The following is a 57671-nucleotide window of genomic DNA, read 5'->3' as shown; positions in this document are numbered from 1 at the left end:
CAAGCCGGTTGTACTGAAATTTCTTCACCCCGAAGTAGAAGATCCTTACTGGAAAGCAGCTTTTGAGCGTGAGGAGCAACTACTCAGTGAATTAAAAGGGCAGTCCTATGTGGTAGACCTTTTAGAGGTGGATTGTACTTTAGAGTTAGATTTATCAACTTCCGATCGCACGGTACCCCCTATAATTCTTCGCTTTTTGCCGTTGGAAAGGGGAAGTAAGGACCTTTGTGAATATATGGAGTCACTGGATAGAGATCCTTTGCAGTCTTTACGAATTTTCAGTGAACTCTGTAGGGCGGTAGAGGGACTTCACAAGCAAGGTATTAGCCACAGGGACCTGAAGCCAAACAACTGTGTCTTGTTTCATGATGGGAGCCTGAAGCTGATCGATTTCGCTCTTTCTTATCGAGAGGGGAGTAAGGTTTTGTCACAGGGTGAACGATATACTCGCTGGTACTCCATCTTCGTTCCTAACCATCTTTATGGAGCTCCTGAACTATATTGTGGCTTTGCTTTTACGCCTACCCAGTTTCCAGTGGCAGATTTTTATCAACTGGGGGCGATCCTTTTTGAACTATGGACCGGGAAGCGGCTCATGAACTTTTTGTATCAGAGGGAATTCATGCTGGATTTTGGACACCTTTTTTGTTACGTCCAAGATGGTAAACGACAGGAAAATTTTCGACGTGCTATCCAGGTCATTAAGGAGAAATATCCCTTACCCCATGTGGACGACTTAACTACCGGACATTGGAAGCAAGCTGCAGAGACTGTTAATGAAGTATATCAAGCCATGGCAGAGTTGGACTACGAGAAACGTTGCACTGATTTTGACTGGGTACAACGCCAACTGGGCAAAGCGATCGACCAACTCATGGCCATTCGGTAGGTGAGACAGGAGCATTAGGTGTTGCTATTCTCAATTTATGTGGAGCGAAGCAAGTCAACTTCTTTAAAACCATAAGATACTCTTAGGGTATCAGGAATGAGAGGAGGCCAATGATGGCACCTTGGTTTTGGAAAGATCTCACTGTAATGAGTCCGGTAATTGATGAAAAAAAAGCAAGAGTTATTTTATCGAATCCCTTTCCAGGTCAACGGGTAGAAGTGGAAATAAACGCCCTCTTGGAGCTGTTGGAAATGCAAGCATTAGGAGTGGAGAACACGCTACAACTACAGGAGCACCTGGTAGAGCAGGGATTCCTCGTTGAAGAGAACCAGATAGAATCGCTCCGTGACTTGGAGCACTGGACACAACGCGGGTGGGATCGAGTTCTCGATTATTATTTGTGGTCTCACGTGCAGCCAGCTAGACATGTAAATAAACCATGTAGCAATCCAGAACCCCTGACAGATGTCAATATTAAGCATCTAACTGCACCAGTTGATTTTCCAGAAGAACTGGTTCTTGGAGAAGTTATTTTGCGCCGGCGAACCCTTCGACGATACGCAGATAAGCCACTAACTGAATCGCAATTCAGTGGGTTACTATGGTATGGGCTAAAACGTCTTCGCAAACCAAACGAAATAGAGCGACCTCATCCTTTCGTTATATTCGTAACTACTTACGCAGTTGAAGGAGTTGAACCCGGGCTATATCGATACTACCCAGACTCTCATGGGCTTGAGCAACTGGTGCAAGGCAAATTGAGGGAGCAAGTCTCCCACTTACTCTTCGGTCAAATCGCTCCGCTTACCGCCGCCTGTTCCATTTTCCTTGCGGTTGACCTGTATGATTATGCATATCTCCATCCTGGTGAGGAATCTCTACGAGGTTTATTAGTTGAAGCAGGGCGGCTAGGGCATGAGCTTCTAATCGGGGCTAGTGCTTTAGGGCTTGGAGGGCTGACTGCACCAGCATTGCGTGAGGTAGAGGCAGAGCAGCTACTACCAGTACAGAAATTTCAGAGACAAATTCTGTACACTCTTACCTTCGGAGAAACGCGAACACCTGAGAGGAGGAATGACTTTGGCAATTCAGATGCACGCGAGTGTTCGCATACGACCAACTCGTGATCATACAGATCAAATGCGATGGATTGTCGATCATCTTGAGGCTAGAAGACGGTTCTCCTTGCCGATTGTAGCCGTGATGCTTCTGCTAGTATGTATTGAGCCAGTGGAGGAGACTGCGGCGATTGAGAAGATAGGTGCCCGTTTGTCGTCGATTCCTAAAGAGGTACTCGTGCAACTTCTGGACAATCTTAAACATAAAGACCTGATTATACTAACTACGGACTTAGAGAATCAGAAAGAAAGAGAATATATGGCAAGCTTCATACAACATGGATGGCAGGCAGCATGGGATTATTTGCTATTAACCTATAACTACCCTTTTGTCGATTATGCTGAAAATGGTCGAGCCATTGATTCTAAGCTTATGGAGGAGTACGGACGGAGTGAACCAGACAACTCTCGTTTCAAGAAATACACTAGTCCTCTGAATAGGGACCCCTTACCAGAAATTGAGGTTGGCCTAGTGCCAGTAAACGTTGGAACTGCATATAAGACTCTTCGCCACAATGACTGGGGGATCAATGAGTTATATAGATTGTGCGCCGTAGCCTTTGGTAGGACGGGCATCATTAACCAGAATAACCAGTCCGACCCAACTTCTGTGCCTCTTTACTTGAAAACCAGCCCATCCATGGGGGCACGGCATCCGGTGGAAGCATATGTTTTTGTAAAGGCTGTACGTGGATTAGAGGAAGGCTGTTACCATGTATGTGTGGGTGATCATCAACTGGACTATATAAAATCTTGCCAATTTAGTTCTGAAGCATTATCTGCGTGGATTCCAGCGTTGATTGAGCGGAGAGATCGGCCACCGCGTGCCATTTTGCTCCTCACAGCTGTGTTTGAGCGAAGTATGTACCGATACCGAGAACCACACATATTCCGTACCATTCATATTGATGTTGGTCATCTATGCGCTTCCGTGGAGTTAATAGCCAGTAGCTACGGTATGATTGTGGAAATCTTTCCGATTACTCGAGTATTGGCAGCAGAACTACTAGATATAGAATTACTGACTGAAGGGGGAATGGCAGCCATTGCGCTTTGGTAATAGTCTCGCTTTACATGTTATCTAGACCTATGTTCATAGTTGGTTTAGAGAATCCCCGTGTTTTTTCGTCCTCATTTTCTAGTTTATAAGTTTAGTGCATTTTTGACCACCTTAAGTCATTGCCTCATTCACACATCAACGGACCTTAACAACTCTCATTAAAGACGAAAAAACTGACCGGCGTTCGACGAGGCCACTGAAAAAGTCTCTTTTAAAAAGCGTTAAAAAAACGAGCCTTTAGAATCGCTTCTAAGGCTCGTTTCGCGTTCCGGGAATCATAGTTGACCCCCTAAAGTTAGTTTATTGTTTTTGCAAAACTGGTAGTACTTCAGTAGCCTCGCGTTCGACAGACCAATTTTTTAAACTTTTATTACAGCATAAATTTCTGCAATCGTTCAAAAACTCTACTTTCACCCATGACTCTCATAATTTCAAACAAATCAGGTGTGTTGAATCTGTTAGTTAAAGCAACCCTGATGACCATTGTCATATCACCGACATGCCCCTTGTAACAGTTAGGGTTGACTTTATATTGCTTCATTTCCTTTGCAAATCCAAGTTCTTCAGCAAGTTCTTTAATTCCATTGAACCAAGTTTCCTTATCATGATAAAATTTATACTTTTTGCTGAATCCTAATACAACTTCTTTCGCAACATCTGAATTTACGTTTTTAGGTAAATCAAACCCGTTCATTATATCCATTTCAAACAATTCATCATAAAAGAAAGAGATCATATTCTTCACATCTGACCATTTGGAGATATCTTTTCTTGGTTTTTCAATTGTGCGACCTATATTTAGAATATTAACAGTATAATCATTATATTTGTCGATTAACGTATAAAACTCCGAATCATATTCCCTGGACCAACTGCATACATAGTCAAACACTTGTTTAACTGTGAGTCTTGAGAGAACATCTTTGCTGATGTCATTGAGTTTTCTCATGTCTAATAAGGCACCACTTGCATTCATTTTATCAGTATGGATAAAAAAGTCCGTATATGATCTAAGAGGGTTTGTCAACCTCCATTCTTCGAAGTCAGAATTGATGAGATGCATGAAGTATTCGCCTAAAGCTATTCCTGGGTATCCTTGTTCCTTGTAATACTCTGCTGTACCATCGAGATCCTTACGTTTACTGAATTTCCGTTTAGAAGATCCGACTTGTTTCATAATTGGAGCAATATGTCCGTACTCTGGTATTCTAAAACCTAAAGTTTCAAACAATTGTAAATGGGTTGGTACTGAAGAGAGCCATTCGTCGCCTCTGATAACATGAGTTGTACCCATCAGATAATCATCTATAGCATGAGCAAAATGGTATGTTGGTAGTCCATCCGCTTTCATAATAACAATATCTTGATCATTTTCTGGAAATTCGATCGGACCTTTCACCAGATCATGGTACATTATTCTCCTGTCTGATGATCCTGAAGATCTAAGTCTAATAACAAATGGTTTGCCATTGAGAAGCTCTTCTTCGGTTTGTTGAAAAGAAATATCTCGGTGCTTAGCCCATTGGCCATAATAACCTGTTGTTACTTTTAAGTTCTGTTGACTTATTCTTATCTGTTGTAAATCGTCCGTATCACAAAAGCAAGGATATGCTAATCCATTTCGCACTAAGTGCTTAATAAACACTTTATAGATCTGTATTCTTGAGCTTTGTTTATAAGGCCCATAAGCACCTTTAACGTCTCCCGACAAGGTAGGTCCCTCATCAATTTGAATTTCGAAGTCTAACAATGATGTAATAATATTTTCCAGACTTCCTTTGATTTCTCGTTTTTTATCTGTGTCTTCGATCCGAAGGAAAAAGACTCCATTACTTTGGTGGGCTAATCTTTCCGAAATTAAAGCTGCATAAAGCCCACCAATATTTAATGAACCCGTTGGACTCGGTGCAAAGCGTGTCACCATAGTAGATGATGACAAATTTCTTGGCGGATATTGTGAATAAATATCAGTCGGTAATTGTAGGACTTCCGGAAATAACAGTTCTGCCATTTTCTCATTTGACATATAAAATCCTCCTATAGGTTCGAAATAAAAAAAGCCCCTCATCCTGTTAAAGGACGAAAGACTCTGCTTCCGCGTTACCACCTAAATTGGTTGAAAACCCGCTTATTATGCAGCAATTCATTTCTTGCTGCACATTTCTTTAACGGGAAATACCCGGTAGACCTACTGCAATTTTTTTCGGTCTACTACTCGAAGGCTTCATTCATTAAGCTCGAATACCCAATTTCACCAGCATGGGCTCTCTAAGATTCGAGTGATTAATTACTCTTCCTCTTCATCGCATTTTACAATATGTGGATACTCACTTGTTACACTAACTCATTATTATCAAATTGTCAAGGTTCTATTCACTTCTAGAAATTTTCTAACAGTGCATGCTCTCGTGTCTCACAGCTAAGTAGACAATACATGATTGGTAAACCTGTAATTAGCAGAAAAGTAAGCGTAGCATTCGAGTTCCGGTGTCGTAATGGGCCCAGAGCGATTTAAGCTAGAGGATAGCCCATTTCAATTCTAAAAAGTTCTATATTGAATCTATACATTAAAAGAGGAGAAGTATCATGTTCGTATTAGTTTCATTTAAGTTGTGTAGTGATAGTATTCGATTTGCTATTAAAGCAAAGTATGCATGGGCGTTTTGGATCACATTATGTTTGTGTGATTTTATTGTTCTTTTGCGATTTTATGTTACTGGTGCTGCGAATCTAATGGTAATTGCATTGGCATTTTTACTAGTAACCATAGCCGATCAAATTGTTAATAAGAAAATCACCAGTTACGTGATAATGAACCGATTTATGAAAACACTGCACATGAATCTTCCAGAAGGATTACCAGATCGTCACCAACTAGAACCAATTGTTTTAGAACTTATAGAAGCTCTCGAAAAGCGATCTCCCAAAACAAAACCGCACCGCATGAAAACCCATTAACGGATCTTAGTTCAGCTATTACATGATAAGTTTCAAGAAAACTTATTTTTTGGGAGCTATGTAGTGGGATAATTGGTGGAATTATTACACTGTATGTCTTTAAAAGGACAATCGAAAACAGGCAGAAATGCAATCGACATTGAGAAAAGAGCAGGGAAGAGATAAGAATTTTATCTATGAAGCCATATCTGGCTACCAGGTTGGCTCAAAATAGTGACAACAATGAATACCTTTATAAAATTGATTTTCTACAGGATGTTGAAGACAGTTCGTTATGTGATAGCTTAACTGCTTCGTTTAGACTTAATGATGTGGGTATGGGTAATGCTATTGGTATAATGTTCTATCTAGAATTACGTTTTTTATAACAATCTTGATCTTGATCCTTTGGCCTTAAAAGTCGGTACCGCAATGGTTATAATATTAACTATTCAGTCTTTACCTGATATAGACGAGTATACACTAAAAGTGCGTCTTACAGATTTTTTGGAAAATGTTTATAACCAAAAAATCAAGCTTGCTAAGATCCAAAATCAGGTTTCGGTAATATCTATTAGTAAACCTGTTCCCATAAAAGAGTTTAGAATGAATTTGGGCTAAATCATAAAACGTTAGAAGAGATGATTAACAAATCTAAAACGACATCTATAAATATGTGATTCAATGCAATGTTTAAAGAAGACTTCCATATTTAACAAATTTGCCAGGTGAAGTGCCGACCTGTTTGGTGAAGCTGCGAATAAAATTGGCATAATCTCCAAAACCGGATTGATAACAGGCCTCTGTAATACTTAAACCTTCAATTAAATAAGATTTCGACAGCTCTATACGGCGACTAAGAATGTATGCTCGAATCGTGAGTCCGGTATGCTTTTTAAATTGCCGACTAATATAGCTGCTATTCGTGAACATAGCCTCTGACAATTGTTCGAGCGTCAGTTGCCTCGTCAGATTACATTCAATGTAATCCATCGTGTTTCGAACTAGTTCAGGCATAATATCCGTTGCAACAAAATCCGTATTTTGAAAAGTTAGATTCGTTAGAAGGAGTAACTGAGTAATCAAAATATTCCTCAGAATATCCGCTCCATAGTCACTTGATGAGAGACACTGTTCAAGTTCACCAGCTAATTGCAGCACTCGATGAAGCTCGTCCTCTTCAAGATGTACGATATTACCCTTACCCTTGGGACGGTAGTCGAAACATGCGGATAAGTTGGTGCTTGAAGTAGACAAGCGGTTCAGATATGACTTTTTCAGATTTATGGTAATTCTCTCATATTCATTTTTGTCCAAGGCAAAGGAACGGTGCATCTCCTCCGGGCTAAGAACGAGCAGATCGCCACGTTGCAAATGGTAACAACGGTTCTCAATATAGAAGTTTACATTGCCACGAAGAAATAAGTAGAGTTCATATGCATTATGTCGATGATAAAACGTTCCCATATTATACGTGGTGGTGCGATGAAGGTACAACAGCTCATTCTGGATTGGATCAAACAGGTATTCTGAAGTCTCATTCATATCAGATATATGACCTCCTTGTCGTTTCGCGCAATAAATATAGCCGTTTGTGCAATGAAATTGCAGACGTGAACCTATAAAATGTAACCATCCTAGCATGATGGATACATAATTGCAAGCGTTTCCACTCAGGTGTGTACAACGCGATTGGAGGAAAAGATGGATCTGATTTTCACGGCACGAAGTAGAGCGCAGGACAACGTAGAGTACACGGCATTGAACAAGCATGCTCTCAAGGCTGACGTAAAAGTAATAAACGGGAACGGCAGTGCAGAAGACCCATGGCAAGCCGACATTCAGATTTATAACGAGGGCCAGAATGCCTGGACAGGGGTTATTCATGTGGAAATGCCGTTGGACAAACAGAATCCGAGGTTTTTTTTGCCTGCATTTATGTATGGCCGCAACCGGGGCGAAGCACCTCAGAATGTTCCAAATGAGTTCCCCAGGCTAAGGGAGGGCAGTCCTTCTCGTCCTTCATCACCCTGGTGGATGGTAAGAAGTGATCGTCTGTCTCATCCAGCTGCACTTATCTATGATGAAGGTCGGATTGTTGGTTTAAGCGCAAGTCCCTACTGGATCAATACAGGAAGCCAGAAGCAGCAATGGTATCCAGGAATGGAAGGAAACTTTGTGCAATATGGGGGATTCACATGTTCTATTGAAAAGGGTACGGTCGGATATACGTTGGGATATGAGAATGCTCCGTTGTTATTTATCAAATCCAGACTTGTCCACGAGCGAGCTGCCCTTGGAGAAAACTGTTTTGAACTTGCTGCAGGTGAATCGGTTGGGCTCACACTTGAACTATATAACTACGAGTCTGAATCAGAACTGGGCATCAATCCAGCACTGGAAACAATCTATAAGAGGTATCACGAAAAACCAAGAGAAGGAAGTGACATTCAGACAACGGTAACGGATTTGTCCAATGCCATCTATGAGTATGCCTGGCTTCCGGAGGATTGTCATTATTCTACATTTGTATATGAAGATGCTGCTAAAACCAGTGGCTACCGATACAACAAAATTATCTCAATCAGTTGGACAAATGGTATGACCATCGCTGCACCAATGCTTATGGCCGCACTGCGACTGAATAATGAGCCCATGCGACAGCAGGCGTTATCCTGCATTACCAATATTATCGAGAATGCCATGAATCCCGAATCCGGACTTCCGTATGACGCCTATCAGGATGGGATATGGAGTGTTAAAGGCTGGTGGTTCGACGGCATGCGTACCCCAGGACATTCCTCTTACCTTGTAGCTCAAGCGATGTTCTACATTCTGAAAAGCTACGATTATGAGAAGCGCATTCGAAATGTGAGACACGATGATTGGCTTGCTTACGTCAAACAAATACTTGATCGTCTGGAGTGCACGAAAAATACGGATGGAGAATATCCCACCATTTTGTCAGAGCGGACCGGAGCAGGTCTTGAATATGATGCTTTTAGTGGAGTCTGGTGTCTTGCTGCCAAGGCATATCACTGTTGGTTAACCCATGATGAATCTTCTTTGGATGAGCTCAGACGCAGTGAAGCCCACTATTACAACACCTATGTGCAACACATGGAATGTTACGGCGCTCCGCTGGATGCGGACAAGGCAGTTGATTCGGAAGGTATTCTGGCTTACATCAAAGCTGTTCGGTTTCTGCACGCGTTGACCGGTGACGAGCTGTATCTAGATCACATGAGAGATGCGATCAGTTATGAATTCAGCTTCAAATTTTGTTACAACTCACCTATTACGATTCCGCCACTCAGTATATTAGGCTGGTCCAGTTCCGGGGGAAGTGTTACTTCAGTAGCTAATCCGCATATTCACCCCATGTCCAGCAATCTAGTGGATGAGCTGTTGTATTATGTTGGACAGCGGGAAGAGAATTATGTTCGCCAACGTATGATGGATACCATCGGATGGGGTTGTCAGACCTATAATCGTTATGATCAAGAATTCGGCTATGGCAAAAAAGGATGGATGTCTGAACGCTTCTGTCATTCGGAAGGACTGGTCACTGAAAAATATGCGGATGGTACGCCAGCCAGCACCTGGTTTTGCCTGATGCCATGGGCCAGTGGATCGATCATTGAAGGCCTCGTTGGCGACTATTGGGATTATGCGCGACATGAATGAATTTATTTTGCAATAATTACAACAGTCACCATATTAGATTCCGCCGATAGGGAGACATGCTACCGGCGGTTTATTTTGTTTGAGGAGAGGGGACACACGGATGTTAAAAGTATTACTGGTAGATGACGAGATGTATGTACGAAAGGGGCTGTATGAACTCATAAATTGGATTGATCTTAATATGGAGATTATCGGAGAGGCAGAGAACGGTGTAGAGGCATTGAATCTGATTGAATGCCTGCAACCAGACGTGATTATAACAGATATCCGTATGCCAATCCTGGATGGACTGGAACTTATACGTGCCGTAGAGAAAATGCCACATCTCGAACCTGTGTTCATTATCATCAGTGGTTATCATGACTTCAAATATGCACAGCAGGCAATCAGGTACGGCGTTCATGACTATATCCTGAAGCCTATTGATGATGAAGAACTGACAGCGACGTTGCAGAAGTCAGCTAATCTGATTTGCAATAAAAGAAAACATATTCTTTTGGCTGAGGGACAGGCCAGTAACATCATGCTGGAGGATGTGATCAAAGGCCATGTACAGAAGGAGGATGAATATCGATATGCCGAGATGCTCGGGATTAGTCGTAGCTCAAGTCTGCTCATCAGCTTGATTGAAATTCAGACAGGTTTAGATGAAATTAAAATTACCATTGAACAGCTACGTGAAGCAGTACATTCTTTGGAGAGTAATTTGTGCAAAATGTTCATCAGTGAGCAACAACGCGGCACGTTTGCTTTATTACTGTTGTGGCCTGATCATCATCAAGGGGGCTCGGCGTTACAGGATAAACTGCATAATATTCATATAACACTGAGCAAAAAGTTTAACCTGGATATCGGTCTTTACGCAGGAACACTCGTCAAAGAAATTGGTGATGTCCCACAATCCCTTATGGCGGCTGAAGAAGCAGCCAAGCATAAATATGCTGAAACTGGTGGTGTCGTACGTTATACGGAGATCAAGGACAAACCGCTGTTTGTTTTCAATGTATACCAAGACGAGGTGGATCAATTAATTTTGAGCCTGGAAGAGGGAAATAGGTCAGCTTATCACAAGGTTGTAGAAGAGAAATTCAAATTGTTTCATATAAATCGATTTTCTCCTCAAGCTGTATCGGGTTCTCTATTGCGTTATATAACGGGTATTCTCGCTGTGGTCCACGAAATGGGTGGTAATGATGAAGGGTTGCAGCAACTGAAGGAGCTGGCACAACAAAGTCATGAAGGTTGGAATTTACGACTATTGAAGAATACTTTTCTCATCGCGCTGGAGGAAGCAGAGGACTATGTCTCTCATCTGCGGATGGAGCGATCCAAAGGAGATATCACCAAGATCAAACGATATATTGATGCAAATTATACCGAGAACATCAATCTCAAAAGCATTGCTGCGCTCTTCTATATGAATCCCGTTTATCTTGGGCGATTATTCCGCAAAAGCTACAATCAATATTTCAATGACTATCTGCTGAACCTGCGTATTCATGAGGCGAAAAAGTTATTGCGCCAGACGGATCTGAGAATGTACGAGGTTGCTGCACGTGTAGGATTTCAGAATGCGGACTATTTTGTAACCCAGTTTGAGAAACTTGTTAAGTTATCGCCTACAGAGTATCGCAATCTCCTTATGGGAAATGAGCAGCGAGGTGCACAATGCCAAGATGGAACCTGAATTACATGAAGCTTCGAGATAAGCTACTGCTCATGTATGTCTTATCTGTGTTTATTCCCATCGTTGTCACCAATGTGGTGTTCTACAATGTCACATCCGCCAATATTCGCAGTCAGAAAACTCGTGATGCCGGCATGGCACTGAACAATCTGAAGAACGACCTGCGGGTAACCATTGATCAGGGCGTCGGCCTCTCTTATTCGTTATATACTGACCCTGTATTCAATGACACCATCTCCCGTTCATTTCAAAGTCATTTTGAGTATATTGACGCTTATAATTCCTATCTAAAAGGGCAATTCTCCGGTCAAATGAATCAGGGAATTCGCTGGTATCAAGTGTATACCGATAATTCTACCATTTTATCTTCCGGTTATATTGATCGTTTAACTGACGAGGTCCGAAGCTCTAACTGGTACGTTCAATTTCAGGCATACTCCGCCCCTTATCCGGCATTGATCTCATCGGATCAGATGTTAAGTCTGGTTCAAAGGCTCGACAATCTGGACACTGGGGGGAGAGAGCAGTTACTTAAAATTGACCTGAATATGGATATGATCAAGCAGTATTTTCACAACAGCGGATTTGATGGAAAAGTGTATCTTCTTGATCCGGGGGGACACATCCAATTTTCAAATGATCCTACAGCAGAAGAAGCTCAGATAGGGAAACGTTACAGCGAGATCCAGTTTCCGAACAAAATGATTCCCTTTGAAATTACGTATACAGGTATTAATTATCTGGAAGGGTGGTCCCTGCATGGAGTGATGGATGAAGAAATTGTGTTGAAGGAGGTGCGGAAGTCCCGTTCTTTCGTCGTATGGCTGGCTTGCATTAATTTTGTCTTGCCTTCTATTATCATCGCGGCTATGTCCAGAACCATCCATGTCAGGCTGGTGCGCATTCTGAAACATATGAAAAAAGTAAAAACACAGAATTTCCAGACGATTCCGCCTGAAGATGCAAGAGATGAAATAGGACAACTCACGATGGAATTTAATCGAATGACCGAGACGATCCATAACCTGATTCATGAGGTATATCTCGCCGACATCCAAAAGAAAGACCTGGAGTTAAAGCAGCAGCAAGCACAGCTTCATGCGCTCCATAGTCAGATCAACCCACATTTTTTGTTTAATACCCTGGAGTCGGTACGTATGCGGAGCCTCATCAAAGGCGAGAAAGAGACTGCCAAAATCGTGCATAACATGGCCAAGATGTTTCGCAAGTCGATTAGTTGGAATCAGAATGATGTGACAGTGAAGGAAGAATTGGAACTCATCGAGAGTTTTTTGCAAATTCAAAAATACCGCTTTGGAGAAAAACTCCAATATACCATTGAGGCAGATCCTGCGGTACTGATGTACCGAATCCCCAAGATGGTTATCCTTCCCTTTGTTGAGAATGCAAGTATTCATGGAATTGAGTCATCTCCGGGAGTAGGCATCATTCAACTCTTCGTTTCAATGGAAAATGACCAGCTCCATATCAGACTAACGGATAACGGTATAGGGATGTCACAAGCAAAATTGGAAGAGTTGTTAAGTTACCTGGATCAAAACACCGATATGGGAGAGCATGTTGGCATGAAAAATGCGTATAGTCGCTTAAAACTTTGTTATAAAAATGACTTTACATTCGACATCCAGACATGGGAAGGAGAAGGTACGCATATCCAAATTAAGCTCCCACTTGATCCATCAGCCATGCCAGGCGACTAAATACGAGGGATATACTTTTCAAAGTAGGAGGTACACTTTCATGGGTAACTTTGAAAGCGCTATCTTGATATATTGAGAAGGCTTAAAGACACAAACAATACTTTAAGGGGGCATTTGCTACATGTTTAGAAAAAAAAACATTATAACAGGTCTGGCCATTTTACTGGCTGTAACCCTGGCAGGTTGTAATAAAGCCAGCCCGGAAGCCTCTTATCCTGACAGTAATGACAACACCCCGGTCACCTTTAAATATTTCACGTTTGGCGGTGGCAAGAAGGACATTCTGGCAAGCAGCACGACCATTGGCAAGAAGCTACAGGAGCAAACAGGCGTTGACTGGAAGATGGAATATCTGGTGGGCGACGGTGCAACCAAGGCAGGTGTAATGATTGCGAGTGGGGATTACCCCGACATCATCGACTCCAGTGGTGAAATGGCCAAATTGATGGATGCAGGTTCTTTTATCCCGCTGGATGAACTGATCGATCAATACGGGCCTAACATCAAGCGGGTATACGGGTCTTATATGGACAAATTCAGACAGGAGGATGGAAAGATATACTTCTTGCCATACACTGCCAACATCGGTTATGTGTCAGAGCCTAACTTCCAGACCGGCTTTTATATTCAGCGTGCTGTGTTAAAAGAATTTAACTACCCCAAGATCAAAACGCTGGACGAATATTTTGACTTGATTGAGCAATACAAGCAAAAGCATCCGCAGATCGATGGAAAAGAAACCATCGGCTTCGCCACACTTGCGGGTGAATCGGGCAGCTTTTTCACCCTGCTAAATCCGGCTATGCATCTAGCAGGTTATCCAAACGATGGCAGTGTGATGGTGGATATGCAGAGCCATGAAGCCAAACTGGTAGCCGGATCTGATTATCAGAAACAATGGATTCAGAAGCTAAGCGAGGTTAACGCACAGGGGATGTTTGATCCAGAATCATTCACAATGAACCAGGATCAGTATCGCGCCAAGTTGACATCCGGTCGGGTGCTGGGCTATTTCAGTTACTCCTGGCAGGTTGGAGACGCAACAAACAACCTCAAGAAGGCTGGTATTGACGATAAACGATACGTATCTCTACCAGTCGTATTTGATGACAGCGTCAAAGACCAGTATGTGGACCCGCCAGGTTTTGTGAACAACTACGGTGTCGGAATTACCGTAAATGCCAAAGATCCCGTGCGAATTATTAAATATTTTGATAATTTGCTCAAGGAAGAAAACCAGATTCTGGTTCAATGGGGTGTTGAGAACGAGACGTATAGTGTGAATGATGAGGGCCGCTTTTACTTTGAAAATGATGACCAACGCAAAGCACACGAAGATCCGGAATTAAGTCGTAAGTTCGGCTTTGACTATTTTAATTACAGCTGGCCTCGTTACGGCAATAACTCCGTACTGGAGGATGGCAACGCCTATGGAGCAGGTAATCAACCAGAAGTGGCTACCTTTAGCTACACGGACGGTGACAAGCTGTTGTTAGAGAAATATGGTGTGGAGACATTTACAGAATTATTCAGCACACCGGATGAGCGTCCTTGGTCTCCTGCTTGGTCCATTGCATTGGAGCAGGGCTCTCCTGAACAGATTTTCATCACCAAGGCAGAAGACCTTCAGAAGAAATATTTACCCAAAATGATTATGGATTCGCCTTCCACTTTCGAGAACACGTGGAATGAATATATGAGTCAATTGAATCAACTGGACAAGAAAACATACGAAGCTACGATAACACAGGCAGTTAAGGATCGTGTAGCTGGCAAATGGTGAGTGTAATCCATAAGAGAAAACACGGAACGGGGGAATATTCACATGATAAAACCAAAATTTAGAACAGCGGGTTTAGCTGTAGTACTGACAGTTTTGCTGGCTGGGTGCAGTCAGAACAGTTCGTCATCAGCGCCTTCAGCCACAGGTGATGATGAGAACAGTCCAGTCACGTTCTCGTATTACATGTTCTCTCCAGGCAAGAAGGATGTTCTGGCAAGCGAAACAACAATCGGTAAAGCGTTGCAAGAGCAGACGGGTGTGGACTGGAAGTTGGAATATCTGGTAGGCGATAGTGCTACAAAAGCCGGTGTCATGATTGCCAGTGGAGACTATCCTGATGTCATTAGCTCCAGTGGTGAGATGTCCAAGTTACTGGATGCCGGTGCCTATATTCCGCTGGATGATCTAATTGAGGAATACGGTCCTAATATCAAAAGGGTGTATGGACCATATTTCGATAAAATGAAAAATGCCGAAGACGGAAAAATCTATGCTCTGCCTTATACGGCTAATCAGGGTGAGTATTCAGGTAGTCCAAATGTGGGCGGAGGAGCTTTCTGGATTCAACGATCTGTGCTCAAAGAGTTTGATTATCCCAAGATCACTACATTGGATGAATATTTTGATCTGATTCAGGATTACAAGGAAAAACATCCAACTGTCGATGGTGCAGAGACGATCGGATTTGTGTCACTTGCGGGTGTGGCTAATAACTTTTTCACACTGCAAAATCCAGCGATGCATCTTGCCGGTTATCCGAACGATGGCAGTGTCATGGTGGACATGACTACCCATGAGGCAAAAGTCGTCGCCGGAACAGATGCTCAGAAAAAATGGATTCAGAAGTTAAATGAAATCAATGCTCAAGGCATGCTTGATCCGGAATCCTTTACGATGAACAAAGACCAGTATTTGGCCAAACTGACTTCGGGTCGTGTGCTAGGATACTTCAATTATGGCTGGCAGGTTGGAGACGCGTCGAAAAACCTGCTCTCGGCAGGCATTGATGAGAAGCGTTATGCACCACTTCCGATTGTGTTTGATGAAGGAATTAAGGATCAGTATGTTGATCCTCCCGGCTTCGTCAACAACTATGCAACAGGTATCTCGGTGAATGCCAAAGACCCTGTTCGTATCATCAAATATTTCGATAATTTGCTGAAGGAAGAGAATCAGGTTCTGGTGCAATGGGGAATCAAGGACGAGACGTACAGTGTGGATGAAAAGGGCAGATTCTATTTTGCGAACGAGGATCAACGGAAAGCCCATGATGATCTGGAGCTGAGCCGTAAATTCGGGTTCACCTACTTCGGATCAGACTGGCCGCGATATGGCGGTGAATCTACACTTACCGATGGTAACGCTTATAGCCCTGGCAATCAGCCAGAAGTAGCCGCTGCATCTTACACCGAGGGAGACAAGAAGTTCCTTCAAGCCTACGGTATCCAAACTTTCAGTGAATTATTTAACAAACCGGAAGAGCGGCCATGGTTCCCCGCATGGTCTATCGCCCTTGAGCAAGGATCACCTGAACAGATCTTCACTACCAAATCGGATGATCTGCAACGTAAATACTTACCGGAAATGATCTTGGGAGCACCATCGAATTTTGATAAGCTGTGGGATGCCTACATGGCTGAATTGAACAAATTGGACAAAGCTGGTTATGAAGCGACCATTACCAAAGTTGTGAAGGATCGTGTAGCAGGAAAATGGTAATACGAACACTTTAAGTGCGTGTTCAATAAGACCGGTTTTCAGTACCAAGAAGATGGGATGAAGCTAGAAATGGAGTAGCGGAGCGTAGGGAAAACTACGTGAGCAACGGACATTTCGGCTGAATTCCATCTTCGATGCTGATGATGCCGCAAGGCGTCTTTCGTAATCAAAAGCGGACTTTTTGAACAACCTCTTTAAAACAAACTGTTACATGCGCAGGAGAAGATGACAGAGCATAAACTCCGGCTTCTCCTCGCATGAATAACAGCACAGGAAAGGAGCAGGTTCACAGTGGAGAAACCTAATGTCTCCCTTAACTCGATGCCTCCAGCCTCGAGTCCGAAGGGAACCAGAGCACACTCGTTCTTTAAGCGACTTGTGCAGCAACGAACGCTTGCCTGGATGTGTATTCCTTTTGTCATCTGGGCTTTTATCTTCAAGTACCTGCCGTTATGGGGATGGACCATGGCTTTTCAGAATTTCAAACCGGCGAGGTCCTTCTCCGATCAGCAGTGGGTAGGCTGGCATCATTTTAGTATCTTGTTTGAGGACAATACCTTCTACCGGGTGCTGCGAAATACACTCGTTATGAGTTCCATTAAACTGGTGTTGGGATTTGTGACAGCAATTACACTGGCCCTCTTGTTGAATGAGTTGAAAAATGTCATATTTAAACGTTTTGTGCAAACCGTCAGTTATCTGCCTCACTTTATCTCGTGGGTTGTTGCTTCCAGCATTGTATTAACAGTCCTGTCACCAGACGGAATTATCAATCTGCTGCTGATGAAGCTTCACCTGATTGACAGTCCGGTACTATGGATGGGGAAGGGTGAATACTTTTGGGGTATTCTGGGGGCAACTGAGGTCTGGAAAGATGTCGGTTGGAACACCATTATCTATCTGGCAGCGATTACGGCAATTGATCCTGCGCAATATGAGGCTGCCGAGATTGATGGAGCCAGCCGCTTCAAACGGATGTTATATATCACCCTGCCTGGATTGAAACCGGTTATTGTGATCTTGTTGATCATGAACATGGGAAGTATTCTTGAATCCGGATTCGAACCACAATATCTGCTGGGTAATGGGATGAATATGGACTATTCGGAGAATCTCGACATCTTTGTACTGAAATATGGATTAGGGATGGGGAACTTTTCCTTAGGTACAGCAGCCGGCATATTCAAAACTGTGGTCAGCTTTATCTTCCTTTTCTCCGCAAACTATATAGCGAAAAAAATGGGAGAGAGCAGACTATTCTAAAAGGAGGCCTATGCCATGCGAAAAGGAAACACATCCCGCTTGCGGAATAGCAGCACCGGGGATCGAGCGTTTGACACCATTAACATTATCTTCATGGTATCTCTGATGATTGTGACGATCTATCCCTTTGTTAATATGATTGCCGTATCCTTCAATAATGCAAACGATGCCATTCGGGGTGGAATATATCTATGGCCTCGTGTATGGACACTGGACAATTATAAATACATTTTTGGCGAATCCGATATTTATCATGCAACTCTGATCTCGGCGCTACGTACGGTCATTGGAACCGTGGTGTCCGTCTTCTGTACAGCCATGCTCGCGTATACGGTTAGTCGTCAGGAATTTGTGCTACGCAAGTTTGTTACGATGTTTTTTGTATTCACCATGTATTTCAGCGGGGGGTTGATCCCCGGTTATCTGCTGATTCGAGACCTTGGATTGATCGGTTCCTTCTGGGTATATATCATTCCGGGTGTAATTGGAGTCTTCAATATGATTGTCATCCGTTCATTTATTGAAGGTCTTCCTGAAGGCATTCTGGAGTCAGCCCGTATTGACGGGGCAGGGGAGTTCACAACATTTATCCGCGTTGTCCTGCCGCTAACGATTCCCGCAATGGCAACCGTATCACTCTTTGTAGCTGTGGGACAATGGAATTCCTGGTTCGATGTATTCCTGTACAACTCTTCCAATAAAGAATTAAGCACGTTGCAATACGAATTGATGAAGATTCTGCAAACTTCGACGACCTCAGCGACTTCATCAGCAAGTGATGCTTATCAGTCTGCCGAGAGCAATGCAACGGCGGTCACACCAACTTCGATTCGAGCGACCATGACCATTATTGCGAGTGTTCCTATTCTGATGGTGTATCCGTTCTTACAGAAATACTTTGTACAGGGCATGACGATTGGTGGCGTGAAGGGATAGTCATGACCTGAATATAAAGTATGAAAACGCAACAAACTATACCGTAGTGTCGTCTATTCATCCATAGAATACAACAGTAGTGAAACAAATGCATGTAAAATGGACTTGCAAGTGGTTTCCCTAACGGAACCTTCCGTCCGGACGCACCGCTTAGCCGCGCAGAGACTGCGGCCTTCCTTACACGGGCATACGCAATCGAGGAAGGTAAGAACCCCGCAAAATGGACAGATACGGACAGGCATTGGGCAGCAGCACCCATTCTTATAACGGTATCATCGGATCGAAGGCGCACCGAGCAGTGGAGCAGACAATCATGCGATGAACAAGAGTAATCAGCGATACATGCTGTTTTCACTCGGTAACCCATACGAGATGATCTATTTGCGGAATGTGCGCTCAGGGCTTGCTGTGTATGGAAAGCAGGAGCCAAATACGTCTGCCGGGATCCAAGTATTGCTTGGTCAACTGAAAGCTGGAGGACAGCTGCCTGTACTAACGGATTAACACTTAATATATGAATAAAAAACGGATTCCAGCATACGGAATCCGTTTTTTATTTCAAACTTTTGTTTTATCGATCCAGCTACCATGCCATCACTCGGGGATTTCTTCGCTACAAACAAAATGAAGCAGCATCTTCACAAATTGCTCCGTCATCCCCATATCCAATGAATTATCATGAGCAGCACGAATAGTTACCATACGCTGGAGCATGCCCATCATCGCTGTGAAGATAAACTGAGCCAGATCCAGCGGAGGAGATGGATTCTTAATACTGCCGTCAACAACGCCTTGGGATAAAGCGTCCATCAGGAAATGTTTTTCTTTCCCGTTCTGGTTGAACTTATCATACTCTTCTCTTAATTCAGGACTAAAATCATACATCTCATAGTTGATATCAAATAATTGAATAAACCGGATGTAGTCTGGATGATCCTGGGCATAAACCACCCATGCATTCAACATAACCGTGAGTTGTTCTCGCCCGTTCATGTCCTTCATTGATGTACGGCTAACCTCATCCGTTAAATGTTCGATCAGTTGCATCTGAATGGCTAGAAGAAGCTCATCCATAGACTGAAAATGTTTATAAAAGGTCACTCTGCTAAGTTCAGCTTTCGTACATACATCCTTAATCTTCACCTGGAGCAATCCATATTTCAAAAAAAGCTCTTTACCTGCTGCAATCAAATCATCACGATGTTTATTTCTCAATTGTTGATGCCAGTTTTCATTCACTTGTATACAATTGTCCTTTCTTCGAACGAAATGCGTTCAAGGTCAGCCCGAGAGAAGCGAGCAACATAATTGCACCAAAAATATACGGGGAGTTTATGTTTTTGTCAAACAATAGTCCTGCGATCAGCGGCCCAATCACCGTTCCGAGACTGGAAAATGTAGTATTCAGACCGGATGCATAACCTTGCCGATCTCCTGCATTCTTGGATATTAACGTGCTGACCGAAGGACGCAAAAACGAATTAAAGGCAAAGAATAAGGCAGAAGCGAACAACAGAAACACAAGGTTGACCTTAATTAACATTAATAATAAAGCTATGGGGGTGATTATTAAGGAGAGACGGATCAACTTAACTTCACCGATTCTCTGTACGAACCAATCCAAAAGCCAGATCTGCACAACGATACCGATAATTGCGCCCAAGGTAATAATGATGGAGATTGTTGCAGCGTCGAATCCGTATTTTTGCTCTGCAAAAAGCGCGAATACCGTCTCATAACTCATGAGGCCAAAGGTCATGACAAGCAGCACAATCAAGTATTTAAAATACGGTACTTTAAAAGAACTCCAGATTTTCTTGCCCAAGTGATCTTCTTTTTGAAGACGGATGGAGACCGTTCTTTTCTCCGGGGGAAGTGTCTCAGGCAATAGCAGCGTCATTAGGGCCGCAATTAGTCCCAGACCCGCTGCGAAGAAATAGGGCATGCAAATGCCCATCTCGGCAATGAGACCGCCCAGACCAGGTCCGAGAACCATCCCCAAATTCATAGCTGCACCGAAATATCCCATGCCTTTCGCACGTGTCTCTGGCGTTGTAATATCGGCGACATAAGCAAGGTTCGCAGGGACCATTAAACCAAGACTGATTCCACCGATAAACCGTGCGACATAGAGAAACGGCAATGACGTCGACAGCGCAAATATGATATCTGAAATGACAGACAGAAACATACCTGCGATGATCAACTTTTTACGTCCAAATCGATCAGACAGTTGTCCCCCGAGAGGTGAAAAGAAGAATTGAGCGGCACCGAAGGCTGCAACTAAAAATCCTGCTACTGTGCCTCCCGCATGAAAAAGCTTCAAATACTCCGGCAATATGGGGATGAGCATCCCTTGCCCCAATAAAGCGATAAACAGATTTAACATCAGAATGAACAGTGGAAAGCGAACTGATTTTGGTAATGTACTCATGTACGTCATTAACCCCTTCATTTACAACTTGTTAACATTTACATTGTGTAAACCATTTTAAATGATTTGAAGGAAATATGTAAATCTTTTTTTTAGTGAGTAGAGTTATAATTGAATCCATATGGAGGTGGGAACACGTGAAATTAGAAGAATTGTTTACGGTACATGTGAACATTGAGAAATCATTTGATTTACAGAATAGCGAAGATGATTCGGTTGTTATGATTACTTTTACAGGCAGCGTAACCGGAAAGTACTTTGAAGGAATTGTGCTGGGTGGAGGAGTGGATACGCAGATTATCGGGAAGAATGGTGGTCCGCATACTCTATCGGCAAGATACATGCTCCAAGGAACCGACAACACAGGTCATTCCTGCAAAATTTATATCGAAAATAACGGAAATATTGATAAAACGCTGAAAACTGCTATATTCCGTACTTCCCCCAAAATGATTACAGACAGCAAATCCTTATCCTTCTTGAACCGTGAGACACTTGTTGGAGAAGGTCATCCGACGGAGTCAGGGATAGATATAAAAATATATAGGGCGCTATGATAATGCGAGACATGTGATAACTATTTTGTTCATGTGTATCGGAGCAAGATAGCCTGTTATGCTGATTCGGAGTCGCTAAATAAGCGACTTTTTTTGTCGTATGAGACTTTACGTCAATATTTATATGTACTCTTTTACAATTAATTAACATAGGATGGATACGGCGCAGACACTTCACACCTATAGTATGATGAGCGAAAATAAACCCATATCAGGCGGAATAAGGAGAAAACTATTCATTATGATGATCAAAAAAATCGGGATTTCAGTAGCATCACTTGCCATCTTAACGTCTGTAAGTGTGTTTGACGTATATGGCGCAGGCTCCAAACGCATGATCGAAGTGTCCGAACAATCGGCTAACGTGGTTGTGAACGGACAAAGGTTGGAAGGCGAATCATTTCTCTACAATGGGGTCACTTATGTACCTGCAAGAGCGATTGGTGAAGCCTTGGGGCAAAAGGTAGACTGGGATAACAACACCCAATCGGTGTTTGTTGGACAAAAAATGGATGATCAGCAGGGATACCGCGGTACCAAAACACCATATCCTTTTAAGGAAACAAGTTATACAGAAGCTCCTGATGGATATGAACCTATATTTATTAACTACATAGGGAGACATGGTTCCAGACATCTATCCAGTTCCAAGTACGACAAGACGTTATTTGAACTGCTCGACATCGCTGAAAAGGACGGTCAGATCACTAATCTGGGCAAAGAGCTGAAGAAGGAAATTGGCAATCTGATGGTAGTTGAAAAAGATCATTATGGATTGTTATCCACTACGGGTGGAGAAGAACTGAAAGGAATAGGGGCCAGAGTCGGGCAGAATTTCAAAGAACTTTTTACATCGGATAAAAAAGTGATTGCACAAGCAACCTTCAAAGATCGAACTCCCCAGAGCAGAGATCAGTTTATTGACGGGTTAAAGGAAAGCTTGGGAGATAATAAGGTAGACATTCTGGCTTCAGCCTTTGAAGAAGGGAAAGACCCCTATCTACGGCCCTACGACTTAGCTACGAAGTATAACGAGTACGTAGAAGATGGAGACTGGGTTAAGTTATACGAGGATTATGTCACACAGAGCACTGGAACGCGTTATGCAAAAGAGGTCCTTCTGCAATTTTTCTCTGAAGACTTTTATCAACGGCTGAACGCTGGAGAGTTTGAACTGAAAGATGAGAAGGGAAAAGTGAAGCTCAGCAACCCAACCGAGGCTGCTTCTAATCTATATGAACTGTACATCATCTCTTCGAATATTAAAGGAGAAGGTGACTTCGAATTCGGGCGGTATTTCACGGCTAATCAGTTAAATTGGTACGAGAGTATTGACAATATCAATGATTTCTATGAAAAAGGTCCATCTTTAACGTCAACGGATCTGCCGCAGAATATCATTGCACCTCTGGTCAAAGAATTGATCGTGTCTACCCAACAGTCCATTCAGCAGAAAGACACGGCTGGTATATTTCGTTTTGCTCACGCAGAAACCATCATTCCACTGTCTTCATTCTTGGATATCGCCGGAGCTAATGTGAGTATCGACAAACCACAGGACGTGACCCAAAACTGGAATGGCTCGGTTATCTCACCGATGGCAGCAAATATCCAATGGATTCTGTATTCCAATGGTAAGGATGTTCTCGTAAAAATGCTTAGAAATGAAGAAGAGATCGCCTTCCCGATCGAAACAAAGACCTATCCATACTATAAGTGGGAAGATGTAAAAGCATATTACCAAAACAAACTGCAGAAGGTAGGCGTAAGCTTGGACAGCAGCCTAGAAGATAATATCGAACTTTTACAGAAGAAATTCTAGTTGGGGAAACGATATGCATTTTATATGAAAATAAAGACGAAGATGAAGAAAGCAACTCCTTTTCATGGAGCTGCTTTCTTTTTTTGCATTTTGAATGAAATGGACCAATAAAAAAATCCTAAAACAAAATGTGACCAAATGCCGTCCGTAAGAGTGTTAGAGGTATAAAGGAGGGCATAACAACCATGCAGCGATCAGTGCCCCAGCTGGGCGATCATGTGATGAAAGTCTATGAGACATACGCGGATACGCTGTTCCGGATTGCCATGGTGCACCTCGGCAGACGAGAAGACGCGGAGGAAGCCACTCAGGATACCTTCATCAAACTAATAGAAAAAGCCCCTACGTTCAACGATGCGGAGCATCAAAAAGCATGGTTGATTCGGGTCATCACCAATCATTGCAAATCCTTATTAGGCAGAGGCTGGCGCAAACGGGAGGTCAAGCTGGAGGGAGTCGATCCTCTTACAACAGACAACCCTGAAGATCACGCGCTGATCGAACTTGTGCTGTCACTGCCCGTCAAGTATAGATCGGTGGTTCATCTGTATTATTACGAAGATTATCCGATCCGAGATATCAGCGAGATCCTGGAGATTAGCGAATCAGCAGTGAAAATGAGATTAAAACGAGGAAGACAGCTGTTAAAACTGGAGCTGGAAGGAGAGGAACTGTAATGAAAGAAGAACAATTCAAACAAAACTACAAGAAAGCGGTGGATCATATGAAAACAAACGAACAAATGAAAAAACGGGTAGAGCAATCCTTAAACACGCAACATCAGGGACCAAAACGTCAACGTAAACCATTATACATTGCAGCAAGTGTTGTTATCGCTGCCAGCATTGGGTTGGCTGCGCCAAGTGTATGGCAGCAATTCAATGGACCAGCCGCAACAACTCCTCAGGTGGCAGAGGTGACTCCAGGCGCGTCGTTCGACCCGATTGTGATTCCGAAGATGGAGTTGCCGGATTCACAGGGTAAAGGCGCGATGGCTGATATGATGCAACTGGTTGTATATGGAGGAAACGTATATACACAGTCCCCAACATTGCTTGAAGGCGCAAATGCGCTCAGCCTGCGGGGCGATAAACTGGGTACCACCACTGGCGGCATTGATGAGCTGAGCGGCCAGGATAAATATACGGAGCTTGCTTCCAACATTGGCGAAGCAGACATCTATGCGGTCAATGGCTACGACAAGGACTTCCGCATCATGTCTTACACCGAGATCGATGGTCAGGTGTATGCTCAGTTATTTGACAAGAACAACGGAATCACCATCAGTAGCGGAGCCGACTTGATCGGTAAGCTTCATCTCGAAGGCAACATCGCCTCGGCGCAATGGGAGACGTTTAACAGCTGGAATAACGGATTGCAGCAGCTTCAACCGTTAGTAGCGGATGAAGCACTGGACAGCTTTATCTCATCTCTAAATGCTGCCAAACCGATCGCAACGAGCCCGGAGTTGGAAGAGAACCTCTACGCCAAGGAAGATCGCAAGATCATCTATCTCACACTGGAAGACAAAACGCAGGTTCCACTGGTTCTGTTTGGTGAAGGTCTGGTGCGTTACGGTAATGTTCCTGCATTCCTCGAAGTTGAAAAAGGTGCGTTTCAATCATTCTGGAACAGCTTGGGCGAGTAAGGCGAAGACAGCCATATGGCTTACCAAGAAGAGCGAACAAGGCACGCAAGTGCTATGTTCGCTTTTTTTAATAAACGGTGGGAATAGATTAGTTAGAATTTTTTGTAATACACTAAGTGATCGGTCCATTCATTATTTTCGTGTATAAACCCTTTACGTAGACATTCAAATTCCATACCAACACTCTCTGCTAGTTTCATGGAAGGGGTGTTATCCACATTAATATGAGCTTCTATGCGGTGGAATTTCAGATGTTCGAATGCACTCCTCTGGATTGAATTTATGCTCATGGCATAGCACTGAAATAGTCCATAACCACGCTGCGAAACTCTAAAGCGGCTTTGGAAATATATCTGTTTTTGTGCGAAAGTAGAGCGATTTCCCGAACGAGCTGGTGTTCCTTTACCTGAAGATATCTAATGCGCTCATGCGGGTTTCTGGCTGTGCTAGGTATAAAAGCGAGACCGATCTCCGCCTCCACAAGGGCGGTTAGTCTTGCAGGCTCATCACCTTCATATACATACTTCGGTAGGAAACCAGCGGATTGACATATGGAATCCACCATATCACGAACACCATACCCTTGCTTCACCCCAACAAACCGCTCGTCCTTAAGCTCGGTTAAATGAATGCTGCTTCGGTCTGCATATCGATGCCCAATAGGAACAGCGACTACGATCGGATCTTCATATAGTATCTGACATTCGATATCGTCACCCTGAATCGGAGGAGAGGAGAGACAAAAGTCCACCTCGCCCCGATGCAGAAGTCTGGACATGTTTTCTAACGAAACCATTTGCACATGGAACTGAATATCTGGCTTGTTTTTCCGGAATTCCCGCAGTATACCTGGCAATGTGCTTGCCGTAGTCACCGCCAATTGCAGTGTACCCTGATCCGGATTGGAGAGGTCAGCGATTTCCCGCTTTCCTTGTTCCAATTCAAATAGGGCTTTTTCAGTTCGCTGAAGAAATGTTCTTCCAAAGTCGTTTAGTCGCAGCTTTCTCCCGATTCGATCAAATAAAGGGACTCCAAGGTCGTCCTCTAATCGTTGTATCGTTTTGCTCAGGGAGGATTGCGTGACATGCAGCTTTCCCGCAGCTTCCGTAACATGTTCGCATCGGGCCACCGTCAGGAAATATTTTAGTTGAAGAAGCTCCATTTTCACCATTCCTTCATTCCTTCTAGTTCATCAAATCATAACATATAATGCGTTGGAATAAATGAATACGTTCGAGTAAGATAACAGCAGAAGAGAGAGAGGTGCACCAATGAACGTTCGAAAAAAAGGATTGATGGTAGCTGTTGGACTCGGAATCATGTTGAATCCGTTGAATTCCTCCATGATTTCGGTGGCAATCTCCAGGTTACAACAAGTGTATCAACTTAATTTTACAGCCGTTTCGTGGATTATTTTATCATTTTATATTGCCAGTGCTGTCGCTCAACCCGTCATGGGCAAGTGTAGTGATTTGTTTGGCCGCAGGAAGATCTTCCTCATGGGTCTTGTTATTGTTTTTGTATCGTCCATGCTAGCTCCGTGGTCTCCCAGTTTTTCGTGGCTCATCGTATTCCGGATCGTTCAATCGATTGGCACAAGCATGATGGTGGCCGTCGGAATGGCAATTGTCAGAATTAACGTGACTGAAAAACAAGCCTCCGCATTGTCCACTTTGGCAATATTCCTCTCCGGAGCAGCTGCGATCGGGCCCTTTATTGGTGGAGTATTGATTCATTGGTGGGACTGGCACAGCATATTCTTCGTTAATATTCCGTTAGTCATGGCAAGCTTTTGGTTCGCCTGGAAAACAATCCCGAAGAACGAGCAATCTCCGTCTATCTCTGGTCACATGTCTATTCGGCAATGGCTTGCGTTAATTGACGCACCAGGTATCCTGATGTTTACGGTAGCCTTGGTAGCTCTACTCATCGGTTTACTTTCAGTAAATTCCACAGGAGATATTTCAACATGGCATCTGCTGACAGGAGGGATCGGGTTAATCGCACTCGTCATGTTCATTCGACATGAATTAAAAGCAGCCACGCCTTTCATCCCTCTGCGAACGTTTGCCACATATCCCGAGATGACTTGGGTGAATGTGCAATACATGCTGGTGAACATTCTGTTTTACGCACTTTTCTTTGGAGTTCCTACGTATTTAAAGCAGGTACGTCATCTAAACGAAGTTTATACAGGAATGAGTATGCTAGCTTTGGGGTTATGTTCAGTCATTATTGCTCCGATCGCAGGGCGCTGGATTGACAGATCAGGATCACGGCCAGCTTTGATCGTATCCGCTTCTTTAATTACATTTGGCTCTATATTGATCGTTGTTATGAATGAAACTTCTCCAATCTTCATTGTCATTGTTGCCTTAGCTTTATTTGGAATAAGTAACGGCCTAAACGCGGTCGGCATGCAAGCTGCTCTGTTCAAAAGCACACCCAAAGAAATGATTGGAGTCGCATCGGGTATTTTTAATACATCACGCTATCTGGGGACTATCTTATCGTCGTTATTAATTGGGATTGTCATGGGAGATACATTCAATGTGACAGGATTTCAGATGCTTGGAATCATCCTTACGGTATTAGCTGCATCACTGATCATCATGAGCGTACGTCGCGAGGCAGGTGCGGTGAGTCCGGAGCAGGTAAGCAAGTAAAATAGCGAATCTTCAGTGCAATAGCACGTTTACACCCAATGAATCAATAGCTCCTTTGGGTGTATTTTTTGTTTTTCACCAAGTTGTCAGAAAGAGTTGATCCTTTCTTGAACGTTTAGGGTAGAAGACGTGTCTTTGATTGAATTGGGTAAAAATAAAGATATAATAATTTTGATTAATAGGCTTGGTTAGTACTTTAAGTGCATCAAGGTGTGGCAAGATATCGTCATACCTAACTTTGTGAAATTTTTCGCAACTCTGCATTGAGCTTGGCCAAAGCTGATATTGAATGTTTCTAAATTGAACAGAGTTTGAAAGGAGGCAACACAAAGAATGGCTATTGATACGGTGTTATGGAGCAGGCTAGTGACTGGTTTGACGCTGGGATTCCACGTGATTTTTGCAACGCTTGGTGTCGGTGTACCTTTGATGATTGCTATTGCAGAGTTCATCGGCATTCGGAAGAAGGATCACCATTACATACTTATGGCAAAGAGGTGGTCCAGAGGGTTTGTCATTTCTGTAGCGGTGGGTGTCGTGACAGGTACAGCAATATCGCTGCAGTTGGCCCTGGTATGGCCGAATTTTATGAAACTGGCCGGGAATGTCATTGCATTGCCACTATTTATGGAAGTATTCGCATTCTTTTTTGAAGCGATATTCCTGGGCATTTATCTGTACACGTGGGATCGGTTCAAAAATCCGTATATCCACTGGTTGCTGACTATTCCGATTGTTGCCGGGGCAGGTATGTCTGCTGTTTTTATTACGACAGTGAACGGATTCATGAACCAGCCTGAAGGTTTTGTCATGGAAGCAGGTCAATTCATGGCAGTGAACCCCGTACAAGCGATGCTGAATACGGCGACGTTCTCCAAAGTGTTCCATGTATTAAGCTCGGCTTATCTGACAGGAGCTGCTCTGTTAGCAGGAATAGCAGCCTTTGCGATGTTGAGAAAAGGAGTGTCGGCCTACCACAAAAAAGGCTTGAATCTCATGATGGCCGTTGTGCTGGTATTCAGTTTATTAAATTCCTTAGCTGGAGATGTATCTGCCAAGTTTTTGGCTGAGCATCAGCCGGAGAAGCTCGCAGCTGCCGAGTGGCATTTCGAGACGGAAAGCGGCGCGGATTTGATTTTTTTGGGATGGCTGAATGCAGAACATGAAATTATAGGCGCACTTCATTTGCCGAAAGTGCTCAGCTTCCTTGCCTTTGGAGACTTTAACGCCGAGGTTACCGGGCTAAACGAATTTCCACCAGATGAGCAGCCACCACTGCTTGTGCATTACTTGTTTGATCTAATGGCTGGAATTGGTTTCGCTCTGCTTGCTATATCAAGTCTGTACTTCCTGTTTGTATTCTGGAAGAAACGCAATCAGTTTAACAAGTGGATGCTCCGTATGGTTGCACTCAGTGCACCGCTTGCTTTTCTGGCTGTTGAGATGGGTTGGTTCTATGCCGAAGTGGGGCGGCAGCCATGGATCATTCGAGGTTATATGCGAGTAGAAGAGGCCGCGACTTCTTCACCGAGTGTGAGAATTTTATTTTTCGTTTTCTTGCTTCTGTACATCGTGCTCGGCGTCATCTGTGTTCTGGTATTGAGACGTCTGTTCAATAATAATCCTGCTGAGCTTGAGATGGAGAAATGGTTGGAACAGAAGCATGATCAATCAGCCAAGAAAGGGGATCAGGCCTGATGAGTTATGAATTGATTGGTATATCCGTACTCTGGCTGTTCTTGTACGGCTATCTTATTGTAGCTTCTATTGATTTTGGAGCAGGTTTCTTCGCCTTTTATGCACGCCTGACGAAGCAGGATCACCTAATTAATCGTCTGATCTCCCGTTATCTATCACCGGTCTGGGAGATCACCAATGTATTTTTTGTCTTTTTCTATATTGGCATCGTTGGATTCTTTCCGGATACCGCTTACTATTATGGCTCCGCGCTGCTTGTTCCGGGAAGTATAGCCGTCATTTTACTTGCTATTCGTGGGTCGTTCTATGCTTTCGAGAATTATGGTTCCAAAAATAACATCGTATATCTGTTTTTATACGGCGCTACAGGGTTGCTTATTCCGGCGTCATTGTCAGTGGCACTGACACTGTCTGAAGGTGGCTTTATTTTGAAGCAGGGGGATACCGTTTCCCTAGATTACTGGGCGCTGTTTACGAATCCATTATCGTGGAGCATCGTTGGTCTAGCCATCGTGTCCGTATTGTTCATTAGCGGTTCATTTCTCACATTTTACGCTTCTCGGGCAGAGGATCATTCGGCATTGAAGCTAATGCGGAACTATGCTTTGTTCTGGAGCACACCGACCATTATTCTCGCGCTGACTGCATTTATATATTTGGGTCAACACAATGAGCGTCATTTTCAAAATATGATGGATTTATGGTGGCTGCTGGCGCTTTCCGTTGCGTTTTTCATGATTGCCATGTGGCTGTTATATAACGGACGCCGTTATGGTTTAGCTTTTATATGCATCATGCTGCAATTTCTCACAGCCTTTTTCGCTTACGGGATTGGGCAATATCCTTACATTCTCGATCCATACATCACCATTCAGAGTAGCGCCACATCACCTGCAATGGGCTTTGCACTCGTCGTTGTGTTTATCGGTGGTCTGTGCTTGTTAATTCCTTCTCTAATCCTGGTCTTCAAACTGTTCCTGTTTGATGCGGATTATGTGAAAGGGAAAAAATAAAGGAGGAGCGTTCAATGAAGAGGAGAGCCAAATCCAATCTGATCTCGCAGCAAATGTCTTTACAACGAAAAAACAGACTTCTCCTTGCGATCATTTCGCTGGCCCTTGGTGTAGCTATTATAAGCCAGGCCACCTTGGTGGCTGAAGCAGTCCAGCGAATCTTTGTAGAGAAAGCTTCCTTTTCATCAGTGGTCCTGTTGCTTGTCCTATTACTGGTTATTATGGCTGTACGCTCACTGTTGTCGTATGGTAATGGGAAAGTGGGCTTGCATATGGCAGCACGCGCCAAGACGAATATGCGAGCATCTGTGTTGCAGAACCTGACCCGCGCTTCCATGCCTTCAACCCTTCGTGGACAGACGGGAGGAACGGTCAGCGTTGCTTTGGATGCTGTGGATGAAGCCGACAGTTATTTCAGTCAATATATGCCGCGTATGATGGAAGCTGCGATGATCCCGATTCTGATTCTGGTTGTTACATTTACGCAGCACGCCAACACAGGCTGGATTATGCTGTTTACGGCACCATTTATCCCGCTGTTCATGATCTTGGTTGGACTCCAGACGAAGAACAAATCAGAAGAAAAATACGCGCAACTGGCCGAGTTTTCCGGTACATTTCTGGATTCACTTCAAGGGCTGGTTACGTTGAAAATATTCGGACGGGCTAAACGTCAGCAACAGGAAATTGAACGCAGCAGTCTGGGGTATCGTGATGCCACCATGGGCATTTTGAAAATTGCATTTACAAATACGTTTATGCTTGAATCGATCGTGATGTTAAGCATCGGTATTGTCGCGCTTGAGCTGGCTATTCAGTTACTCGTGTTCAAATCGATGAGCTTCCATATGGCCTTTCTTGTGTTGTTGCTCGTCCCTGAGTTTTACAGTCTGTTGAAGAATACGGGAACGGCTTTTCACAGCGGGCGAACCAGTATGGGCGCCATTCGCAAAGTGGAACAGATGCTTGAGGAAACAAGTGGTACAAGCATACCAACCGAGGATGAGAAAGCCGAAAAGGAAACACATACCGGGGATACAAACGTTCTGATGGTGCAGCAGGAAGCGGGGCGTACAACTCGTGCGGCGCTGATTCCAATGCCACCAACCATTGAACTGAACGATGTCCGATTCCAGTACACACCTGATTCCTTTGGACTTGAGACAGGACAGGTCTCAATTGGACCAGGAGAACAGATTGCTATTGTAGGCAAAAGTGGATCAGGTAAAACCACGCTGCTTCATCTCATTGCCGGTTTACTGAAACCAGATTCGGGAGCGGTGCTGGTGAACGGAAGCGAGCTTTCGCAACATGATGAGGCTGCATGGTTCGAGCGGGTTAGCTACATTACACAGCATCCGTATATTTTTGCAGGAACATTTGCCGAAAATATTGCGATTGGCGCGGGGCGGAACGTCTCCAAATCTGAAATTGAGCAGGCGGCAGAGGAAGCAGGGCTTGCTGGTGTTGTCGCACAATTGGAGCAGGGACTGGACACATTTGTTGGTGATGGGGGCAGGGGATTATCTGGTGGGGAAAAGCAAAGACTTGCCTTGGCACGTGCTTTTCTGAAGCGACCAGCTGTTATTTTGTTCGACGAACCCACCGTTGGTCTGGATCTGCACACCGAGCGGGTATTGCAACAATCCATTGCGGCGTTGGGCAAAACGGCGACGATGATTACGGTAGCACACCGTTTATATACGATTCAACATGCGGACAACATTTTGTTTATGGACAATGGAGTGTTGGTGGATTCAGGACATCATGAAGCGCTTCTGGCGCGCCTGCCTCAATATGCGGAGATGGTGGATGTACAACGGAAAGGAGGGTTAGCATGAATGAGCTGACGATTCTGTCAAAAGCGATGATTCAGGAGCGCAAGGATATCTTGCTTTCGATATTGGGCGGATTTATCGCCGGCATAGCAGGGGTAGCTCTCTTTTCCGCGAGTGGGTATATGATATCGCAAACGGTATTTGCCCCACCGCTGTACACCTTAATTGTACTCACTTCCATGGTCAAACTGCTCGGTTTCCTTCGAGCGGCAAGTCGCTACGGAGAACGCTTGTATTCGCACAGGGCAACATTCTCCATGTTGAGCCGTTTGCGGACGTCCTTTTTTGCCAAACTGATCCCGGTAACGCCAGGTATATTGAACAAAAACCGAAGCGGGGATCTGCTTGCGCGGATCGTGGGCGATGTGGAAAGCTTGCAAAATTACTTTTTGCGGGTCGCGTATCCACCCATCATGGTCGTTATGGTGTTTTTGGCTACCATGCTGTTCACTTCGGCCTTTTCGATCTGGATTGCGTGTTTGTTAGTACTAGGTATGCTGATCACGGCATTTGTTGTACCAGGTATTGTCTTGTTAGGTCAGCGAAAAATACACGGACGTGTCCGCCAGCAACGGGCCTTGCTGTCCACGGAAGTAACCGAAGTATTGTATGGTTTCCGGGATTTGAAAGTATACGGCCAATTGGAACAGCGCGAGCAACAGCTTCAGCAGGCTTCCGCTGCACTGGCAACGGAACAGAAACAAGCCGCTTCGCACTTGCTGCGCGGGCAATCCATGCACGTTTTTGTGACGTATCTTGTTACATGGGGTGTGCTGGCACTCAGCGCCTTTTTAATTGTGAATGGATCGTTTGCCGGTGTATTCCTCGCCATGCTGATCCTGGCCACGCAGACCGTGTTCGAAGAAGCTGCGGCAATGGCTATATTACCTCTATATAAGCAGGACAGCGAACACGCTGCTCAGCGACTGTCCGAAACGGTGCCAACCTCCGGTGTGCAACCTGTACAGCCAAGCGGTGAAGTGTCAGCCGATCAGGCGATTTCGATTAAACTATCGAGTGTTAGTTTTCAATATGAAGGGGAATGGAGACCGGCGCTGAGGGAGCTCTCCCTGCAACTTGCAGCAGGCTCCAAAACAGCGATTGTCGGGCCGAGCGGGTCAGGCAAGTCAACGATTATCGATTTGCTACTCAAGCTGCGTGCACCAACGTCTGGCAATATCCGGTTAAACGATGTTCCGTTGCAGGAATTAAATGAAGAGAGCATTTGGCAAAACGCGAATGTTGTGTTGCAGCAAAGTCATTTCTTCCGGGGAACCATCCGGGACAACCTTCTTCTGAATGGAGAAGAACATTCAGATGAACAACTGTCGGCTGTGCTGGATAAAGTCCAACTGCCGAATAAGTTGTTGAGTGATTTGGTTTATGAAAAAGGAGAGAACCTGTCGGATGGCGAGAAACAGCGGCTGGCTCTGGCACGCGCCATGTTGCGCAACGGACGATTATGGCTTCTGGACGAACCGACTTCTTCGCTGGATTATGTCACAGAGAAACATGTGCTCCAGCATCTTCTTGCACAAGCTGCCGAAGATACACTTCTGTTGATCTGCCATCGGCTGACGGGATTGGAAGAGATGGATCGGATTGTGGTCATGGACCAAGGCAAGATTGTGGAATCGGGTTCCTTCTCCGAGCTGATGGAGCAAAAAGGCTATTTTTATGAAATGAAACAAATTGAACGACAAATGATTGGAGACGCTGGGGTGTAAAAACGAATATCAGCCCTACTCAAGGTGTCGATAGTACTTCATAAAAGATTAAAGAACGTTACTGATGTTATCATCAATTAGCCGTACTTTAGTCTTTTTGTCTATCTATTGAGAAGACTCGTTAAGCGGCAATGTTAATTTACCTTTACATAACAGCAGATGATTCAGCCGTTTTATTTTTCTTCGCAAGCGACTTTTTCCTTAGTGTCCTATCATACAAATATGGCTTTCCGTGATATTCCCGTGCATGCTTTTGTTTCTGCTTTTTATGTATATCAACCTTGATCTCCAGATTGGCAACGTTACTCTGGAATTCAGAAGCAACTCGTTTGCACCATTTCAATCCACTTTCTTCAGATGCACTGAAATGAACACGCAATAGATATCCATTCACCGTTAATTCAAACTTGTATAAATTCATGATATGTATCCTTTCCAGGCGGGCATGTTATGCTACACCAAATACGATAATCTGATTATAACACGAACATATGTTCTGTAAAAGTGTTATTTATAATACCCGCAATTCAATAAGGTTCGCTAGACATCTTTGCAAGAGTTCGTTTAATGGTAAAATATCTAAAAATGGTTCATGTTGGGGGATACGCATGTATAAACTGATGATCGTAGATGATGAATTGCTCATGCGGGTTGGAATTCGTTCCATGCTGAATTGGGAAGAGTATAATTTCTATGTTGTTGGTGAGGCGGGAAATGGAAAAGAGGCATTAAGCCTTGCGCTTGAAGTGATGCCTGATCTAATTATTACAGATATTAAGATGCCGATTATGGATGGGCTACAGCTTATACAAGAGGCCTCCTGCGTACTGAAAACCTGTAAGTATGTCATCTTAAGTAATTTTGACGAATTTCATTATGTGAAAGAGGCGCTAAAACTTGGCGCTTCAGATTACTTGATTAAAAGTGAGATCACCGAATCCTCCCTTATTGACCTCCTGAGCACTGTTGGACAGAAACTGCAAAGTGAACATGTTCACCCAACCAACACACCCTCTATAACACAAGACTATTCCAAGAGCCTAAGATATCTAAAGGATAGTTTCTTCCAAGATATTGTAAGCGGATTCATTAGTGAGGAAGATATCGTCACCAAAGCGGAAGAACTGCATTTTCGTATACGTTCGGACCAGTTGGTTGTCATTAAGTTCATCGTGAACTATTACGAGGATGCAAAGCGGAAATATGTTGAGAAGGGGGAAAAGCTGCTCCGATTTTCGATTCTTAATATTATGGAAGAGATCATTCCATCGAAGTGGGAGAAAGAGATTTTTGTTGAAAGTTCCTCTGAATATTGGGTGATCGTCAATGTACTTCCTGAGAGCCAATCTGTACACGCCGACTTGAATAAACTATGTAATAAATTGCTGTCTTCGATCAAGGATTTTATGAATCTATCGCTCACGGCTGGGGTAAGTAGAATGACTTCCGGTTTCCTTCACATCAGGAAGGCCTGCCAAGAGGCAGAAACGGCTCTACAACAGGGTTTCTTCACAGGAAGCAACCAGGTGTTGTATTACGATGATATGGTTCAATCCCCAGATCGACATGAAGTTAAGGGGGCTCTAAGCCCGCAACAAGAACGAGATTTGTTGAAGTTGTGGGTAAGCAAAGACAACCAAAAGGCGGAAGAGTTCCTTGAAGGAATCCGATCGAATCTGGAACAGCTACGAGCGGATGAGAATAGCATTCGCAAGCAATATATCATGGTAATGGAAACGATACATTCCCATCTATCCCGAGCCACGGAAAGAGGTGCACCTTCTTTAACAGAGAAATCCCCATATGAAATCGTTCTAAAGGGGGAGTATTGGGAGGATATCCATCAAGATATGCTTGCTCATATTGCGTATTACTTCCAAACCGATTCCCAAATCAAACAGGAGAGCACTTACACCGATCTCGCCACTGAATTGATCGACAAGTATTATGCGGAAGATATCTCACTGCAAAGTATCGCTAGCCAAATCAGTGTGAATGCGTCGTATCTCAGCCGTGTGTTCAAACAGGAACGAGGAGAGAACTTTATCACGTACTTGACCCGAGTTCGAATTGAACATGCCAAGGCGTATCTATTGAGCAGAGGAATGAGAGTGTATGAAATCGCAGAAAAGGTGGGCTACCATAATTACACGTACTTCAGTAAGATTTTCAAAAAATCGGTAGGTGTCACTCCTGAGGAATATCGAGAATTACAGCAGGGATGAATGTAATCGGTGAATAGAGGTGCAGCATATGAAGCATGTTCGGCCCTTCCGAATCAAGTACAAAATTATGGTGATCTGTATGACGGTCATTATCCTTCCGGTATTGGTGATGACAATCAATTCGTATTACTCCTCAGAGCGGTTGTTGGCACAGAACTATACAACGTTGCTAAACGATCTGGCCAAACAAACGAATATCCGCATTGACGAGTTCCTCAAGGAGATTGAGAAAATTTCGCTGCTCGCCAGCAATGGCCTTAGTGACAATCTGTCTGCGACTCATGAAGGGAGTTTTCCGATCCAGGATTTCCTGCGAGAGGGGGATGAACAACATGAGATTGCCGCATACAATATTCTGATGAATTATATCATGATGAAAGATCGCGTATTCTCCATCTATCTCTACAATATGAACGGGGGACAGGACCTTTTTGTAAGTCCACATCAACCCATTGATCCAAACTTCAAAGTAGCAAACGAATTGTGGTTTAAAAAGTTCATGCATGATAAGGATCGAACGATTACACTCACAACACGAATCGACGAGCAATTGGAGAATAAAATACTGGCAGTGTCACACGCCCGCAAAATTCATGATGTGACTAGTGGAAAACTGCTTGGCGTGATTGTTGTCAGCATTGATATCAAATTCATTGAAATCGTCAACCGCAACTTGCAGGAAGGGCTGCGCTCCAGATTCATGATCGTAGATGAGGATGACAAGATCGTATACAACGTGAACGAACGATTAATCGGGACACTGTTCCGGGACAACGTTCGTCCGCCTGAAGCACTAAATGTCGTGGTGACCAGTCCCCTTAGTCAGCAAAAATGGACAACTTACTTATATATGCCTTTGGATGAGCTCACTGCTGATGGCAAAATATTGGGCCGTAATCTGGTGACGCTTGCCATTGTCATTGTTCTTTTTGCTGCCGTCATATCCAGCTTTTTATCTCACGTGATCACAACTCCCATTAAAAAACTGCTACGGAATATTGCTCTAGTCGAGAAAGGTCGGTTTGAACAAGTTGAACCTATTGGATCAAAAGACGAGATTGGACATTTATCCATTCGATTTAACAGAATGTCGCATGAATTGAAGCGAATGGTCGAACGGATGCAGCAGGAAGAAATAGAGAAAGCCAAGGCCGAGATGCGTGCGCTCCATGACCAGATCAAGCCTCATTTTCTGTATAACACCCTTGGGTCGGTGAAATGGATTGCCTCAATGCAGCAGGCTGATAAAATCGTGAAAATGACCGATGCACTAATCTCGATGCTCCGCTATGCAACAAAATCCGATGGAACCCTCGTAACCATTCGTGAGGAACTTGATAATATAACGAATTACGTAACGATCCAGAATGTCAGGTACTACGATTGTATTCAGATGAGATACGAGATTGAGGATAGACTGCTAAATTATCGCATGCCCAAAATGATCCTGCAGCCGATTGTGGAGAATGCGATTTTTCATGGTCTGGCCGAACTGGAAGAAGACGGAATCATCACCATTCGGATTCAATCACAGCTGGATGAAGTTGTGATCGAGGTCTGCGATAATGGTGTTGGTATGGATCATCATACGATGCAGAATCTATTGGAAGAGAAGCCCGGTGCAAGTACGGGAACGAATGGGATTGGATTGCATAATGTGCAGCGGCGGATTCAGCTTCATTTTGGTAAACCTTATGGAATACAGGTGGAGAGTAAAATGGGTGAAGGTACCATTTTCTCCATTCTGCTGCCTGCCATTATAGAAGCCAAATAGTCATTCATGCTTTCATTTATGCATCTCATAATGCGGTACAGCGATCATAAACATAAGTTTAGATATAAACAAAGGGCTCGCAGTATGAACTGCAAGCCCTTTTGTTCACCCTTTGACGCTACCTAGCACCAAACCTTTGGTGAAATATTTCTGCAAGAATGGATACACAAGCAAAATCGGAATGGCACCCAGGAACATCTGAGCGGCGCGCCCCGTTCTGGCGTTCATCATGGACAACAGCTGCGTATAATCTGACCCAGATTTCAGCATGATTTGCTCAAAACTTTGCAGGAGGGTCTGGAGGTAACTTTGTAATGGATAATTAGCTGGATTGTTCATATAGATAATGCCATCGAACCACGAATTCCAGTGGGCAACGATACTGAACAAACCAACCGTAGCGAGGGCGGGCTTGAGAAGTGGGAGTAGAATACGAAGCAATACCTGTACTGGCCCAGCACCATCGATAATTGCTGATTCTTCAATCTCCTCGGGCAAACCTCTAATGAAATTCATAAGGATAATCATACTGAATACGGGGAGGGCCCCAGGCAGGATCAGAGACCAGATAGAATCGATCAGTCCCATTTTGACGACCACGAGATAGGTTGGAATTAGTCCTCCGCTGAATAACATGGTTACGATGAAAAATCCCATATAAATATTGCGCCCCATTAATTTTTGTTTTGATTTGGAGAGGGGATAAGCCGTGAGTACGATCAGAACCAGGTTCACCACCGTTCCGATAACGGTTCGTTGAATGGCTACCCAGAGAGAGGAGAAAAATGATCCTCCAGTTAATGCAAATTCATAGGCTTTTGTCGTAAATTCCACAGGCCAGAACGTAACACTCCCCGCAGATACAGCTGCGCTGCTGCTGAATGAAACAGCCAGCAGGTTGATAAACGGCAGGATACATAGGAGAGAGATTAGAAGCAGTATGGTGTAGTTTAAGATAAGAAACACACGTCTGCTCATACTTTTATCATAGATCATAATGTGAGTTCCTCCTTCTTAGAAGATACGATAACCAGCCACTCTGTAAGCCAGGATGTATGATACAGCAACGAGAACACTGGAAATGATCGATTTGAATAACCCTACAGCGGTACCAATTGAATACTGTGCTTGTTGAATTCCTAAACGGTAGACATAGGTATCAATAATATCACCCGTCTGATAGACAACAGGGGAGTAGAGATTATAGATTTGGTCAAAGCCAGCATTGAGTACGTTTCCAAGTGAAAGTACGGTCATTAAAACAATGGTTGGCATGAGGAGAGGCAACGTAATGTAGATGGTCTGCTTCCACCGTTTCGCTCCGTCGATCACCGCGGCTTCGTAAAGTCCCGGATCAATACTGGTCAGGGCTGCCAAATAAACAACCGTGCCAAACCCGAATCCTTTCCATATGTCACTCACAATCATCGTCCAAGGAAAAATGGAGGGTGTGCCAAGAAAGGAGATCGGTGCAATACCAAATACACTTAGAAATGTATTGATGATGCCGTCGGAGCTAAGGATATCCAGCATGATGCCGGCCATAATGACCCAAGAGAGGAAGTTCGGAATGTAGACAAGGGTTTGAAATGTACGTTTAATTCCACTGTGAAGTACCTCGTTGAGCAATAATGCGAAAATAACGGGCACGATTATACCACCGATCATCTTGAAGACAGACATGTACAATGTATTCCAGATCGTTCTTACGAAGTTCGGTTGATTAAATATGTGGTTAAAATTATCCCATCCTACCCATGGCGAGTTGAAACCGAGGCCCGGATTGTACTTCTGAAACGCAATAATAAGTCCGTAGAAAGGGATGTAACTAAAGATGAAGACCAAGACCAGGCTTGGGATCAACATGAGATGGTAAGCACGCTGCTGCTTCCATTTTCTCAACATACATATTCCTCCGTTCCTTGTACGCCAAATGTAATCGCTATCAAATAAAGGGGAGAGAGCACCCTCATCCCCTCTTTGTGACAAACGAAATTATTTCTTCCCGTAGGCTTCATTGACTGCCTGGGTTGCGTTATCACCCCCGGCTGCACGCCAATTCTGGACAATAACATCGAAATAATCGATACTTTCGCTACCCATAATGATCTTGGTGAAGCCTTCGGTCAGGATATCATCCAAGGTTGTGCCGTAACTTGAAAGTATTTCTGGCGTAACACCCCATAAGGCCGTCTTTGTGTAGTTCTCGCTGTCCAGTACTTTCTTGGCAAGACCATACGCATTCTTTGGAGCCCCTTGTTGCAAATAATCACCGACTGCTCCTGGGGTTGCATTCTCCATGAACTCAACACTGTTGTTATATTTTTGCCACATACCCGAAGTCGTAAGTCCACTGGTGTCCTTGGATTGAAGGGCAGCGGATACGGCCTCAAATTGCTCGTAATCAGAATTAGGGTTAAGTACACGGAATGCTCCAACAACATGGCCAATATCGTTGTCCAGCAAGGCGGATAACGTTTCTGTCGATTCCTTACCATTGCCTTCATCCACGATATACGCATAGTCGTTCAAAATCTGGATCACTTCTTCAGGGCTCTTGAATCCCTTTTTCATGACGATATAATTGTTGTTGGCGAAAAAGATGGATTGTGTGGCTTCTTTCCCATCAACGGTTGGGATGATATATGGATAGAAGATAGCGTCCTTACCCAGATTGGATACTGTGTCGACACCCGGATTATAACCCCACCATTGGTAATAAGGCTGCATTCCCACTTTACCAGCTACAATGTCCGCGTTCATCGCATTAAAGTCTTTGATTGCAAATTCCGGATCAATGATGCCTCGCTTGTACCATTCTGACCACTCCGCCAGCGCATTTTTCATCTCAGGCTGCACGGAGCCGTACACGAGTTGTCCACTGTTATCTTCCATCCACATATCCGGGTGTGCATTCCATGCAATAGCGAGCAGGTTGAGGTAATCCAATGATTGGTCTACCGCTATACCATAACCGCCGTGCTTTTCCATGAATTTCAATGCGATATTCTTGATGTCTTCCACCGATTTCGGATCTTGGAGTCCCAATTCTTCTTTCCAGTCGTTCCGGATCCAGATGAAGTCGGGTTGATCAATTAATCCCCAGTGCATCTGCGGTATCCCGTACAGCTTACCGTCCTTTTTTCCAGACTCGTAACTGTCCGCATCCGCTTCCATGTAACCTTTGAGACGATCTGAAGCATGTTGATCAAATACCTCGGTAAGGTCCATGACCATATCTGCTTCGACTAACTGTCTCAGTTGTGATGGATTAACTCTGAATACGTCAGGAAGATCGTTCGATGCGATAGCCAAATTGAGTTTTGTATCGTACTCATCGCTAACCCAGTCTGTTTTGACGTTGATATTAAACTTCTCTTTGTATCGCTTAATCCACACATTGTTGGTGATATCGTCGCCCTTTGGATATTTTGCAGAAGTGTATTCTGATGTTACGGTGTGAATGGTGGTCGTTCCAGGCTCGTTGGAATCCTTGTCCGTCGTTGAACCTTTATCAGCACCGCTTCCATTGCTACAGGCTGCGAGTAATAAGGTTGACATGCACACAGACAAGACTAAAGCTTTCGTTTTCTTGTTCATTTCTTTTCCCCCTTATCAGTCATATTTCAATAACGCTTACTTGAAAATATTCTAAACGAGAAAGGGGGAACGGGATATAAAGGTTATTGACGAGAACTGGTATCTTTTTTACTTTCGAGTTGTAGCGGAGAAAAGAAAAATGAGCTTTGTGCACTTTTTTTACTTTGTGCTCCTTCTTTTTTTACTCATGACTCCAAAAATTGCTTTAGATAACGATCGATAACGAGTGAATCCTCTTCGTTTGCTCCGATTCCAAAGCAGTGTCCCCACTTGGACTCTATAGGTTGATACACCGCGTTTGGCATATGCTGAGCATCATACGAACTGTCTTCTGGCGTGAAAAACAAGTCACTTGATCCTGGCATAACGAGTGCAGGAGCAGTGATCTTGCTTAACGCCTGTTCGAAGTTGCCGCCATCTATGGGATTATCGCTTATGTCTCCATAGATTCCTGTACGTAACATGGTAATCAAGTCGTTAGCATCGAAGGGAAGAAATACTTGATCCCAGTAATCTTCTACATAAGATTTCAAGGAGTCGTAACCCTCAGATTGGTACAATTTCTCCAAATAGTACGCCTGCGAGAACCCCCATGGAGCATAAGCTCTTCCCATCGCTGCGAGACCGGCAACCGGAGGGTGTTCATATCTACCATTTTTATAATTCGAATCTGCCTGTAACGCCGCGATCATTGCTTCGAATACCAACTGTGTATGGGGTCTGCTCTTTGCCGTTCCGCCAAAGGGGGCAATACGCTCGACCATCTCAGGATAACTGGTTCCCCATTGATAAACCTGCATGGCTCCCAGAGACCAGCCCACAACAAGTTTGATTTTGGAGATACCGAATTTTTGAGTGATCAGTTGATGTTGGGCACGCACATTGTCATACATGGAGATGGGAGGGAAGTTCTCCTTATCATATGGAGCAGGGGTATTGCTTGGAGAGGAAGATAATCCGTTACCCAACATATTGGGCACAACGATAAAATAACGACTGGGGTCCAGTGCTTTGTCCGTTCCAATTAACCATTCATTATCTGTGTGAATTCCAGCAAACCATGTTGGGACAACAATAACATTGTCCTTTGCCGCATTTAAGTTTCCATAGGTCTTGTAAGCGATAAAGGCTTGAGGGAGCTGTTGTCCCGATTGAAGTAATGTATCTCCAAGGTTATATGTTTCATAATCGTTCATAGATTGATTCTCCTTATAAAATAGTAATAACTTGATTTCACTCTACAATACGTCTATTATCAATTCAACGAAACGTTATCGAACATATCATTCATTTATTTTGAACTTAGGAGGTGCCTGACTCATGGAAATACGCCAGCTAAAAACCTTTTGGACACTTGCATCGACCTGCAGCTTTAGTCAAACTGCTGAATTATTGAGCTATGTACCCTCTACCATAACCATGCAAATCAAATCGCTGGAAGAAGAACTTGGGGTGAAATTGCTGGATCGATTAGGCAAAAAGGTCGTGTTAACGGATGCTGGCCAACAGTTTCTGCCTTACGCCACTAAGATATTAAACGATGTAGAGGAAGCAAAGTGCATATCCAGTCAGCACGGAGAATTGGCGGGAACGGTTGTGATCGGAGCAGACGAAGTGCTGTGTGCATATCTTCTTCCATCCTTGTTCAAACGCTTCCGAGCGGACTATCCTGGTGTGCGGTTATTGTTCCGCCCCTTGTCTGGGCAAGAGCTTAAATCGAGTCTGAGAGAAGGGCATGCCGATGTCGTTTTTGTATTGGATGAGCCTATTAATTCCAAAGACCTTCAGTCAGAGTTTTTAAAGGATGAGACCTTTCAAATGGTGGTTTCTCCCGATCATATGTTAGCATCGCGTTCCGCGTTAGTTATCGATGACTTCCACAAACAGCATTTTTTGCTGACCGAAAAGAACTGTTCGTATCGCACTTATTTTGACCAATCCATAACGAAGAAAGGTGCAGATGCTCTGACAGAGCTGGAGTTTCATAGTGTAGAAGCCATTAAACAATGTGTTGCGGCTGGTCTAGGAATCGCTTTATTACCTGAAATGGCTTTGAAGAAAGAGTTGAGCGATGGGGAAGTGGTTGCTCTGCCGTGGGATTTATCAGATGTATCCTTTTCTGCGCAAATGCTCTGGCATCGGGAAAAATGGATCTCTCCGTCTATGGCTGCTTTCATGGAGGTCGCCAAGAGTGAGTTGATTTGATTGTTCAGAATTTGTTTAGATGTATGTGTTAAAATATTCTTCATGGAGATCGTGATGTTCAATGGAATCAACCTTCAACAACATGATACAGATATATATGGGGGATTAGCAATGGAGAGAAAGATTAGAAATTCTGCAAAAGCATTGATCATTAAAGACGGGAGAATGCTTGCAATGAAGCAGGATGATAATGATGAAGTCATCTACATCCTGCCTGGTGGGAGCCAGAATGCAGGTGAAACCCTGACGGATGCTGTGAAGCGTGAAGTTGCGGAAGAAATCGGAATAGATGTAGAACCGTTATCACTGGAATTTGTCATTGAAGGGGTATACGGTGAAGCTCTTCATCGTGTAGATTTTGTTTTTTTATGCGAGTACATAGGTTTGATGGACCAAGATAGTTCTATTCTGTCAAGTGACGAAAACCAAGTGGAATATGAGTGGCTCGAAATTAAAAATATAAACGAACTACCTTTATTTCCTTCAAAATTACGAAAGCAGATCATTAGATTGGTTGAGGGAGAAAAGACGGTTATGTATTTAGGAAATGAGGAAGATGACGACCTGAATAGTTAGATGTGCACACGTCGTAAACAAGCGGCCGTCTTGTATTTATAAAGGAAAGGCTATTTCAAAGGACATGATGGTCCAGTGAAATAGCCTTTTTGCCGTTGAACAAAGTGTACAGAGCGATTAGAAAATGAACATCTAGACTAAGGGGTTACATAAGGCCTGGTGTTATATTTCTTGTTGCTTCACACCTGCTGTCATATTTTTCTGACCCCACATTACCATGGATTCAATTAAGGGAACCAATTCCTTGCCCGATTCTGTGAGCGAATACTCCACTCTCGGTGGCACTTCGTTATATTGCTCCCGATGCACGATGCCGGAATGAATCAAATCCTTCAAACAGTTCGTTAACATCGTTCCGGTAATGCCAGGCAGTCTTCTTTTTAATTCATTGTAACGTATACAGTCATTTTCACTGAGGATTGCCAGGATCGGAAGATTCCACTTGCCTCCAATGACCTGAAATGCATAAGTCGCTGGACATAACTGATCGAAATTAAACTCGTATTTCACTTGATACCCTCCAATAGTATACTTTTTGATACTAAGTCAGAAAAAGAATCGTACTTGTTCAGAAGATTGTAGACATTATAATCAAACTAACACAAGAAAATCAATTCATAAGACAATGTAAAGGCGGGATAAACGTGAGTAACGAATCTATGATGTGTGATCTGGAAACAGGCGTATGTGGTGTGAATGAGGAAGAGGCGATGCAAGAAATCAATCTGGATCACGTTGAGAAAAGGATAACTCTTTATTACGCAACAGATCCGATCTGCTCTCACTGCTGGGCGCTTGAGCCTGTGCTTCATCGGTTTATTGAGGAATACGGCCATTATTTTACGCTGCAAATCAAAATGGGTGGGCTACTGGCTAACTGGAATGGTTTCTCGGATGGCGCTAACGGGATTCAGAAACCTTCGGACGTTGCAGAGCATTGGAAGGAAGTGGGTGAGCATTCACGCATGCCCATCGACGGTTCCTTATGGCATGATAATCCAATACTTTCTTCTTATCCCCCATCTCGCGTATTTAAGGTCATTCAGAGTACACACCCTGGTAAAGAGCAGGACTTTTTAAGACGTGCGCGTGAAGCCGTGTTTGCATTTAATCGAAATATTGGAGAAGATGATGTGCTGACGGATATCGTCGATCAACTGGGCTTGAATGGAAAAGAAGTGGTTGAGGCGGCTGCACAGCAATCTGCACAAGAGTTATTAGAGGAAGACTTTGAGAATGTCGCTAGTTTGGGAGTTAGAGGTTTCCCGTCAATTATCATTGTGAATGAAGAGAACCAGGGTATAAAAATTGTCGGAGCCCGTTCTCTTGAAACATATGTGCAAGCACTTCAGCAGGTGCTCGGTGGTGATCTGAAACCCAAACAGATAACCTCGTTGGAACAGAAAATCAATGAGGGACACCTTCTTTTTTCTAAAGAAATGGAGGTCTTGTACAATATCGAAAAGAGTGATATTGAATCATATGTGGAATCTGAATTGGCAGAGCACACATATCGTATGGGTCATATTTTGAATGAGATGTATATTGAGCATATCTGAGGCAGGAGCCATGTCAGAATCTTCCTGCTTTCGGCACACGGATGTGTTATTCGCACAGGCAAGTCGTCCACCCATTGCGTAGACTGAAGTAGATCAAGTCAAGTGAGGTGAATTCCATGGCTAAGACCAATGAAATACACGTCAAGGCAAAACGGCTCAAGGATCGTCCAGTCTGTGTGACTCTTCATAATGGCGAAACGTACGTCGGGTACATCTCTGGTGTCAACCTCACAGGCGTAGTGATTACCGGGGGTGGAAAGCTTACTCAGGCCGCAATCACAGCACCCTCATCTGAAGGCAGTGCTCGCAAAACAAAACCTAAAGCAGGGGCTACGAGAAAAACAGCCTCCTCTCGAAACCGTAAACGGGTGAACAGTACACGTAAGTCGCAGGTGCGATCCCGGTCGATGTCTCGTTCAACGTCTCCGCAAGCTCAGGTATCATCTTTCATGCCTATGCTAGGCTCAATGTTAGGTGGCTTTGGCGGACTTGGCGGTGCAGGCTCGATTGGAGGTATGTTAGGCGGTGGTATGCGGTTGTTTGGCATGATCCAGCGGTTTACACCTGTGGTCAAAATGGGGTATGGCATGATTAAGCAGATTCAGCCATTTATGGGGGCAGTTCAAGGGCTGATGACTCCAGCAAGCCAAACAGCTCAGGCTGAAACCGATGGTGAAGAGGAAGCACAACAAGGATAATACTTGAAATGAAAATCGTGAAATAGAACACAACCTTCGTTGCATTTGGGAAGGAAGTATCGCTAGTATGTTGGGTGATCTGATCTCTTTCTGATCTGTTCCTTATCTTCTCCGCTAGATGCTTAACCGCAAGCTGCTCTCCGTATGCCAAACGGAGGGTGGCTTATTTGCTTATGCTGTATATGAGGTTCGAACCAGCTCGATTTCGCATGCTTGCTCAGTGCTAACGAACCTCAGAAACCTTATTCGGGTCAATATCAAGCCATCAAAATTCTAACGAACATGACAAACCCTATTCGCTGCAAAATGTAAGATATAGTGTGAAAAAGGGGCTGATTCGGCAGTATAACTTCTCCTGTGTTCGTTAGAATTAAAATCCGACCGAAACGGGTTAAATAAGACTCCCTGTGTTCGTTAAATTCATTCGTTTCGAGGAATAAAAACTGAGTTTTCCAATACGCGCTAAACGTCTAACATTGGAACCATGTAGTTCGGACGTTTGCCATCATACAGCAAAAAACACCGCGCGCAGGGAGCTGCACGCGGTGCGAAAAACAATGCTGATGTTACAGAGTAGGAGAAAATTCTATTCCTCTGTTATTAAGCCTTTATGCCTGTTTGGTTTTGAGGCGAATCACGTTCCATGATGCTTTGTTCAAGACTGCTTGCACTTTACCCTGGTCAACCGTTGTATATCCGCCGTTGTGAGGAACAACATTACGTGGGTTTTCTTTGGTATTGGTGGCTTTCAAGTCGTTGTTCTCCAATACGATATGCTCCACAAATGTGGTTTCTCCGAAGGAACGCAGATCCACATTCAGTTCCAACTTCTCATCCAGATGTCTGTTCACCGCAAAGATTGTGATCGTGCCGTTTTCTTCATCATGCACACTGATCGCTTCGAGATAAGGCACATCTGTAAAGTCTTTGGAATCATATTTAGGTGAAGAGGTGATGGATCGCAACACCGTACCACGACCGAAGTTGGATGCATGCATGAACGGGAAATAGGTCGTCTGGAACCAGATCGCTCCGTTATTCTCGGTCATGATTGGTGCAATGGTGTTAATCAACTGAGCAAGGCAAGCCATTTTTACACGGTCGGCATGCTTGAGTATGGTAATCAGATAACAGCCCACAGCCAGTGCATCTTCATGTGTGTACACATCTTCAAACTCTGGAGGCGCAATCTGCCACCGTTCTTCCATACGGCTTGTGCCGATGGATTTCCAGACATTCCATTCATCCAGAGACAGCATTAATTTCTTTTTGCTGCGTTTCTTGGCTTGTACAAAATCACAGATTGAAGCAACACTATCAATAAATTGATCCAGATCCAGCGATGTCGCCAGGAAGTCATACGTGTTGTCTTTGTTATTGTTGTAATACTGATGCAGGGACAAGTAGTCCACATTTTCATAGGTGAGATCAAGCACGGTTGCTTCCCAATCTGCAAATGTACTCATGTCACGGCTGGAACTACCGCAAGCCACAAGCTCAATTTCCGGGTCTACCCATTTCATCGCTTTAGCGGTCTCATTGGCAATACGTCCATATTCATATGCAGTCATTGCACCAATCTGCCAAGGGCCGTCCATTTCATTGCCTAGACACCAGGTTTTGAATTTATGCGGGTCTTTGTAACCGTGAGAGATACGCAGATCACTCCAGTATGTGCCAGATGGGTGGTTGCAGTATTCGACCAGGTTTCTGGCCGCATCAATGCCGCGAGTACCCAGATTTACAGCCATCATCACTTCGGTACCAACCAGTTTGGCCCAATCTGCAAATTCATTTGTTCCTACCGCATTCGTTTCAATCGTCCACCAAGCGAGTTCAAGTCTGCGTTTACGCTCCGCTACCGGACCAACGCCGTCCTCCCAATTGTAACCGGATACGAAATTGCCGCCCGGATAACGAACGATGGGCACATTCAAAGCTTTGATCGCTTCAATGGCGTCCTGACGGAAACCTTGAGCATCTGCCGTGGGATGACCTGGATCATAAATACCGCCGTATACGGCTCGTCCCAGATGTTCTATAAATGAACCATAGACACGCGGATCAACTTCAGCAATCTGAAAGTCTTTATCAATAAGCATTTTGGATGTAAGCAATGGGAAAACCTCCATAGAATTAATTTTAGGTGTGTAAGAAACTTCATTTTGCGATGAGTTCGCATAAAAGCAAAATCAACTCATTGATTTGTTATCTAATATGTATCATAATGCTTATATATTGAGCAAGTTCATTTTGATGAGTTCGTAAAATAACGAATCCTGAAATGGGAATAGATCGATTTTACTCAAAAAGGAAGTGGACATCATGATGCTTGGGACAGATGCAGCTTCATTGCTAATTTACGAGGCACTGGCAAGTGAAGCCCGTTTAAACATTGTGCGCCTGCTGCTACAAAACAGGGAAATGCATATCAATGCGCTTGCCCAAGAGCTTTTTCTGAGCAAAGCTATTGTAAGTACACATGTAAGTAAGCTGCAAAAAGCCGGAATTGTCGGTAGCCGAATGAAACGGGAGAACGGTGGAACCTATAAATACTGTTTTATCGTACGAGAGTTCATGACTATTAACCTGTCACCAGAGCCTGTTGATGCTCCTTACCATGAAATATCCATACCGGTAGGTCAGTATACAGATTATGAAGCGTGGCCGACCTGCGGGATTGCGACAACTACGCAGATGATTGGACAGTACGACACACCGGCCTGCTTTATGGACCCGGATCGGGTGAACGCGGGAATCCTTTGGATGGCACGAGGTTTTCTTGAATATAAGATTCCCAATTATCTGTATAATGATCAGCATCTTCGAGAGATTGAAATTTCCCTTGAATTAAGCTCGGAAGCACCAAAGGTGAACGAAAACTGGCCGTCAGATATTCGCTTTACCCTTAACGGCAATGACCTCGGTACTTGGACAAGCCCTGGTGATTTCGGGGATCGGAAAGGTAAACATACGCCACTATGGTGGAAGCTGGATGTCAACCAGTATGGTGTATTGAAAATGCTGCGTATTAACGGGGAGGGCACGTTTATTGATGGTCAGCGCATCTCGGACGTGCGCGTTCAAGACCTGAATCTGGATGCATCCACCTATTGGACCTTTGGATTGAAGCCGGAAGAGGGCGTAGCTGGACGAGGCGGGCTTACCCTGTTTGGCAAAGGTTTTGGCAACTATGATCAGGATATTCTGATTCGATACTATTATGATGCTCAGGAAAATAAAACTCCAGACGAATAGGATTTTCGTTTTGATGTCAGTTTATAGAGGGAAAGTTCCACGATGAACCACATGCAGAACAATTCCAGAGTAATGGTATTGACAACGATTACATAGCTGATATAAGATACAGCTATATAAGGAGTGTCACTGATTCGATCAGGCACCACCAAAGTCTGGATTTCACAAGTTTGTTTATTACTTGTGTATTGGACATTGGTGGTGCTTTTTGCATACTGGGGGTGATTGCATCATGAGGTTTAAAAAATCGTTAAATAACAACATCGCACTGGCGGAAGACGCCGAAGGCTGCGAAGTCATTGTCATCGGAACGGGTGTTGGCTTCAAAAAAGTAAAAGGACAGCCGATTGAGCAGAGCCAGATCCAGAAAATGTTCCGAATTGGCTCGAATGATAAATATCAGCGAGTTGAGCAATTTCTCAGTGATATCCCTCTGCAAGTCATCGACATTACGGATCAGATTATTGAAGAAGGCAAGACGATGATCGGAAAAAAGCTGAATGACTCGATCCTGTTAACACTTGCGGACCATATTCATTTTGCGCTGGATCGTTTCAAAAAAGGCGTGGATGTGCAAAATCCGCTTCATTGGGACATTCGCCATCTATATCCTGCCGAATACCGTGCCGGAGAATGGGCAGTTCAAAAAATCAATGATGCTTTTCTAGTCGCATTGCCATCTGGTGAATCAAGCTCTATTGCCCTTCACTTCGTGAACTCACAATTCGACTCGGGCAGTATGAACCAAACAATTAAAATTACACAGATGATTAACGACATTTTAGGTATCATGACGGAACATTTTAGGATGACACTGAATCAGGAATCTGCTGATTTTTCCAGGTTCATCACCCATCTGAGATACTTCATTGTTCGTCAATTGAACCGGGAAGTGCTCTCGTTTAAAGATCAGCAATTTCTATATGATGTATTGTCGGAGCGATATCCTTTCAGTTTCCAATGCGCACTCAAAATAAAGGAGGCGATGGAGCAGCAACGCGGATTCGTGATTACTCCCGATGAGATGGTATATCTCATGATCCACATCGAGAGAGTGACATCCCGTACCGATACGGATTGATCTCCATACAACCTGTTTGAAGTTATACCATCATCAATATGAATTGAATATGGAGTGTTACTGATTCGATCAGGCACCACCAAATGTTTCCGACTCCGCATCTGTGGCGGGCCGGTATTACATTTGGTTTTTTTTTCGCCAAAAAAGGAGGAAGCAACATGAATCATCGGGAGTTGTCCAAAGAAATTATCCAGTTAACAGGAGGGCAAGAGAATATTACCCAAGCCTGGCATTGCATCACACGGCTTCGTTTCAACGTTCGAGAACAAAACAAAGTTCAATTGGCACAGATCAAAGCACTCGATGGCGTGCTTGGTGCACAGTTTCAGAACGATCAGTTTCAAGTGGTAATTGGCAACCAGGTTGCAGCCGTATATGAGCAGATCGAGGATCAGATGAAGCAGAATGGCATATCGAAGCCCGAAACAGACGCGCCACGCTCTAAAGGAATTAATGCTGTTTTGGATACGATCTCCGGCATTTTCACTCCGATTCTGCCTGCCATCGTAGGTACCGGGATGTTAAAGGGGATTCTGGCACTGCTCGTTACACTTGGAGTGATACAGGAGAACAGCGGTGAGTATCAAGTTCTGTCTTCCATCGCAAATGCGGCCTTTTATTTCTTGCCTTTTCTTCTGGCTCTATCATCAGCCCGAAAGTTCAAAGTGAATGAATATATCGCCCTGACGCTTGCAGGTACTTTATTGTATCCTACGATTCTGAACGCATATCTGGCAAACCAGCTTGAACCGATTCGTTTTCTCTCGCTGCCCGTGTCCATTGTGAATTACACCCAGTCCGTTATTCCCATTATCCTGGGTGTGTGGCTTCTGAGTTATGTACATCGCTGGGTGGATCGTTTTATTCCCGGTCCGGTCAAAGTCATCTTTACCTCGATGATTGTGCTAGTCATCACGGTGCCGATTCTATTAATTGCGATTGGCCCCCTAGGGAATTACATGGGCATCTATCTGGAAATGGGTACTTCCTGGCTCTTTGCCCATTCTGGTCCGTTAACCGGCATTATTCTTGGCGGCCTCATGCCTCTGATTGTTATGACGGGAATGCATTATGCGTTCTTCCCGGGCACATTGCAGAATCTGAGCAAACTCGGATATGACGTGCTTTTGCTGCCGATCAACCTGATAACTAATATGAGCCAGGCTGGTGCAGTCACGGCTGTTTTCCTCAAGACCAAAGATAAAAGAATGAGATCCATTGCTTTATCCAGTGGCATCTCCGCCTTGCTTGGTATTACTGAACCTGCACTGTACGGTGTCACCTTGAAGCTGAAAAAACCATTTTACGCTTCACTCATCGGTGGAGCAGCAGGGGGCGGCTTTATTACCGCAGTGGGTCTGAAATGCTTCGGTTTTGCTGTACCAGGATTGCTGTCACTTCCGTTATACATTGGCCCGAATGGTGGCATGTCTAATTTCTGGTATGCATTAATTGGAATTGGCATCAGCTTTAGCGTTTCCTTCGTGGTGACTTTGCTGCTCAAGTGGGATGAGCCAAATGCACACAATTCTGCAATGTCCGACTCAGCACAAACATTAACCGAACAGGAACAGGATACAACCACTGCCTTTTCTCAAGAAACGGTGACACCTGTCACAGTACATTCCATTGAGGATAAGAAAGGGGAGGTGTTCAGCCCGCTTACTGGTGAATTGGTGCCGCTCGCAGAGCTTCCAGATCAAACGTTTGCTGAGGAAATGACCGGGAAAGGTATTGCCATTCGTCCGCAGGATGGACGTGTTACAGCTCCTTTTGACGGAACAGTCACGTTAGTTGCCAAAAGTAAACATGCGATTATGCTGACCTCATCCAGTGGAATCGACATTCTCATTCATGTTGGACTAAACAGTGTGTCGCTCAAAGGGAAATATTTTGACGTGAAGGTTATTGCCGGACAAGAAGTGAAGAAGGGTGATCTGCTTTTGGAATTCGATATGGAAGGCATTCAGGGAGCGGGTATTGATCTTGTGACACCAGTCATTGTAACCAATACGCCGGATTACCTCGATGTAGTACCTGTTCAGGTGAAGGGGGTGATTCCAATGAATGAATTGCTTCTCCTCACCGTTCGTTGACTGCTTCATGAAATACCACATACAAAAAAAGGAGAGAAACAACATGACAAAAACAATTAAACACTCATTTCCTGAAGGATTTTTATGGGGCGGAGCTACCGCTGCCAATCAGCTCGAAGGTGCATATGACGCAGACGGCAAAGGACTCTCTACCTCAGACATGGCTCCATTCGTTCCTCATGAGGAGCGCAATGGCAAGGATTTCACCTTCGACGTGGATTCTGTTCAATTGGAAGAATATCTGAGCGGTAACACCAACGTATATTTCCCGAAACGCAACGGCGTGGATTTCTATCATCGCTACAAAGAAGACATTGCCTTGTTTGCAGAGATGGGTTTCAAAGTGTTTCGTCTTTCGATCGCGTGGACACGGATCTTCCCAACAGGAGAAGAAGCAGTTCCCAATGAAGCTGGTCTTGCCTTCTATGATAACGTGCTCGACGAGCTCTTGAAATATGGCATTGAGCCGCTCGTAACGATCTCTCACTACGAGATGCCCGTAGAGTTAACCCGAAAATACAACGGTTGGGAAAGCCGCGAGATGATCGATCTGTATCTGAAATTTGCCAATACGCTGTTTGACCGTTACAAAGACAAAGTGAAATACTGGATCACCTTCAATGAAATGAACATGATGCTGACAAGTCTGTATACTGGCGGCGGCATTCTGGAAGATAAAATCAAGGGAAACCCGGAGCAAGTGGCTTATCAGGCAACGCATCATCAGTTTGTAGCTAGTGCGCTGGCTGTCAAAAGCGGAAAAGAGAAAATGCCGAATGCACAAATCGGCTGTATGATCTGCCGTCTGGAAACGTATGCTGCTTCTAGTAAACCAGAAGATGTGTTGCAGACGCTGAAGGAAGATCAGATGAACCTGTTCTACCCAGAGGTGCAGGCACGAGGCGAATACCCATCCTATATGCAAAGATATTTTGAGGAAAACGGCATTGAACTGGTTAAAGCTCCTGAGGACGATGCCATTATCCGGGACAATACCGTGGACTTTATTGCTTTCAGTTATTACATGACGTATATCGGAAAATATGACCCGAATGACAACAGCAACTCCGGCATGCTGGTAAGTCAGATCAAAAACCCGCATCTGAAAGCTACTGAATGGGGATGGCCTATCGATCCAATTGGTCTTCGCGTCGCGCTGAACCGATTGTATGATCGTTACCGGATGCCGCTTTTCATCGTTGAGAACGGGCTGGGTGCTATCGACACACCGGAAGAGGACGGGGCAGTGCATGACCCTTATCGCATCAATTACTTGCGCAGCCACATTGAACAGATGAAAGAAGCTGTCGCTGACGGCGTTGAATTGATGGGCTTTACTAGCTGGGGACCGATCGATATCATTAGCTGCTCGACTTCTGAAATGGGAAAACGTTATGGATTTATTTACGTGGATCAGGACAATGCAGGACACGGTTCACTAGAAAGAACCCGCAAGGATTCTTTCTACTGGTACAAACAAGTTATTGAAACGAACGGAGAAACCCTGTAATTATAAAAAAATTCTTACACGCCGCCCGTATGGGCGGTTCTTTATTTTACACTAGTAAAATCAGGAATAATTATGTGAAATTGTGACATCCAAACAAAAGGAGTGAATTCAATGTCTAACAAGATGATTGTGCTTTAGGTCCACAGAAGGATATTTGCGTTACAGGGATTCCTTTTGTGGACATTGCAATGCGGGAAATGTCCCGACAATGTTTACTGGAGGAGATCATGATTAACTTTAACGAGGCTGTTAACATTAGCAATACACATGTACTGTCGCAGGTATCCGAGTTGTTTCATCTGGAGGGTTACAATATTCATCTTATCCCGCCTCATGAGGGTGGGCGTAATGTCGTTTACACTTGTGAGCAAAAGGGACATGAATCGCTAATTCTCCGAGTATCTTTATTGCCTGACAGAAAGCGTGAAGATTACATGGCGGAACTGGAGTATGTCCGGTATCTGTTTGAACATGGTGCAAATGTCTCCAATGTAGTCAACTCGAAAAAGGGTCATCTGTTGGAAGAGGATATACCATACAAGGGATTTTTCCATGAGATGTATTCCACTGAAGCTCCTTTTGAAGATCAGGAACCCTGAAGGGCCGCTTATCCCAACCATGAATAATTATTGAACAACCAAAACAAAGAGGTAGTCGGATCAACCGGTTGCCTCTTTGTTTGTCTAAAGGACTCTATTCAAATTTGGAAGGAGGCACGTTGTAAAATTTTTTGAATGCTTTGGAAAACGTAAAGGGATCGGGATAGCCCAAAAATCCGGCAATTTGTTGAATCGTATATTTTTTCTCATACAGATAGTCTCTGGCCCGATTCATTTTGATTTGATTGATGTACTGCCCTGGTGTAATACCCAGAATTTTTTTGAACAAAGAAATAAAATATTTCTCAGAGACGCCAGCAATAGCCGCAAGTTCGTTAACTCGGATGGTACGATGCAGATTCGCGTCCACGTATGGGAACACGTTCTGCAGAACCTCCAGACTTCCTTCGATTTTCCTCGGTTTTCGGTCTTTCAGAAACTCACCGTGATACAGCCCTTGCCTATGTAATTCCAAAATTTTGGCGATGACAAGAAGCAGAGAGGCTTTCAAGTAAAGTGGACTGGCGGAAGCACCGCTACTCTGCTTGAATCTTTGATAAGACGAGGTGAACAGTGTTGATTCATCCTGGATCAAGTTTCCAGGTACAATGCCCGGGAGTTGAAACTCGCCGAGAATTCGCTTTTGCTCAGCGATGCTGAAATCAAAGTGCATGTATACGAATCGGCACAACTCTCCGGTCGTGGAAGCAATATAGGGCATATCCGGATAAAAAAACACCACGTCACCCGCTTCTGCCATATGCTCGATTCCATCGATGGTAATCTGCACGGAGCCTGCTGTAATGAACCACAGATCATAATCGGAATGAGACTTGTGCTCCGTCCAATTACTGTCGTGCGTTTGTTCCAAATAAGAACTCATGCGAAGTGTGATATACTCCGAAAGTTCGTCGATTATACTCATATTTACAGTTCCTGTATGCATCTAATCCAACCTAATCCTCTCCACTTTATGACATCCCTGATTTTTCACTATCATATCAAAGGAATTATCTATTGTTAACTACCGTACGATATGACATGTATTGAAAACTATCACACATTCCGATTTCAGCCCACTCACCTATAATGAACTTATATCGTTACGAGGAGCTATTCCTGTAATGAAGTAATTTGAACTTTGAATAAAAAATGCGCCTTTAGTATACTGGGAATCGTCGTTCCGACAAGAACAATACCCACATACGAAAAGAGGCGCACATCATGAAGTATAAGATGAAACAGAAACAGAATCAACGGATTACGCGAATTACAGAAGATACGTTAGTCATTGGAGCAGACATTGCCAAAAAGATTCACGTAGCTAGAGCGGTAGATTTCCGTGGCATTGAATTAGGAAAAGACTGCGTGTTCCACAACGATCAGGAAGGGTTAACGAAGCTAGTAACATGGATGAAAGAACTTCAGGAGGTTCATCTGAAAACGGACATTGTTTTCGGAATTGAGCCTACCGGGCACTACTGGTTTCCGCTAGCTGCTTTTCTGGAAGCTCGAGATATCGAGATCGTCATTGTGAACCCGCATCATGTAAACAAGAGCAAGGAAATTGAGGATAACTCGCCGACGAAGAGTGACTATAAGGATGCCAAAGTCATTGCAGATCTCATTCGAAACGGGAAGTATTCGGAGCCCAAATTGCCGGCGATGGAATATGCCGAATTACGCATCCTCATGAATTTCCGTGAGAAGGTTATGGTGAGTTTAAACCAAGTCAAGGCCCGTGTGCATAACTGGTTCGACCGCTATTTTCCAGAGTATTTGAGCGTGTTTAAAGATTGGGAAGGCAAAACTTCCTTGATGACAATGCGCCAGTTTCCGACACCGGAAGAGATCGTCTCTACAGGCGCCAGAGGCGTTCTCGCACACTGGAGAACGGAAGTGAAGCGTGGAGTCGGTATCAAGAGAGCGGAAAAGCTCTTTGCGACAGCCGGGATATCCATCGGGCTTACCCAAGGGTTACGAGCTGCGAGACTGGAGCTTCTGAGCTTGCTCGACCAGGTTGAGCTTTTCTCTAAACAGGTGGAAACGACCATGAATCAGGTCATGGACATTTTGAGTGAGATCCCGGGAACAACGCAGATGTTGAATATACCAGGCGTTGGCGCGGTTACCGTTGCAGGATTTCTGGCTGAGGTTGGCGATCTGAGTCATTACGACCACGGACAACAAATCATCCGGTTGGCGGGCTTGAATTTAAAAGAAAATAGTTCTGGTAAGCGTAAGGGTAAAACTGGCATTACCAAGCGTGGACGATCTCGACTAAGAG

General features: G+C 44.0%; 47 protein-coding genes and 1 other annotated feature (1 of these 48 running past the window's edge). Of the genes, 33 read left to right on the top strand and 14 right to left on the bottom strand.

The genetic code is table 11. From position 1 onward, the window contains the following. The 3 genes from D829_RS0108495 to D829_RS0108485 form a co-directional block, all read left to right on the top strand. On the top strand, positions 1–889 hold the 3' portion of the coding sequence (locus D829_RS0108495) for a protein kinase (protein WP_026081077.1). It extends 140 nt beyond the left edge of the window; the window shows 889 of its 1029 coding nt (coding positions 141–1029); its start codon lies off the left edge, out of view; its stop codon occupies positions 887–889. 251 nt (positions 890–1140) lie between these two features. Continuing rightward, a complete protein-coding gene (locus tag D829_RS0108490; RefSeq protein ID WP_193748461.1) occupies positions 1141–2016 on the top strand; it encodes a SagB/ThcOx family dehydrogenase in 876 nt (291 codons plus the stop codon). After that, complete coding sequence (locus D829_RS0108485; RefSeq protein WP_017688445.1) at positions 1970–3067, top strand: SagB/ThcOx family dehydrogenase; 1098 nt, start codon at positions 1970–1972, stop codon at positions 3065–3067. The genes D829_RS0108490 and D829_RS0108485 overlap by 47 nt, the downstream gene beginning before the upstream one ends. A gap of 370 nt (positions 3068–3437) precedes the next feature. Here the strand turns inward: D829_RS0108485 and gltX are convergent, their stop codons facing one another. After that, the gene (gene gltX, locus D829_RS0108480) at positions 3438–5093 is read right to left on the bottom strand and encodes a glutamate--tRNA ligase (RefSeq protein WP_017688444.1); all 1656 of its coding nucleotides are present in this window, start codon (positions 5091–5093) and stop codon (positions 3438–3440) included. Between the two features lie 46 nt (positions 5094–5139). Beyond that, positions 5140–5380: a binding site (T-box leader), on the bottom strand. Positions 5381–5653: 273 nt separating this feature from the next. Between gltX and D829_RS0108475 the strand changes: the two genes are divergently transcribed. After that, a complete protein-coding gene (locus D829_RS0108475) occupies positions 5654–6025 on the top strand; it encodes a hypothetical protein (protein ID WP_017688443.1) in 372 nt (123 codons plus the stop codon). 672 nt (positions 6026–6697) lie between these two features. Here D829_RS0108475 and D829_RS0108460 read toward each other — a convergent pair. Continuing rightward, complete coding sequence (locus tag D829_RS0108460) at positions 6698–7549, bottom strand: AraC family transcriptional regulator (protein ID WP_017688440.1); 852 nt, start codon at positions 7547–7549, stop codon at positions 6698–6700. A 159-nt stretch (positions 7550–7708) separates the two neighbouring features. On the opposite strand from D829_RS0108460, the gene D829_RS0108455 reads away from it, so the two are divergent. The 8 genes from D829_RS0108455 to D829_RS0108420 all read left to right on the top strand — a co-directional run bounded on the left by D829_RS0108455 (position 7709) and on the right by D829_RS0108420 (position 19304). Continuing rightward, entirely contained in the window at positions 7709–9691 is a 1983-nt protein-coding gene (locus tag D829_RS0108455; RefSeq protein WP_017688439.1) for a hypothetical protein, read from the top strand. Positions 9692–9791: 100 nt separating this feature from the next. Beyond that, positions 9792–11378, top strand: coding sequence for a response regulator (locus D829_RS0108450; protein WP_017688438.1), 1587 nt, complete (start codon positions 9792–9794; stop codon positions 11376–11378). Beyond that, positions 11360–13099: a sensor histidine kinase gene (locus D829_RS0108445; protein ID WP_017688437.1), complete on the top strand. Its 1740-nt coding sequence runs from the start codon at positions 11360–11362 to the stop codon at positions 13097–13099. The genes D829_RS0108450 and D829_RS0108445 overlap by 19 nt, the downstream gene beginning before the upstream one ends. Positions 13100–13220: 121 nt before the next feature. Next, positions 13221–14882 (top strand): ABC transporter substrate-binding protein, encoded by a 1662-nt coding sequence (locus tag D829_RS0108440; RefSeq protein ID WP_017688436.1) that lies wholly within the window; start codon positions 13221–13223, stop codon positions 14880–14882. Between the two features lie 42 nt (positions 14883–14924). Beyond that, entirely contained in the window at positions 14925–16601 is a 1677-nt protein-coding gene (locus tag D829_RS0108435; protein WP_017688435.1) for an ABC transporter substrate-binding protein, read from the top strand. Between the two features lie 321 nt (positions 16602–16922). Beyond that, positions 16923–17864, top strand: a complete 942-nt coding sequence (locus D829_RS0108430; protein WP_051153902.1) for an ABC transporter permease subunit — start codon at positions 16923–16925, stop codon at positions 17862–17864. 15 nt (positions 17865–17879) lie between these two features. Continuing rightward, positions 17880–18800, top strand: coding sequence for a carbohydrate ABC transporter permease (locus tag D829_RS0108425; RefSeq protein WP_017688433.1), 921 nt, complete (start codon positions 17880–17882; stop codon positions 18798–18800). Positions 18801–19118: 318 nt separating this feature from the next. Next, positions 19119–19304: a hypothetical protein gene (locus D829_RS0108420; protein WP_017688432.1), complete on the top strand. Its 186-nt coding sequence runs from the start codon at positions 19119–19121 to the stop codon at positions 19302–19304. 90 nt (positions 19305–19394) lie between these two features. Here D829_RS0108420 and D829_RS0108415 read toward each other — a convergent pair whose 3' ends face one another. Both D829_RS0108415 and D829_RS0108410 read right to left on the bottom strand, forming a co-directional pair. After that, positions 19395–20039 (bottom strand): TetR/AcrR family transcriptional regulator, encoded by a 645-nt coding sequence (locus D829_RS0108415; protein WP_017688431.1) that lies wholly within the window; start codon positions 20037–20039, stop codon positions 19395–19397. After that, positions 20032–21234 (bottom strand): tetracycline resistance MFS efflux pump, encoded by a 1203-nt coding sequence (locus tag D829_RS0108410; RefSeq protein ID WP_017688430.1) that lies wholly within the window; start codon positions 21232–21234, stop codon positions 20032–20034. Before D829_RS0108410 ends, D829_RS0108415 begins: the two co-directional genes overlap by 8 nt. Positions 21235–21371: 137 nt before the next feature. Here D829_RS0108410 and D829_RS0108405 point away from each other — a divergent pair, with 137 nt between their 5' ends. The 4 genes from D829_RS0108405 to D829_RS0108385 all read left to right on the top strand — a co-directional run bounded on the left by D829_RS0108405 (position 21372) and on the right by D829_RS0108385 (position 25261). Then, positions 21372–21791: a DUF3237 domain-containing protein gene (locus D829_RS0108405; protein ID WP_017688429.1), complete on the top strand. Its 420-nt coding sequence runs from the start codon at positions 21372–21374 to the stop codon at positions 21789–21791. A gap of 241 nt (positions 21792–22032) precedes the next feature. Beyond that, positions 22033–23613 carry a histidine-type phosphatase gene (locus D829_RS0108400; RefSeq protein ID WP_017688428.1) on the top strand — a complete coding sequence of 527 codons (1581 nt, stop codon included), beginning with the start codon at positions 22033–22035 and terminating at the stop codon, positions 23611–23613. Positions 23614–23798: 185 nt separating this feature from the next. Beyond that, the gene (locus D829_RS0108390; RefSeq protein ID WP_017688426.1) at positions 23799–24290 is read left to right on the top strand and encodes a sigma-70 family RNA polymerase sigma factor; all 492 of its coding nucleotides are present in this window, start codon (positions 23799–23801) and stop codon (positions 24288–24290) included. Beyond that, a complete protein-coding gene (locus tag D829_RS0108385) occupies positions 24290–25261 on the top strand; it encodes a hypothetical protein (protein ID WP_017688425.1) in 972 nt (323 codons plus the stop codon). Before D829_RS0108390 ends, D829_RS0108385 begins: the two co-directional genes overlap by 1 nt. 92 nt (positions 25262–25353) lie before the next feature. Here the strand turns inward: D829_RS0108385 and D829_RS32860 are convergent, their stop codons facing one another. Beyond that, entirely contained in the window at positions 25354–25551 is a 198-nt protein-coding gene (locus D829_RS32860; protein WP_277422757.1) for a GNAT family protein, read from the bottom strand. Then, a complete protein-coding gene (locus D829_RS0108380) occupies positions 25548–26423 on the bottom strand; it encodes a LysR family transcriptional regulator (RefSeq protein ID WP_026081076.1) in 876 nt (291 codons plus the stop codon). The genes D829_RS32860 and D829_RS0108380 overlap by 4 nt, the downstream gene beginning before the upstream one ends. 109 nt (positions 26424–26532) lie before the next feature. Here D829_RS0108380 and D829_RS0108375 point away from each other — a divergent pair, with 109 nt between their 5' ends. The 5 genes from D829_RS0108375 to cydC all read left to right on the top strand — a co-directional run bounded on the left by D829_RS0108375 (position 26533) and on the right by cydC (position 34203). Then, on the top strand, positions 26533–27927 hold the full coding sequence (locus D829_RS0108375) for an MFS transporter (protein WP_017688423.1): 1395 nt from the start codon (positions 26533–26535) through the stop codon (positions 27925–27927). 333 nt (positions 27928–28260) lie between these two features. After that, positions 28261–29625, top strand: coding sequence for a cytochrome ubiquinol oxidase subunit I (locus tag D829_RS0108370; RefSeq protein ID WP_017688422.1), 1365 nt, complete (start codon positions 28261–28263; stop codon positions 29623–29625). Then, the gene (locus D829_RS0108365; RefSeq protein ID WP_017688421.1) at positions 29625–30638 is read left to right on the top strand and encodes a cytochrome d ubiquinol oxidase subunit II; all 1014 of its coding nucleotides are present in this window, start codon (positions 29625–29627) and stop codon (positions 30636–30638) included. Before D829_RS0108370 ends, D829_RS0108365 begins: the two co-directional genes overlap by 1 nt. 14 nt (positions 30639–30652) lie before the next feature. Next, positions 30653–32479 (top strand): thiol reductant ABC exporter subunit CydD, encoded by a 1827-nt coding sequence (cydD, locus tag D829_RS0108360; RefSeq protein WP_017688420.1) that lies wholly within the window; start codon positions 30653–30655, stop codon positions 32477–32479. Next, positions 32476–34203, top strand: coding sequence for a thiol reductant ABC exporter subunit CydC (cydC, locus tag D829_RS0108355; protein ID WP_017688419.1), 1728 nt, complete (start codon positions 32476–32478; stop codon positions 34201–34203). The genes cydD and cydC overlap by 4 nt, the downstream gene beginning before the upstream one ends. Positions 34204–34348: 145 nt before the next feature. Here cydC and D829_RS0108350 read toward each other — a convergent pair whose 3' ends face one another. Continuing rightward, a complete protein-coding gene (locus D829_RS0108350; RefSeq protein WP_017688418.1) occupies positions 34349–34624 on the bottom strand; it encodes a hypothetical protein in 276 nt (91 codons plus the stop codon). A 187-nt stretch (positions 34625–34811) separates the two neighbouring features. On the opposite strand from D829_RS0108350, the gene D829_RS0108345 reads away from it, so the two are divergent. Beyond that, positions 34812–36428, top strand: coding sequence for a helix-turn-helix domain-containing protein (locus D829_RS0108345; RefSeq protein WP_017688417.1), 1617 nt, complete (start codon positions 34812–34814; stop codon positions 36426–36428). Between the two features lie 28 nt (positions 36429–36456). After that, on the top strand, positions 36457–38202 hold the full coding sequence (locus D829_RS0108340) for a sensor histidine kinase (RefSeq protein WP_017688416.1): 1746 nt from the start codon (positions 36457–36459) through the stop codon (positions 38200–38202). Positions 38203–38307: 105 nt separating this feature from the next. Here D829_RS0108340 and D829_RS0108335 read toward each other — a convergent pair whose 3' ends face one another. The 4 genes from D829_RS0108335 to D829_RS0108320 all read right to left on the bottom strand — a co-directional run bounded on the left by D829_RS0108335 (position 38308) and on the right by D829_RS0108320 (position 42998). Next, complete coding sequence (locus tag D829_RS0108335; RefSeq protein WP_017688415.1) at positions 38308–39198, bottom strand: carbohydrate ABC transporter permease; 891 nt, start codon at positions 39196–39198, stop codon at positions 38308–38310. 18 nt (positions 39199–39216) lie between these two features. Continuing rightward, complete coding sequence (locus D829_RS0108330; RefSeq protein WP_017688414.1) at positions 39217–40107, bottom strand: ABC transporter permease subunit; 891 nt, start codon at positions 40105–40107, stop codon at positions 39217–39219. A 90-nt stretch (positions 40108–40197) separates the two neighbouring features. Then, a complete protein-coding gene (locus tag D829_RS0108325) occupies positions 40198–41802 on the bottom strand; it encodes an extracellular solute-binding protein (RefSeq protein ID WP_017688413.1) in 1605 nt (534 codons plus the stop codon). Positions 41803–41987: 185 nt separating this feature from the next. Beyond that, positions 41988–42998, bottom strand: a complete 1011-nt coding sequence (locus tag D829_RS0108320) for an alpha/beta fold hydrolase (protein WP_017688412.1) — start codon at positions 42996–42998, stop codon at positions 41988–41990. Positions 42999–43122: 124 nt separating this feature from the next. Here D829_RS0108320 and D829_RS0108315 point away from each other — a divergent pair, with 124 nt between their 5' ends. Both D829_RS0108315 and D829_RS0108310 read left to right on the top strand, forming a co-directional pair. Continuing rightward, positions 43123–44007 (top strand): LysR family transcriptional regulator, encoded by an 885-nt coding sequence (locus tag D829_RS0108315; protein ID WP_017688411.1) that lies wholly within the window; start codon positions 43123–43125, stop codon positions 44005–44007. A gap of 111 nt (positions 44008–44118) precedes the next feature. Further along, entirely contained in the window at positions 44119–44583 is a 465-nt protein-coding gene (locus tag D829_RS0108310; protein WP_026081075.1) for an NUDIX domain-containing protein, read from the top strand. Between the two features lie 162 nt (positions 44584–44745). Here the strand turns inward: D829_RS0108310 and D829_RS0108305 are convergent, their stop codons facing one another. Beyond that, positions 44746–45093, bottom strand: a complete 348-nt coding sequence (locus D829_RS0108305; protein ID WP_017688409.1) for a helix-turn-helix domain-containing protein — start codon at positions 45091–45093, stop codon at positions 44746–44748. 134 nt (positions 45094–45227) lie between these two features. Here D829_RS0108305 and D829_RS0108300 point away from each other — a divergent pair, with 134 nt between their 5' ends. Continuing rightward, positions 45228–46142 (top strand): DsbA family protein, encoded by a 915-nt coding sequence (locus D829_RS0108300; protein ID WP_017688408.1) that lies wholly within the window; start codon positions 45228–45230, stop codon positions 46140–46142. 116 nt (positions 46143–46258) lie between these two features. After that, positions 46259–46840: a hypothetical protein gene (locus tag D829_RS0108295; RefSeq protein WP_017688407.1), complete on the top strand. Its 582-nt coding sequence runs from the start codon at positions 46259–46261 to the stop codon at positions 46838–46840. 608 nt (positions 46841–47448) lie between these two features. On the opposite strand, the gene D829_RS0108290 is transcribed toward D829_RS0108295, so the two are convergent. Further along, positions 47449–48942, bottom strand: coding sequence for an alpha-N-arabinofuranosidase (locus D829_RS0108290; RefSeq protein ID WP_051153900.1), 1494 nt, complete (start codon positions 48940–48942; stop codon positions 47449–47451). Positions 48943–49165: 223 nt separating this feature from the next. Here D829_RS0108290 and D829_RS0108285 point away from each other — a divergent pair, with 223 nt between their 5' ends. The 5 genes from D829_RS0108285 (at position 49166) to D829_RS0108265 (ending at position 55384) form a co-directional block, all read left to right on the top strand. After that, on the top strand, positions 49166–50098 hold the full coding sequence (locus tag D829_RS0108285; RefSeq protein ID WP_017688405.1) for an ArsR family transcriptional regulator: 933 nt from the start codon (positions 49166–49168) through the stop codon (positions 50096–50098). A gap of 232 nt (positions 50099–50330) precedes the next feature. After that, a complete protein-coding gene (locus tag D829_RS0108280) occupies positions 50331–51179 on the top strand; it encodes a PRD domain-containing protein (RefSeq protein WP_017688404.1) in 849 nt (282 codons plus the stop codon). Positions 51180–51337: 158 nt separating this feature from the next. After that, positions 51338–53275: a beta-glucoside-specific PTS transporter subunit IIABC gene (locus D829_RS0108275; RefSeq protein WP_017688403.1), complete on the top strand. Its 1938-nt coding sequence runs from the start codon at positions 51338–51340 to the stop codon at positions 53273–53275. 43 nt (positions 53276–53318) lie between these two features. Continuing rightward, the gene (locus D829_RS0108270) at positions 53319–54785 is read left to right on the top strand and encodes a family 1 glycosylhydrolase (RefSeq protein WP_017688402.1); all 1467 of its coding nucleotides are present in this window, start codon (positions 53319–53321) and stop codon (positions 54783–54785) included. A gap of 227 nt (positions 54786–55012) precedes the next feature. Next, on the top strand, positions 55013–55384 hold the full coding sequence (locus D829_RS0108265) for a hypothetical protein (RefSeq protein ID WP_017688401.1): 372 nt from the start codon (positions 55013–55015) through the stop codon (positions 55382–55384). 94 nt (positions 55385–55478) lie between these two features. Here D829_RS0108265 and D829_RS0108260 read toward each other — a convergent pair whose 3' ends face one another. After that, positions 55479–56309 carry an AraC family transcriptional regulator gene (locus D829_RS0108260; protein ID WP_241230749.1) on the bottom strand — a complete coding sequence of 277 codons (831 nt, stop codon included), beginning with the start codon at positions 56307–56309 and terminating at the stop codon, positions 55479–55481. Positions 56310–56608: 299 nt separating this feature from the next. On the opposite strand from D829_RS0108260, the gene D829_RS0108255 reads away from it, so the two are divergent. Next, the coding region (locus tag D829_RS0108255) for an IS110 family transposase (protein WP_017688399.1) at positions 56609–57671 on the top strand (1063 nt) is incomplete at its 3' end.

It is taken from the genome of Paenibacillus sp. PAMC 26794 (assembly GCF_000316035.1).
In the GTDB taxonomy this organism is placed as follows: Bacteria; Bacillota; Bacilli; order Paenibacillales; family Paenibacillaceae; genus Paenibacillus.
This window is presented reverse-complemented; position numbering and strand designations above follow the sequence as displayed.

Excerpts from the sequence above, each read along its gene's own strand:
- D829_RS0108490 (WP_193748461.1), top strand. The coding sequence starts at position 1,141 with ATGCAAGCATTAGGAGTGGAGAACACGCTACAACTACAGGAGCACCTG.
- gltX (WP_017688444.1), bottom strand. The coding sequence starts at position 5,093 with ATGTCAAATGAGAAAATGGCAGAACTGTTATTTCCGGAAGTCCTACAA.
- D829_RS0108475 (WP_017688443.1), top strand. The coding sequence starts at position 5,654 with ATGTTCGTATTAGTTTCATTTAAGTTGTGTAGTGATAGTATTCGATTT.
- D829_RS0108460 (WP_017688440.1), bottom strand. The coding sequence starts at position 7,549 with ATGAATGAGACTTCAGAATACCTGTTTGATCCAATCCAGAATGAGCTG.
- D829_RS0108455 (WP_017688439.1), top strand. The coding sequence starts at position 7,709 with ATGGATCTGATTTTCACGGCACGAAGTAGAGCGCAGGACAACGTAGAG.
- D829_RS0108450 (WP_017688438.1), top strand. The coding sequence starts at position 9,792 with ATGTTAAAAGTATTACTGGTAGATGACGAGATGTATGTACGAAAGGGG.
- D829_RS0108445 (WP_017688437.1), top strand. The coding sequence starts at position 11,360 with ATGCCAAGATGGAACCTGAATTACATGAAGCTTCGAGATAAGCTACTG.
- D829_RS0108440 (WP_017688436.1), top strand. The coding sequence starts at position 13,221 with ATGTTTAGAAAAAAAAACATTATAACAGGTCTGGCCATTTTACTGGCT.
- D829_RS0108435 (WP_017688435.1), top strand. The coding sequence starts at position 14,925 with ATGATAAAACCAAAATTTAGAACAGCGGGTTTAGCTGTAGTACTGACA.
- D829_RS0108430 (WP_051153902.1), top strand. The coding sequence starts at position 16,923 with ATGCCTCCAGCCTCGAGTCCGAAGGGAACCAGAGCACACTCGTTCTTT.
- D829_RS0108425 (WP_017688433.1), top strand. The coding sequence starts at position 17,880 with ATGCGAAAAGGAAACACATCCCGCTTGCGGAATAGCAGCACCGGGGAT.
- D829_RS0108420 (WP_017688432.1), top strand. The coding sequence starts at position 19,119 with ATGAACAAGAGTAATCAGCGATACATGCTGTTTTCACTCGGTAACCCA.
- D829_RS0108410 (WP_017688430.1), bottom strand. The coding sequence starts at position 21,234 with ATGAGTACATTACCAAAATCAGTTCGCTTTCCACTGTTCATTCTGATG.
- D829_RS0108400 (WP_017688428.1), top strand. The coding sequence starts at position 22,033 with ATGATGATCAAAAAAATCGGGATTTCAGTAGCATCACTTGCCATCTTA.
- D829_RS0108390 (WP_017688426.1), top strand. The coding sequence starts at position 23,799 with ATGCAGCGATCAGTGCCCCAGCTGGGCGATCATGTGATGAAAGTCTAT.
- D829_RS0108385 (WP_017688425.1), top strand. The coding sequence starts at position 24,290 with ATGAAAGAAGAACAATTCAAACAAAACTACAAGAAAGCGGTGGATCAT.
- D829_RS32860 (WP_277422757.1), bottom strand. The coding sequence starts at position 25,551 with ATGAGCATAAATTCAATCCAGAGGAGTGCATTCGAACATCTGAAATTC.
- D829_RS0108380 (WP_026081076.1), bottom strand. The coding sequence starts at position 26,423 with ATGGAGCTTCTTCAACTAAAATATTTCCTGACGGTGGCCCGATGCGAA.
- D829_RS0108375 (WP_017688423.1), top strand. The coding sequence starts at position 26,533 with ATGAACGTTCGAAAAAAAGGATTGATGGTAGCTGTTGGACTCGGAATC.
- D829_RS0108370 (WP_017688422.1), top strand. The coding sequence starts at position 28,261 with ATGGCTATTGATACGGTGTTATGGAGCAGGCTAGTGACTGGTTTGACG.
- D829_RS0108365 (WP_017688421.1), top strand. The coding sequence starts at position 29,625 with ATGAGTTATGAATTGATTGGTATATCCGTACTCTGGCTGTTCTTGTAC.
- cydD (WP_017688420.1), top strand. The coding sequence starts at position 30,653 with ATGAAGAGGAGAGCCAAATCCAATCTGATCTCGCAGCAAATGTCTTTA.
- cydC (WP_017688419.1), top strand. The coding sequence starts at position 32,476 with ATGAATGAGCTGACGATTCTGTCAAAAGCGATGATTCAGGAGCGCAAG.
- D829_RS0108350 (WP_017688418.1), bottom strand. The coding sequence starts at position 34,624 with ATGAATTTATACAAGTTTGAATTAACGGTGAATGGATATCTATTGCGT.
- D829_RS0108345 (WP_017688417.1), top strand. The coding sequence starts at position 34,812 with ATGTATAAACTGATGATCGTAGATGATGAATTGCTCATGCGGGTTGGA.
- D829_RS0108340 (WP_017688416.1), top strand. The coding sequence starts at position 36,457 with ATGAAGCATGTTCGGCCCTTCCGAATCAAGTACAAAATTATGGTGATC.
- D829_RS0108335 (WP_017688415.1), bottom strand. The coding sequence starts at position 39,198 with ATGATCTATGATAAAAGTATGAGCAGACGTGTGTTTCTTATCTTAAAC.
- D829_RS0108330 (WP_017688414.1), bottom strand. The coding sequence starts at position 40,107 with ATGTTGAGAAAATGGAAGCAGCAGCGTGCTTACCATCTCATGTTGATC.
- D829_RS0108325 (WP_017688413.1), bottom strand. The coding sequence starts at position 41,802 with ATGAACAAGAAAACGAAAGCTTTAGTCTTGTCTGTGTGCATGTCAACC.
- D829_RS0108320 (WP_017688412.1), bottom strand. The coding sequence starts at position 42,998 with ATGAACGATTATGAAACATATAACCTTGGAGATACATTACTTCAATCG.
- D829_RS0108315 (WP_017688411.1), top strand. The coding sequence starts at position 43,123 with ATGGAAATACGCCAGCTAAAAACCTTTTGGACACTTGCATCGACCTGC.
- D829_RS0108310 (WP_026081075.1), top strand. The coding sequence starts at position 44,119 with ATGGAGAGAAAGATTAGAAATTCTGCAAAAGCATTGATCATTAAAGAC.
- D829_RS0108295 (WP_017688407.1), top strand. The coding sequence starts at position 46,259 with ATGGCTAAGACCAATGAAATACACGTCAAGGCAAAACGGCTCAAGGAT.
- D829_RS0108290 (WP_051153900.1), bottom strand. The coding sequence starts at position 48,942 with ATGCTTATTGATAAAGACTTTCAGATTGCTGAAGTTGATCCGCGTGTC.
- D829_RS0108285 (WP_017688405.1), top strand. The coding sequence starts at position 49,166 with ATGATGCTTGGGACAGATGCAGCTTCATTGCTAATTTACGAGGCACTG.
- D829_RS0108280 (WP_017688404.1), top strand. The coding sequence starts at position 50,331 with ATGAGGTTTAAAAAATCGTTAAATAACAACATCGCACTGGCGGAAGAC.
- D829_RS0108275 (WP_017688403.1), top strand. The coding sequence starts at position 51,338 with ATGAATCATCGGGAGTTGTCCAAAGAAATTATCCAGTTAACAGGAGGG.
- D829_RS0108270 (WP_017688402.1), top strand. The coding sequence starts at position 53,319 with ATGACAAAAACAATTAAACACTCATTTCCTGAAGGATTTTTATGGGGC.
- D829_RS0108265 (WP_017688401.1), top strand. The coding sequence starts at position 55,013 with ATGATTAACTTTAACGAGGCTGTTAACATTAGCAATACACATGTACTG.
- D829_RS0108260 (WP_241230749.1), bottom strand. The coding sequence starts at position 56,309 with ATGAGTATAATCGACGAACTTTCGGAGTATATCACACTTCGCATGAGT.